This window comes from Pseudomonas poae, assembly GCA_028869255.1.
Lineage (GTDB): Bacteria > Pseudomonadota > Gammaproteobacteria > Pseudomonadales > Pseudomonadaceae > Aquipseudomonas > Aquipseudomonas poae_C.
The window spans coordinates 5,060,001-5,117,508 of sequence record CP110972.1 but is presented as its reverse complement, the minus strand read 5'-3'; the positions used below and the strand labels follow the sequence as shown (position 1 = coordinate 5,117,508).

Sequence of the window (57,508 nt, the reverse complement as noted above, 5' to 3'; positions counted from 1 at the left end):
GGCATCCGCCTGCTGCACTTCCATATGGGCTCGCAGATCGCCAACCTGGCCGACTACCAGCACGGGTTCAAGGAAGCCATTCGTTACTACGGCGAACTGCGCAACCTCGGCCTGCCGGTGGACCACATCGACGTTGGCGGCGGTTTGGGCGTGGACTACGACGGTACGCACTCGCGTAACGCCAGCTCGATCAACTACGACATGGACGACTATGCCGGCGTGGTCGTGGGCATGCTCAAGGAATTCTGCGACGCGCAAAGCCTGCCGCACCCGAATATCTTCTCTGAAAGCGGCCGCTCCCTGACCGCCCACCACGCCATGTTGGTGGTGCAGGTTACCGACGTCGAGAAACACAACGACGAAATCCCGACCATCGAAAACAAGGAAAGCCTGCCGGAAACCGTGCAATGGCTGGTGGACCTGCTGGGCCCGACCGACATCGAGATGGTCACCGAAACCTACTGGCGCGCCACTCACTACATGAGCGACGTGGCCACCCAATACGCCGACGGTAAATTGACCCTGGCCGAGAAAGCCCTGGCCGAACAGTGCTACTTCGCCGTCTGCCGCCGCCTGCACAACTCGCTCAAGGCTCGCCAGCGCTCGCACCGCCAGGTGCTGGACGAACTCAACGACAAGCTGGCCGACAAGTACATCTGCAACTTCTCGGTATTCCAGAGCCTGCCGGACACCTGGGCCATCGGCCAGGTGCTGCCGATCCTGCCGTTGCACCGTCTCGACGAAGAGCCGCTGCGCCGTGCGGTATTGCAGGACCTGACCTGCGACTCCGACGGCAAGATCAAGCAATACGTCGACGAGCAGAGCATCGAGACCAGCTTGCCGGTGCACGGTCTGAACGAAGGTGAGGACTACCTGCTGGGGATCTTCCTGGTCGGCGCGTACCAAGAGATTCTGGGCGATATGCACAACCTGTTCGGTGACACCGACTCGGTGAACATCTACCAGCGTGAAGACGGTTCGGTGTACAGCGCCGGGATCGAGACTCACGACACCATCGAAGACATGCTGCGCTATGTGCACTTGTCGCCGGAGGAGTTGATGACGCACTACCGTGACAAGTGTGCGAGCGCGAAGATCAGCGCCAGTGAGCGTACGCAGTTCCTCGACGCACTGCGTCTGGGGCTGACGCGGTCTTCGTACCTGTCTTCGTAAGTGAAGTGACCCGGCTCTGATGTGGGAGCCGGGCTTGCCCGCGATGGCGGTGTGTCAGCCGAGCATCGGTTGCATGACACACCGCCATCGCCGGCAAGCCGGCTCCCACATTCGGATCTTCGTTTAGTAGTGCCTTCTGGGTGGGGTCTGAACGATGTCGAGCAAATACCTGCAAGCATTTACCCTGGCATGCGTTGCATTCCTCGCAGCCTGCTCCCCGATCAAAGTGCTCAACGCATTTACTCCCTCCAGCACTTTCACCAAAACCACCTCCATCGCCTACGGCGATGACCCGCGCCAGACACTCGATATCTACCGTCCCGTTACCGCCTCGCCCAATGCCCCGGTCGTAGTGTTCTTCTATGGCGGCAGTTGGAACAGCGGCTCCAAGGAGGACTACGCTTTCGTCGGCGAAGCCCTGGCCTCGCGCGGGATCGTGGTGGTGATTGCCGACTACCGGCTTTACCCGCAAGTGCGTTACCCCGCGTTTCTACAGGACGGTGCCCAAGCGGTGGCCTGGACACACCAGCACATCGCCGGGTACGGTGCGGATCCGCAAAAGCTTTATGTGATGGGCCACAGTTCGGGGGCCTACAACGCCGCGATGCTGGCGCTCGACCCGCAGTGGTTGGCCGGGGTCGGGCTGGCGCCTTCAGTCTTCAAGGGCTGGATCGGGCTGGCCGGGCCGTATGACTTCCTGCCGATTGAAAACCCTGACGTGAAGCCGGTGTTTTTCTTCCCCGACTCTCCGCCTGATTCCCAACCCATCAACCACGTCACCCATGGCGCGCCGCCGAGCCTGTTGATCGCTTCGACGGACGACAACCTGGTCAACCCAACGCGCAATACCGGCGGGCTGGCGAAAAAACTGCGCGCCGCGGGTGTGCCGGTCGAGGTGTTCTATTTCACCAGGACCAGCCATGCAACGCTGGTAGCGTCTATCTCCAAACCCCTGCGCTGGCTGGCGCCCGTGCTGGATCGGGTGACGGGCTTTATCCGATATACGCCCGTTCAATAAACCGTGTGTGGCACCTCATCCCGCAAGTACCGATCACGTAAGGGAACGCCCATTTCCCGGCGCAGGGCGTTCTCGGTGAACGGTGACGAGTTGGTGGTCGTTGGCCGGGTGAGTGGGTTGTTATCGTAATCAAACGGTTCACCATCGGCGATGGTCAGGCCGAGCGCTACTGAACCAGCTGAACAACGTTTCTGTCAGCCGCCCCAATTTAGGTGATGGCATTGACGGGGTCGGTGTTCCAGGCGCGAGGGATACGGCCAGAGGGATGCGGGGAATTAAAGTACTCACGAAGTTTCCTGTTCTTATCTGGCGCTAAGCAGGAAGGTGCGCCAGGCAGGTCCTCTGTGGTTGTCGTCCTTTGAAAGACTCCACCAGAAGTTGTGATTTAGCTAGACCGTTCCTCACTGCCGAGACTTCAGCGCGTGGAACCGCCGAGCCAGCGGTCCTGTTTATTCAACTGCCAGGCAATCATCCAGAGTGTCAGGCTGCGCAGGGCCATGAACAGCAGAAAGGTTATCCACAACCCGTGGTTACCGAGCCCCTGCAGTGCCCAGGCGAACGGCACGGTCAGCAACACCGTCAGCAGCATCCCGTTGCGCATTTCCCGCGCACGTGTGGCGCCGATAAACAGGCCGTCCAACAGGTAGCTCCACACTGCAATCAATGGCAGCACTGCCAGATAGGGCAGGTAGAGGTCGGCGGTTGCGCGCACGTTGGGGATGTCGGTTTGCATGGCGATAAACAGGTGGCCGGCGACGCTGAACAGCAGCGCGAAACCGACACTGGCGATCAGCGACCAGCCGCCGGCGACCACCAAAGAGCGGCGCAGGGACTGGCGATCATGGGCGCCGATGGCGTGGCCGCACAGGGCTTCGACCGCATGGGCCAGGCCGTCCAGCGCATGGGCGGTCAGCAACAGCCCATTGAGCAGCAGCGCATTGGCCGCCACGGTCGCATCGCCCAACCTTGCGCCTTGCACGGTGATCAGGAAAAACACCGATTGCAGCGCGAGGCTGCGGATAAAAATGTCGCGGTTCACCGCCAGCAATGGGCGCCAGCTTTGCCACCGCTTCAGCGCGGCCCAGGCGATATGCCCGGGGTAGGCGCGCAGGGCTTTTTGCGTGAGGGCCAGGCCAAGCAGGGCGCCGGTCCATTCGGCGATGACCGAGGCGCGTGCGGAGCCGACCACGCCCCAGTCCAGGCCGAGTACGAACCACAGGTTCAACCCAATGTTGACCAGATTGGTGGTCAGCAAGATCGCCAGCGGTGCGCGGGCGTTTTGCGTGCCGAGGAACCAGCCGACCAGCGCATAGCTGGCCAGGGCGGCGGGCAGGCCGAACAGGCGGGTGTGGAAAAATTCGCGGGTCAGTTGATTCAGCTCGGGGGAGGGCTGCATCCACTCCAGCGCCAGGTGGCTCAGGGGAATGCCCACGGTGCCCAGCAGCATGGCCAGCCCCAATGCCAGCAACAAACCTTGTAGCAGAATTTGCCGCAGTGCGGCACCGTCCCCGCGCCCGGCGGCCTGGGCGGCAAAGCCGGTGGAACCCATGCGCAGGAAGCCCATGGCCCAGGCCAGGAAGGTATAGAGGCTGGCACCGACGGCTACCGCACCCAGTTGGTGAGCGTGGGGCAGGTGGCCGATGACCATGCTGTCGACCAGCGCCACCAGCGGCACCGAGATGTTCGACAGAATCATCGGCGCGGCCAGCGCCCAGACGCGGCGGTGAGTGGGGCGATGGCGCCAGTCGGTGAGCAGGGTGGTCATGGAGGCTCCTACAAGGGAGTGGCATTGTACCTATCCATCCGCCACGCAGCAGAACCAATGTGGGAGCGGGCTTGCTCGCGAATGTGGTGTATCAGTGATGCATAGATTGACTGACCCACCGCATTCGCGAGCAAGCCCGCTCCCACATATGGATCTCTGTTGTTTGTGGGATTTGTCTTGAGCTTGAGCGCCCTCAGAACCAAACCACCCTCCGTCGGTCAATGTGACCAGCACCACATCGGCCCTCCGCGGGCTGATATATAGTTCATCCCTCGGACCCCTCTCACTACGAGTGCCCCATGCTTAACAAAGGAATGTTCCTTGCCTGTGCGCTGGCCCTGCTGAGTGCCTGCGATTCTTCCGACAAACCGGCTGTCCCGCCCGCGCCAACCGTGGCCACAGCGCCGAAACCGGCCAAGGCGGCAGTGGACGTGGCGGCGCTCAAGCAGCGTTACGCCGGGCGTGAGTTGAACGTGGTGGACGTGTCCGAGGTGCAACTGGACGGGGCCAGTACCTTGTCCGTGAGTTTTTCCATTCCACTGGACCCGGATCAGAAGTTCGCCGACAAACTCCATCTGGTGGACAGCAAGTCGGGCAAGGTCGATGGCGCCTGGGAGCTTTCCGATAACCTGATGGAGTTGCGCCTGCGCCACCTGGAGCCGCAGCGCAAGCTGGTGCTGACAGTGGATGCCGGTGTGAAAGCGGTCAACGACAACGCGCTCGCCGCCGAGTACAGCGCCCGCCTGGAAACCCGTGACCTGCAAGCCACCGTCGGCTTCGCCAGCCGCGGCACCTTGCTGCCGACGCGCCTGGCCGAGGGCCTGCCGGTGATCGCGCTGAACGTCGACAAAGTCGACGTTGAATTCTTCCGCATCAAGCCTGAATCCCTGCCGGCGTTCCTCGCGCAGTGGGGGCGCAATACCAGCCTGCAAAGCTACGAATCCCGCGAGTTGCTGCCCATGGCCGACCTGGTCTACGGTGGCCGTTTCGACCTGAACCCGGCGCGAAACACCCGCGAAACCCTGTTGCTGCCGATCGCCGGCCTCAAGCCGCTGCAGCAACCGGGCGTGTACCTGGCGGTGATGCGCACCTCGGGCTCCTACGATTATTCGCAGCCGGCCACGCTGTTCACCCTCAGTGATATCGGTTTGTCGGTGCACCGCTACGCCAATCGCCTGGATGTATTTACCCAGGCGCTGGAGGGCGGCAAGGCCCTGGACGGCGTCGACCTGGAAGTGCTCGATGCCAACGGCCGTGTGCTCGGCCAGGGCAAGACCGAGAAAGGCGGCCACGCCGAATTGCCATTGCCGAAAAAGGCCCAGGTGCTGCTGGCCAAGCAGGGTGAACAGACCAGTATGTTGCGCCTCGACAGCGCAGCCCTGGATCTGGCCGAGTTCGACATCGGCGGCCAACCCTCCCACCCGTTGCAGTTCTTCGTCTTTGGCCCGCGTGACCTGTATCGCCCCGGCGAAACCGTGCTGCTGAATGCGCTGCTACGGGACAAGGACGGCAATGCGGTCAAGCCGCAACCGGTGAGCGTCGAAGTGCGCCGCCCGGACGAGCAGGTCAGCCGCAAATTCGTGTGGGATGCCGACGCGTCCGGCCTCTATCAATACGCGCTGCAGCTGGCTGGCGAGGCGCCGACCGGGCGCTGGCAATTGGTGTTCGACCTGGGCGATGGAAAACCGCAGCTGTATGAATTCCTCGTCGAAGACTTCCTGCCCGAGCGCCTGGCGCTGGAACTCAAGGGCAGCGACACGGCCTTGAGCCCGGCGGATAACCCGACCATCCACGTCAACGGCCGCTACCTCTACGGTGCGCCGGCGTCCGGCAATCGGGTCAGCGGCCAGGTGTATGTGCGCCCGCTGCGCGAAGCGGTCAAGTCGCTGCCGGGCTATCAGTTCGGCTCCGTCACCGAAGAAGAGCTGAGCCAGGATTTCGAGCTGGACGAAAGCGTACTCGACGCCAAGGGCCAGGAAGAACTGACTCTGGAAAGCAAATGGGCCGACGCCAAGTCGCCGCTGCAACTGATCGTGCAAGCCAGCCTGCAAGAGTCGGGCGGGCGGCCGATCACCCGGCGCCTGGTGCAGCCGATCTGGCCGGCCGAGCAACTGCCGGGCCTGCGCGGGCTGTTTGACGGCAAGGAAACCAATGGCGATGGCCCGGCGGAATTCGAAGTGCTGGTGGCCAACCAGGAGGGGCAAAAGCTTGCGGCGCAAAACCTCAAGGTGCGCCTGGTGCGCGAGCGCCGCGACTACTACTGGAACTATTCGGAGAGTGATGGCTGGAGTTACCACTTCAACGAGAAATTCCTCAACCTTGACGAACAGAGCCTGAACATCAAAGCCGGCGACACGGCCAAAGTCAGCTTCCAGGTGGAGTGGGGCCCGTACCGCGTTGAGGTCGAAGACCCGCAGACCGGTCTGGTCAGCAGCCTGCGCTTCTGGGCCGGCTACCAGGCCCAGGACAACACCGAAGGTGGCGCCGTGCGGCCGGACCAGATCAAGCTTGCGCTGGATAAACCGGCGTATGGCGACGGCGATACCGCCACTGTCACCGTTACGCCACCCGCTGCCGGCAAGGGCTATCTGCTGGTGGAATCCGCCGAAGGGCCGTTATGGTGGCAGGAAATCGATGTGCCGGCCGAGGGCAAAAGCTTCGCCGTGAAGCTGGACCCGAAATGGTCGCGCCATGACCTGTACGTGAGCGCCTTGGTGATCCGCCCCGGCGAGCGCAAAGCCAATATCACCCCCAAACGTGCGGTGGGCCTGCTGCATCTGCCATTGGATCGTACCCAGCGCAAACTGAGCCTAACCCTCACCGCGCCGGAAAAAATGCGCCCCAAACAACCGTTGACGGTGAAGGTCACCGCCAAAAATGCCGATGGCAGCGTGCCCAAACAGGTGCATGTGCTGGTGGCGGCGGTGGACGTGGGCATCCTTAATATCACCGAATACCCCACGCCAGACCCGTACTCCAGCCTGTTCGGTCGCAAGGCCTACGGCGTGGACCAGTTCGATATCTACGGCCAGTTGATCGAAGCCGGGCAGGGCCGTCTGGCCAGCCTGGCCTTCGGCGGTGACGCGGCGCTGGCCAAGGGCGGCAAGCGCCCGGACACCAGCGTGACTATCGTGGCCTTGCAGAGCGCGTCGGTGACCTTGAACGAGCAGGGCGAGGGCGAAGTCAGCGTCAATATCCCCGACTTCAACGGTGAGTTGCGCCTGATGGCCCAGGCCTGGAGCGATGATCGCTACGGCATGGCCGAGGGCAAGACGGTGATCGCCGCGCCGCTGATTGCCGAGCTGTCGGCGCCGCGTTTCCTCGCCGGTGGTGACCAGACCACGCTGGCGCTGGACCTGTCCAACCTGTCGGGCAAGGCGCAGAAACTTGATGTGCAACTGAGTGCCGAAGGGCAACTGGAGTTGGTCAACGGCGGCCTACAAACCGTTGAGCTTAAGCAAGGCCAGCGCACCACGCTGCGTATCCCGGTAAAAGCCTGGGGCGGTTTGGGCCAGGGCCAAGTCAAGGTCACCGTGAATGGCCTGGACCTGCCGGGTGAAAACCTGCCGCCGTTCAGCCGTGAATGGACCCTGGGCGTGCGCCCGGCGTATCCGGCGTTGCTCAAGCATTACCGCGCAGTACTGAAAAACGAGCCGTGGAGCCTGCCTGCCGGCACCCTGGAGCAGTTCGATGCCTCGGGGCGTCAGGCGTTGCTCAGCCTGTCGAGCCGGCCACCGCTGAACCTCGGCGCGCAGATCAGCGCGCTCAAGGCCTACCCCTACGGCTGCCTGGAGCAAACCGCCAGCGGCCTGTACCCATCACTCTATGCCGACGATGCCTTGCTCAAGCGCCTGAGCATCAAGGGCGAGCCGGATGCCGAGCGTAAACGCAAGATCGAGCTGGGCATCGAGCGCCTGCTGGGCATGCAGCGCTACAACGGCAGCTTTGGTTTGTGGGGCGCCGATGGCGAAGAGGAATACTGGCTGACGGCGTATGTCACCGACTTCCTGCTGCGGGCCCGCGACCAGGGGTTTGCCGTGCCGCCTGAAGCCTTGAAGAAAGCCAGCGAGCGCCTGTTGCGGTATGTGCAGGAGCGCAACCTGATCGAAGTCGACTACAGCGACAACGCCGACCACACCCGCTTTGCCGTGCAGGCCTACGCCGGCATGGTACTGGCGCGCAGTCAGCAGGCGCCGTTGGGCGCGTTGCGCAGTATTTTCGAACGACGCAGCGATGCGCGCTCAGGCTTGCCGCTGGTGCAGTTGGCCATCGCGCTGCAGAAGATGGGTGACCAGCCGCGTGCCGATCAAGCCTTGCTCGCCGGCTTGGCAGCGCAGCGCAAGGCCAATGAGTGGCTGGCCGACTACGGCAGCCCGCTGCGTGACCAGGCGATGATCCTGGCGCTGCTCGAAGAAAACGACTTGGCCAAGGGCAAGCGTGAGGAGCGGTTGTTCACGCTGTCGGATCAGTTGGCGGCCAGCCCGTACTTGTCGACCCAGGAGCGTAATTCGCTGTTCCTCGCCGGGCGCCTGGGGTTCGCGCAGCCTGAGGCGAACTGGCAAGTGTCGCTCACCGGCAGCGGCGGCGTGCATGAGTTGAATAATCAACAGTCGAGCCTGGAGCTGGAGGGCAAGTTGCTGTCCAGCGACCTGGCCTTGAGCAATCAGGGGGACACGCCGGTTTACCAGCAACTGACGATTTCGGGTTACCCACAAGTGCCGCCGGCTGCGGGGGGCGATAACCTGAGTATCCGCCGCGAGTACCTGGGCATGAACGGTCAGCCGTTGAACCTGCGTAACCTCAACAGCGGCGACCTGGTGCTGGTGCATCTGGCGGTCAGCGCCAAGCAGCGTGTACCTGACGCCCTGGTGGTGGATTTGCTGCCGGCGGGCCTGGAGCTGGAAAACCAGAACCTGGCGCAAAGTGCCGCCAGCCTGGAAAACGCCAGCAGCCAAGTCAAGGAGTGGCGCGAGTCGATGCAGAACGCATCGCTCAAGCATCAGGAGTTCCGGGATGACCGGTACGTGGCAGCGATGAATCTGCAGGGCGATGGCACCACGCACCTGCTGTATCTGGCGCGGGCGGTGACACCGGGGACCTACCGCGTACCGCCGCCGCAGGTGGAGTCGATGTATCGGCCGAACTGGCAGGCGGTGGGCGAGACTCCGGCGGACCTGGTGATCAAGGGCCGTTGAATGGAGGTAAATGTGGGAGGGGCTTGCTCCCGAAGGCGGTGTATCAGTATCAGATGGGCTGACTGATCCAGCGCTTTCGGGAGCAAGCCCCTCCCACAGGGATTTGCGGTGCTTGTGGGTTAGTGGACAACCCAGCTCAGGAGCCACAGGCCGAGCATCAGCCAGATAACGCCGATGATGATCGACGCCCGCATGAAGGCGCGCACGGCCGAGTACAGGAAGAGCAAGCCGACGATCAGGGTGAGGATGCTGATGATCGAAGTGTCCATGCCCAGCGCCCTGGACATGCCGTCGACAAAGTCGCCGCCGGCGTTGGACAGCAGATTGAACAGCCCGCTGAAGAACTCGACGATGTAGTGGATGATCAGGCCGAGTGCGTGACCCAGCCACCCGAAAAAGTCTGCTTGCATAGGTGTGTCTCGATGAATAAGTGGACGAAATTGCCAGCACTGAGCCTTTGGTCGTTTATCAACAAGGCGAGTTCCCTTGAAGCATAGAGGTTTCGCCGCTTGAGTTTACGTTTAGTTGCCCGCTGGACCCTGGCGAGCCTGTTGCTGGTGATTGCCCTGCTGTGGCTGGCCGATCGCCTCTGGCCCTTGCCCCTGCCCAAGGACGACTTGGCGCGGGTGGTGCTGGCCGAGGATGGCACGCCGTTGTGGCGGTTTGCCGATGCCAACGGTGTCTGGCGTTATCCGGTGCAAACCAGCGAAGTGTCGCCGTATTACCTCGATGCACTGCTCACCTACGAAGACCGCTGGTTTTATCAGCACCCCGGGGTGAACCCGCTGGCGCTGGCGCGGGCGACGTGGCAGAACCTTACGGGCGCACGGGTGGTGTCCGGCGGCAGCACTTTGTCGATGCAGGTGGCACGTTTGCTCGACCCGCATTCGCGGACGTTCCATGGCAAGCTGCGCCAATTGTGGCGCACGGCGCAGTTGGAGTGGCACCTGTCCAAGGAGCAGATCCTCAACCTGTACCTGAACCGCGCCCCGTTCGGCGGCACTTTGCAGGGCGTGGCGGCCGCCAGTTGGGCGTATTTGGGCAAGTCGCCGGCACAACTGACCCACGCTGAAGCCGCCTTGCTCGCCGTATTGCCGCAGGCGCCCAGCCGCTTGCGGCCGGATCGCCACCCGCAACGTGCCCAGGACGCACGCGACAAGGTGCTGCGCCGCCTCGCCGAGTTCCAGGTGTGGCCGCAAGCCGCCGTCGATGAAGCCCTCGAAGAACCGCTGCTGCTCGCCCCACGGCTGGAGCCCAGCCTTGCACCCTTGCTGGCCCGCCGTCTGAACCGCCCGGACAGCCCGCCGCTGATCCGCACCACCCTGGATGCCACCCTGCAACGCCGTCTCGAAGACCTGCTGCTGGGCTGGCGCGCACGCCTGCCGGAACACACCTCCGCCGCTATCCTGGTGGTGGAAGAGGAGAGCATGGCGGTGCGCGCTTACCTGGGGTCGGTGGATATCAATGACGCCAAGCGCTTTGGCCACGTGGACATGGTCAGTGCGCTGCGTTCGCCGGGCTCCACCTTGAAACCCTTCCTGTACGGCATGGCGTTGGACGACGGCTTGATTCATTCCGAATCGCTGCTGCAGGACGTGCCCCGGCGTTATGGCGATTACCGGCCGGGCAACTTCTCCATGGGCTTTACCGGCGCGGTGTCGGCGAGTACGGCGCTGTCGAGTTCGCTGAACTTGCCGGCGGTGCAGTTGCTGGAAGCCTACGGGCCCAAGCGCTTCGCCGCGCAGATGCGCATCGGCGGCGTGCCGTTGAGTTTGCCGGCGTTGGCCGAACCCAACCTGGCGCTGATCCTGGGCGGCGCTGGTAGTCGCCTGGAGGATCTGGTCAGCGGTTACAGCGCCTTCGCTCGGGACGGCAGGTCGGCCACTATTCGATTACAGCCGGACGATACGCTTAAGGAACGGCCATTACTGTCGCCAGGGTCCGCCTGGATTGTGCGACGCATCCTCAGTGGCCAGGCACGCCCCGATCGCGACCCGCGTGCCGAGTTGGTACAGCGCCCGGTGCTGGCCTGGAAAACCGGCACCAGCTATGGGTTTCGCGATGCCTGGGCGATCGGCGTGGGGCCGCGTTACCTGATCGGCGTGTGGATCGGTCGGCCGGACGGCACGCCGGTGCCGGGGCAGTTCGGCCTGGCCTCGGCGGCGCCCTTGATGTTGCAGGTGCACGATGTACTGACCAACCGTGACAGCCAGCGCGGCATCAGCGCTCCCGTCAAGCCGGTGCCGGCCAATGTCGGTGTGGCGGCCATCTGCTGGCCGCTGGGCCAGCCCATCAGCCGCTCCGACCCCAATTGCCGGCGCCAGCGCTTTGCCTGGACGCTGGACCACACCACGCCGCCGACCTTGCAGGCGCTGGATCAACCGTTGAGCGTGGGCTTGATGGAAAACATCTGGGTCAACGCCAAGGGCCTGCGGGTTGACGCCCACTGCCCTGGCGCCGAGCCCAGGAGCATCGCCCTGTGGCCCGCGCCCCTGGAGCCCTGGTTGCCAAGGGTGGAGCGCCGTGAAGCGCGCATACCGGCCGCTGACCCCGATTGCCCACCACCGGCGCTCGCGGCGTCGTCGCTACTGTCGATCGTTGGCGTGCGCGAAGGCGACCAACTGCGCTTGCCGGCCGCCAGCCAACAAGCCCTGCATTTGAAACTCTCCGCCCTGGGCGGCAGCGGCCGGCGTTGGTGGTTCCTCAACGGCGCGCCCTTGGGCGACAGCGCCAACCAGGAATTCATCAACGCCAGCTTCGAGCACCTGGGCCGCTACCAACTCAGCGTCCTCGACGAAGCCGGCCAAACCGCCCGCCTCGAATTCAGCATCGTCGACTAACCCACTAACTGTGGCGAGCGGGCTTGCCCGCGTTGGGCCGCAAAGCGGCCCCATCCCGCCTACCCAGTAGTGTCAAACTGAATTCGTCGTATGATTTTGGCCCCGCTTCGCATCCCAACACGGGCAAGCCCGCTCCCCACAGGGATTCACTTGCCATAACGCCCGATCCCCCCGAAGCTATACGCCTTCAGGAGCCCCCGCATGAACCTCGAACACCTTACCGAACGCCTCCACCGCATCCGCGATAACAACCAATGGAAGCAGTTCCACAGCCCGAAAAACCTGACCATGGCCGCCAGCGTGGAAATGGCCGAACTGGTGGAAATCTTCCAATGGCTGACCGAAGACCAATCCCGTCAGTTGCCCGCCGATAAACTTGCCCATGCCGGGCAGGAAGTCGGCGACATTGTGCTGTACCTGCTGTTGCTGTGCAGTGAACTGGGCCTGGACATGAACGAGGTGGTGCGGGCGAAGCTGGCCGACAGCGAGCGGCGGTTTGCCCATGAGTGACCGTCATTTCGACCAGTTGGCCACGCGCTTCGCCGAAAAAATCTACGGCGGCGCAAAAGGCGCGATTCGCCTGGCGGTGCTCCAGGCCGACCTGACCGAAGCGTTGCCTGCGCGGCCTTTGCGCGTGCTGGATATCGGCGCGGGCCTGGGGCATATGTCGCTGTGGCTGGCCGAGCGTGGCCATCAGGTGACCCTGGCCGAGCCCGCCGAGCCGATGCTCGAAGGGGCGCGCCAACGCTTCGCCGACGCCGGGCAGACGGCAACGTTTATCCATGCGCCCTGGCAAGACCTGCTCGGCCAGCTTACCGAGCCCTATGACCTGGTGCTCTGCCACGCCGTGCTGGAATGGCTGGCCGAACCGCACGCGATCCTGCCAGTGCTGCACCAGCTCACGGTGCCCGGTGGTTGGCTGTCGCTGGCGTTTTACAACCGCGATGCGCTGATTTATCGCAACCTGCTCAAAGGCCACTTCCGCAAAATGCGCAAGAACGACATGGCCGGCGAAAAGCAGAGCCTGACCCCGCAACAACCGCTCGACCCACGGGAGTTGGCGGCGCAACTTGAGGGGCTGTGGCAGGTCGAAAGCCAAAGTGGCGTGCGGGTTTTTCACGACTATATGCCGGTGGAATTCCAGGCCCGCGCTGATTTGCAGGACCTTGTAGAGATGGAACTCGCTCACCGTCGTCACCCAAGCTTTGCCGGGCTTGGACGTTATTTGCACTGGATCTGCCGTCCGGTTTAAGCGGCCCAGTCTGCGGAGGTCGAAATGCGTCGTCTCTGTTTGATCCTGTTGTCCCTCGGGTTGGGTGCTTGCTCCAGCCCCAACCCTTACGTGGCCGCTTCCGCCCCGATTCCACCGGCGCCGGCCCAGGCTGCCACGACCTTTGATGCCAGCGCCTACCCGGCCCCGGTGCGCGACTATGGCGCTTATCGCAACTGGGCCTGGCGCAACGGCCAGTTGCCGGCCGGCACAGCCTGGGCGGACTCGGCGCAAATTGCCGAAGCCGTCAGCGGCGCCCTCGACCAGCGCGGCCTGCGCCCCTTGCATGACAACCGTCCGGCGGACGTGTTGGTGAGCGCGGATGTGCGTCTGGAGAAGCGCCTCAAGCAAGTCCAGGATGACTACGGCTATGGTTACGGCGGTTATAACCGCTACGGCAATGGCTATGGCATGTACAACTCGGTGCCGGTCGTGCGCACCTATGAAGTTCAAGTGGTGGTGGTTCGCGTCAACCTGTTCGATGCCCGTACCGGTCAGCCGGTGTGGAGTGCCAGTGCAGAAACCGGCAGCCAGGGAAGCCTCAGCGAGCGGGGAGATGCTTTGCGCCAGGCGGTGCAAAAGGCAATGACCGCCTACCCGCCCAGTTAACAGCTATTCTCATTTCAAGCGCAGTTCGCTCTTTGGAGAACAACCATGTTTCGTCGTATCGCCATGCTTGCTTTTGTTGTGCTGCTGGGCGGCTGCCAGAACGCCCAGGTCAACCACGATTTTGACGCCAGCCGGGGCTTCGGCGCCTACCGCAGTTGGGCCTGGACAGACCCGGCGCTGCAATATCGCCCCGATGACCCGCGGATCAAGAGCGACCTCACCGAACAACGCATCCGCCAGGCGGTTGGCGAGCAACTCGACCAGCGCGGCCTGCGTCCGGCAGCGGCCGGCACCAAGGCTGATCTCAGGGTGCAGGCTTACCTGATTGTCGAAGACCGCCAGCAACAAGTCACCACCAACTACGGCGGTGCGTGGGGCGGCCCGTGGAACGGCTACTGGGGTGCGCCGATGTACAACGAAACCCGCAACATCACCTACAAAGTGGCGACCATCCAGATCGACCTGCTCGACGGCAAGGACGGCAAGCTGGTGTGGCGCGGCAGCGACGAACAGATGATGGCCACCTCGCCCAACCCGCAGGACCGCGACAAGGCCATCCGCGCCACGGTCACCCGCGTGCTCTCCAGCTACCCACCGCACTAAAACCACCCCTCCCCCTGTGGGAGCGGGCTTGCTCGCGAAAGCGGTGTATCAGTTAAAAAATAGCCTAACTGACAAACCGCTTTCGCGAGCAAGCCCGCTCCCACTTTGTTTTGTGGCCAGCGCACACCTCAAGCCTTGTCTACACTCCACACCATCAACGGAGAGTAAGTGCTAAGGAGTGCCTCGATGTCTCCCCGACTTGGTTGCAGGCAACGTGGCGCGATTGGCCTGATGGCGGTGAGCATCCTGGCTGTGGCGCTGGTATTCATGCTGCTGGCAGTGGACGGCGGTCGCGTGTACCTGGAGAAGCGCAAACTGCAGTCCATCGCCGATACCTCGGCACTGGAAGCCGCCGGCCGTGGCGGCTTGTGCGGCTCCTTCACCACCGCCAACGACTACGCCACTCAGAATGCCTCACGCAACGGCTTCACCGTAGTCGCCGGCGACAATAGCCGTGGCCTGACGGTGACCTGCGGCGCCTTGACCACCAATGCCGGCAATATTCGCGTGTTCACCGCCGACGCCACTAAAAGCGAAGCCGTACGGGTCGTGGCGACTAACAAGGTGATGACCAGCATTGCCGCGGGCCTCTGGAATATATTCAGCGGCGCTCCGACGTTCACCCAGATGACCTTGAGTGCAACCGCCGTCGCCGCGTATGCGCCGCCGGTGGCGCAACTGACGATTCGCAGTAGCCTGGCGTCGGTCGACTCCAGCCAATCTCCCGTACTGAACTTCGCCATCGGCAGTTTGCTCGGCGGCAACCTGTCGATCACGGCGGGCGGCTGGAATGGCATCTTGCAGACCAATGTGAATCTGCTCGGCTATCTGGACCAGTTGGCAATCAACTTGGACGTGACGGCGGGGGACTACACCACGCTGTTAAATACCGCCGCTTCGGCTACCGACCTGATCAATGCAGCGGTGACGCTGTTGCAAAAAAACGGCTCGGCGGTGCAGGCAGTGGTCAATGACGTGCTGACAATCAAGGCCATCGCGCCCAATGCCAAGGTGTTGACGGTGGGGAGCTTGCTGAATGTCGCGACGGGCACGCCGACGGCCGCGCTGAATTCCACCGTGCAGCTGTTTCAACTGCTGGAGGCGGTGGCGCAGTTGTCCAATAACAAGAGCGCGGTGAATGTGGCGACTAACGTGAGTGTTCCGGGTTTGGGCAGTGTTTCGATCCAGACCAAAGTCATCGAACCGCCGCAGCTGTCGACGATTGGCAACCCCGCTTTGGCCAAGGCCGGGCTGTCCAACAACCCGCAAACCGATCAGATTTTTGTGCGCACTGCGCAGATCAGAACCCTGGTGATTGTTCAGGCGCCTGTGCTCAAGGCAGTCTCGGGTGTTGCTTCGATACTGACCGGGTTGGCGACGCCGGTGTCGAAGGTGGTCGGTGGTTTGCTGAACCTGAATCTCCCGGCGGTGGTCGGCGGCGTCTTGTGCCTGGTGGCCTGTAATGTCGCTGACGTTGATATCACTCAATCCTTGTCGATCTACATTGAGGCGGCCAGTGCGGAGGCCCGTGTGATGGACTTCAGTTGTGTTACACCAGCGACCAAATCGTTGACGGTAAAGGCCACCACCTCCTTGGCCACCTTGGGCGTTGGCTATGTCGAACCGGTTTCCGCGTTTTCTTCATTGGCGCCAGTCAGCGTGCAGCCGGTCAGGCTGATCGACTTTGGCCAGCGTTATTGCATCGTGCTGACGCTGTTATGTGGCAACCGCACCGCCGGGGTCGGCGGCGGCTTGTACTTGAGAGCGATGTCGCCCGTGGGGCAACAAACCAGCTCCATGCTGTTTTCACCTGTGGCCGAAATGAACGCCTTGCCGACCTATCAGAGCCCACCCATTAGCGCCAATATCGTCACCAGCCTGGGTGCCACCCTGAGCGGTTTGCAGGTCACCTACACCCCTCCCAGCGGCAGCACACCGAATAACCCGACAACCACGGTCACCACCGCGCTGACTAGCGTGATCAGTACGGTCGTCAGCCTTCTCCATGATGTACTGGGACCGGTACTCGACCCTATCGTCAACACGCTGCTTGGGGCCTTGGGCATCAACCTGGGCAACGCCCAGGTCGGTGCCAACCTTACCTGCCATTTGGGGCGCGCCTATCTGGTGATCTAAACCACCGGCAGTTCTACACAAAACCGCGCGCCTTCCTCACCATTGGTGACGCTTAACCGTCCGCCCATGTTTTCCACAATCCCATAGCTCACCGACAACCCCAACCCGGTCCCCACGCCAATCGGCTTGGTGGTGAAAAACGGTTCGAAAATCCGCTCCAGCAAGCGTGGGTCAATCCCACCGCCGTTATCCTCCACCCAGATCCGCACGTGCCGGCTGTCGTGTTCGCAATGTACGGCGATCCAGGGGCGAAACGCCGCAGCCTTTTCGCGTTTGCTCAGCAGCGCATCGCGGGCGTTGACCATCAGGTTGATCAACACCTGCTCGAGCTGATCGACATGCCCTTTGACCTGCACCACGGCGTCCGCAGGCGTGATGCGCAGTTCCACGCCTTTGCCGCGCAGGCCCTCGCTGAGCAGCGACAAGGTGCCTTCCACCGCCTGCGCAGGGTCGAACGGCTGCTGTTCGACTTCCGAACGCCGGCCGAACACCCGCATATGGTCCACCACCCGCGCCGCGCGCTGGACCTGGGTGTCGATGCGCTGGAGTTTTTCGGTGAGGTAGTCGATCTGCGCATCGCCGTTGCTCAAGCGCTTGAGCACATTGACGATGGCCATGCGCATCACGTTCAGTGGCTGGTTGATCTCATGGGCCAGGCCCGTGGCCATTTCGCCGAGGGTGGCCATCTTGGCGCTTTGGGTCAGTTGCTGCTGGGAGCGCCGGACTTCGGTGTTGTCACGGCCCACCGCTTGCACTTCCACCAATGCGCCGTGTTCATCAAACACCCCGCGGTCCGACCACACCCACCAGGCATGTTCGCGCCCCGGCAGTTGCAGGCTGATTTCGGCGGTGCTGACCGGGAACTCCGGGGTCAGTTGGCTGATGCGCTGCACAAACGCCTGGCGCTGTTCATCCGACAGCCAATCACCCAGGTGCAGCCCCGGCAGTTGCGCAGGCAGGCACTCCAGGTAGTTGGCCAGCGGCGTGTTGCCGAAGGTAAGGGTCAGGTCGGGGCGGTAGCGGCAGATCATCGCCGGGGAGTCTTCCACCAGCATGCGGTAGCGCTCTTCGCTTTGTTTGATCTGTTCGGCGGCCAGGGTCGCGTCGGTCACATCCAGCCACAACCCCACAGCTTCCACCGGCAGGCCGAGGTCATCGCGCAGCAGCTTGGCTTCGTCCAGCAGCCAATGGTACTGGCCTTGTTTGTCGCGCAGGCGGTAGCGGCTGCGCACGTTACCCTCGCGCAACAGTTGGCGGGTGCGCTCGAAGTACAGGTCGCGGTCGTCGGGGTGGATGAGCGCCGCCAGGCTCTCGTGGTTGCACTCGGCCAGGGTCCAGCCGAGCAGCGGCAGCAGGCTGTCGCTGAAAAACGCCGAGTGCAGGGCGCCGCCGACATAGCGCTGCACGTAGATCACCGCCGGTGAACTGGCGATCAGGTTATCCAGCCGAGCATGAGCGGCGGCGGCTTGCAGTTGCCGGTTTTTGATGTCGCTGATGTCGAGCATGAAACCGACCCAGCGCCGATTGTCGCCAGCGCCCAATACTTGGCCTTGCACGCGATACCAGAGGGGGTTGTGATCAGCGTCATGGCGTTGCAGGCGTACGCTGGTCAACAGGGGTTTGCCCAAGGCTTGCAGGTCGTGCAGGCGGCTGTTGAGTTCCTGACGGTCGGCGGGGTGGATCAGCTCCAGCCAGAGGCCCAGCGCCTGGCGGGTCGGGCCGTCTTCCAGGCTGAGGCTTTGCCGTAGCTGGGGGCGAGTTGAATCTCTTGGGTGGCGGGCAGCAGCTCCCACCAGCCGGTGCCGAGCAAACCTTGCAGGGCTTCCACGCGCTCCAGTTGTTGATGGTTGCGTTGCTCGCGCAGGCGGCTCAGCAAGGGGGCGGCGAGGGCGGCGGTGAGGTTCAGCCAGTCGCGTTCGCTGGTGTGTGGCTGGCCACTGTACAGGCCGCAGAGCAACCAGGCGGCGACGCCCTGGCCGTCACGGTAGGGCACCAGAAAACCCTCGGCGTTGCCAAACACGCTGTGCAGGCGCGGGTTGTCGCCGCGGCCCTGAGCCAGGCTCAACGGTGCGATACCGTTGGCGCTGTCCAGGCTGGTGCCCAAGTGCTGGCCGGGCTGCCACAAGGCCGGGGCGTCGTGGGCGGCGTACTGGCTGTAGATGCGCCAGCCTTGATCTTCTTCATCGAGCAGTGCGAGCGCGACACAGGGGATTCGCCAGCGCTGGGCCAGGCTACGCAGTTGCTCATTGAACACCTCGGGCAAGCGGTACAGGCTGCAGACCCGCAACTGCTCGCTCATCTGGCAGGCCAGTTGGTGGTTCTGTTCGCGGTGCTCGGCCAGTTGCCGGCCGGCGAGCAGGTCGCCGACGTCCAGCACGCGCAGGCTCCAGGTGTCACCGTCGGGCTCGACCCAGCCGCGGGTGTGCAGGACCTGGCCGGCGATGCCCTGTAAGTCCAGGTCCAGGTTTTGGTGTTGCCAGTCGGCTGGGCTGCCTTCGATGCTCAGGGCGCTGTTGGCGCACAGCAACTCGCGCAGCGGCGTGCCGCTCTCGTGTGCCGCCAGTTGGGAGCGCAGGGTGCCGCTGATGTGCAGGACGTGGCCTTGATGGTCCAACTGCAGATGCAGCCCCGGCACGGGCGCGGTGGACGGTTCGAGGGCCAGGGCACCGGTGCGGCCCAGCAGGCGCCCGAAGAGGTTATCCCCCGAGGTCAAAACTGCAGGCTCGAACGGGCGGAAAGGGTCGCCGGTAGGCTCGGCACAGTGCCGACGCCCGGTAACACCAATGCCGGGAACACCGAGTAGAGGTTGCTGGTGGGATAGTTGATCGCGACGGTCAGCGTGGTGCCGGTGTAGGTGGCGCTGATGTAGCTGTTCGAAAATTGGAAACTCGCAGGGATCCAGTTCAACTGCGCCGCAACGGCGTCCTTGGCGCGTTGCGTGAGTTGGGTGGAGTACGCGGTGCCTGCGGTAACCGGGTCCACGGCCATGGCCTGGCGCACCGCTTCGGCTGCCGCCTGGTTGAAGGACTGCATCAACAGCAGCGGCAAGCTATAGCTGATCAACCCATAGAACACTGCAAAAAAGATCGCGAAGACCAGGGCGAACTCGATCGCCGCAGCACCTTTTTGCTTTCTAGGGAGGCCTGTTTTCATGACTGCGTCTACCCTGACGGCTACTACTTGATATCAGCATAGAATCATTCAGCGAAAAGGGATGTTTTTTACGTGATGCATGGCGTGTTGGTAATGCTCTGGCTGGGGCTCTGTGCACTGCAGGATATGCGTCAACGGCAAATCGCCAATGGGTTGACCCTGGGCGTGGGGCTGCTGGCGTTGCTGTATTTGCTGTGGGTCGGCGCCACGTGGCTGGGCGCGCCTGCCACAGAGGGCGGCTGGGCCTTCGCCCTGGCGCTGCTGCTGACTCTGCCGGGCTACGTGCTGGGCCGCTTTGGTGCGGGGGATGTGAAGCTGGTAGCTGCCCTGGCGCTGGCCACTACGCTGGAGGCTTTATTGTGGTCGCTGATCGGTGCCGCAGTGGCCCAGGGGGGTGGTTACTTGTTCGTCAATGGCTTAGCACACGTCGTGGTAGTGCAGTTGATAACGCGTCAACAAAACAGCCTTTTGCTCCGTTTTTTTTGACAGGTTTTACGCTGTATTTCTTGTGGATCCACTAGTCGCTCAAGGCCTCTATCGCTATGTACATAGTCGTAAAGTAGGTCTACGTTTATTGAGTGGATGTGTAGGATTCTTCGTCAAAAGGGATAGGTCAATCTTTTGGCTTGCCAGGCATGGAGAAGCGAGTGAACAAGCTAACATCAGCTGTAAAAGTGCTCGTGGTCGACGATCAACCGTTGATCGTGGAAGAACTCTGCGAATTCCTCGAAAGCAGTGGCTACCGCTGCGTCCCTAGTGAGTCCAGCCGACACGCCTTGCAGCGTTTCAGCGAGGACGCCGAAATCGGCCTGGTGCTGTGTGACCTGCACATGCCCGACATGGACGGTATCGAACTGGTGCAGGCCATGCAGAAGGTGGCGGGCAAGCAGCGGGCGTTCGAGTCGATCATGCTCACTGGGCGTGCCGACAAGCAGGACGTGATCAAGGCGCTGCGTGCGGGCATCTCGGATTACTACCAGAAGCCGATCAACCTCGACGAATTGCTCGAGGGCCTGCAACGCCAGGAGGCGGCACTCGAAGAGCGGCAGAAAGAACTGCAGCTGGGGCATCTGAACCAGCGGCTGCAGTACCTTTCCGAATCCATCAACGACCTGTATCAGGACCTCGACAAAGTGCGCCGCGGCCCAGCCGGCTTGGCCGACGATATCGAGCCGGTGGCCGAGGAGGCCGGGTCGCTGGAAATTCCGACGATTTTCAACCAGCTGTCCCCACGCCAGCTGGATGTTGCACGCCTGGTGGGCAAGGGCCAGACCAACTACCAGATCGCCTGTGAACTGGGGATCACCGAGAACACGGTCAAGCTGTACGTGTCCCAGGTGTTGCGCCTGACCCATATGCATAACCGCACTCAACTGGCGTTGGCGTTGTCGCCGAGCACCTCGGCGATGCGCCAGCGGGTGACCGCGCACTGACGGGCGTTATTGACTCTTTGCACCTTGGGATGAGCCGCCGGCGTTCGATTCATAGAACTCCGGGATCGGATGCTTGTTGCTGTCCAACCAGCGCTGCATGGCCTGCTCCCGTTCAGCGGGGGTGGTCTTTTGTGGTGTGGGTGATGCTGCACTGCCATTGACCTGCAATGACATCCAGTTTTCTGTTTCGGCCTGTTGTGGGGACGATGGCCCCGGTTCGATGGCCCAGGCGCTCAACGGCAGCAGCGCCAGGCAAACAAGAGTGTGGGCTTTCATCACTCGCTCCTTACTTGATGGTCACTGGCAGCGTATCGCTGACCGCCGCTACTTTGCGCGCCCTGGCGTTTGCACCCTTGAGTTTTGCGGCGCGTGCCTGGGCCTCGGTGACCTGCTCGGGGCTCAGGCCCAACTGGCCGGTCACTTTGGCCGCCTGCCCCCAGTCATCCTGATAGATCAGCAAGGTCACCAGGTTGACGGCGGCCAACGGGTCGTCCTGTTTAAGCTCGATGGCCGTCATGAACTCAAAGCGTGCGTCTTCCAGGCGCAATTGGTTGAGGTACACCACGCCCAGGTCGTTACGCACTTTTTCGTCGGTGGGCGCCAGGCGCGCCGCCCGTTGCATATGGGCCATCGCCAGGGCGTTGTCGCCCTTGGCCGCCGCCAGTTGCCCCAGGCCATGCTCGCCTTCGGCGGTCATGCAGGTGCCCAGCAGGCTGCGGTACAGCGGCTCGGCTTCGGTGCGCCCGAGCAAGCGATAGTTGCGGGCTATGCGCTGGCGCACCTGGGGCAAACTGTCTGGAAGGCTCTGCAGGTTGGCCAGGCTGGCGTGCAGTTTGCCTTCGTTGGCCAGGTCATCGGAGAGGTTGAGCGCCAGTTCCTGATCCGAGCTTGGCTTGGCGCAACTGCCGGGGGCGGTCAACGCCGCCCAGGGGGATTGGCCATTCGTGGCGCAGCCGCCGAGCATCAGCAGGGCCAGGCCGGTAATCAGTGCTTTCATCAACATCTCCTCAAAAGTGGCTCAATGCGCGGGCAATGCCGATAAAGGCCGGGCCGCCCAGCACGATCAGCAAGGCTGGAAACAGGAACACCATCATCACTACCGACATCTTGGCCGACATTTTCGAGATGTATTCCTGCAGGCGGGTCAGGCGCCGGTCATCCAGCAGTTGCTTGAGCGCCAGCAAGGATTTCATCGCGCCGCCGCCCTGCTGGATCAATTGCTGGAGGATGACGCAGGTGTCGGTGAACTCATCCACTTCAAGCACGCGAACGGTCTTGCCCAGCTCCTCGCTCAGCTCCAGTCCGGAATCGACCCGCGCCAGGATCAGGCGCAACTCATGGGTGAGGTTGGGCAGCAATTGCTGTGCTTCGTTGCCCAGCACGCGCAGTGACTGTTCCACCGCCATGCCGGACTCGAACAGGATCCGCAGCAGTGGAATGAAGGTTGAGATTTCTTTGGCGATGCGCTGCTGCCGATGTTTGGCGGCTGCCGCCAGCACACGTTTTGGCAGCAGGTAGCCGATACCCAGCGCAAGCACCGGGGCGATCCAGGCAGGCGTGACCTGCGGGAAGAAAACTTCCTGGCCGAGCACGGTCAGGCCCAGCAGCACGAAGGGCACGCCAATCTGGCACGCGGCAAACAGCGAGCGTTGGCTTGCCTTGCGCCAGCCCACCCGGTTAAGCAGGACCTGGGTCTCGTTATCCAGGCTGACCGAGCGCTGGGCCAGGGTGCTTGCGCCCAATTGGCGCATGAAGCTGCCGAGTTTGTCCTCGGCGGCCATCCGCCCTTGCAAACGCTCGGCGACCCGTCGATCGCGGCGGCGGCGCTCCAGCAAATGACCGCCGACCAAGATGGCGGCGGCGAGCAACACCAGGGCGCACGCCAGCAGCACCATCTCAGATACTCCTCAGCATGCGCCACATGGCAAAAGTGCCCGCCAGGTCCATGGCCGTTGCGCCGAACAGCATGTTGCGCCCGGTTTCATCGTTCCACATGGTCATCAGGTAGCCGGGGTTGACCATGATGAAATAACCCACCATCAGAATCGGCAGCCCGCCCAGCACATACGCGGTCATGCGCGTTTCACCGGTCATGGCCTTGAGTTGGCGGGCGCCTTGTTCCCGCTCGCGAATCATCTTGATCAGGTTTTCCAGCAGTTCGCTGGCGTTGCCGCCGTAGCGATGGTTGACCTTCAGGCCCAGGGCGAACAGGCGAAATTCGTCCTGCTCGTAGAACTCGGCGAAGTCGCTGGCCGAGTCCGGCAGGCTGACCCCCATGCGCACGTTGCGCTGCACACGGCCCATGGCTTCCTTGAGGGGGTTTTCCACACTCTCGATGCCGCCCAATACAGCGTCGGCCAGGGTTCTGCCGGATTTGAGGCTGCGCACGCTGTGGTCGAGCAACTGCGGCAATTGCTCGACCATGCGCCGCACGCGCTGTTGGTAACGCCAGGCGATATACAGGCGCAATACCAGGGGCGGCGCCACTACCATCACCAGCAGGCCCAACCCGTCGGCGATCAGGTAGCCGAGCACGGCGCCAGCCACCCAAGCGCCGATCCACAGGCCCAGGCGATCCGTGGGTTTGCCCAGCCCGGCACGCATAAACATGCGCTCAAGACCGGTCCAGGTGGTGGGCTGTTCCTGTGCCTCGGGTTGACCGTTGCCGAGGCGCTCCAGCACGCGGTTGGTCTGGGCCCTACGCAGGCCGTTATGAAACAGCCAAAGCGACAGGCCGATCATCAGCAGGCAAACAAGCAGCAACAGAGGTCCAGTCATCGGTTGCTCCCTAGAGCGGCAAGGCCGATTCACGGCGCAGTTTGTCGCCGGCCGGGTTGATGGCTTCGCGCAGGAAACCGAAACCGGTGCGCCGGTCCAGCCGGAACAGGGTGTTGGTGACATACACGTCGTCGCGCACGCCGACCACTTCCACCACCTCGCTCACACAGCGGCGGCCATCGGGCATGCGCGTCAGTTGAATGACCACGTCCAGCGCGGCGCAGATCATCTGGCGCAGGGTTTTTTCGGCGATCACGCGGCCGGTCAGGCCCACCAGGGTTTCCAGGCGCAGCAGCGCATCCTGAGCATTGTTGGCGTGCACGGTGCTCATGGAGCCGTCGTGGCCGGTGTTCATCGCCGTCATCACATCGAGCACTTCCACGCCACGGATTTCCCCAAGGATGATGCGGTCCGGGCGCATCCGCAGGGCGTTGCGGATCAGGTCGCTGGAGCGCACCTCACCGTGGCCTTCGGCATTTGGCGGGCGGGTTTCAAGGCGCACCACATGGGGGTGGCCCAGCTGCAATTCGGCGACATCTTCGATGGTCACCAGCCGTTCGTGGGGGTTGATCAGCTGGCTGAGAATATTCAGCAGCGTGGTCTTGCCGGTGCCGGTACCGCCGCTGATCAGGATATTGCAGCGCTTGCCGACCGCCTCCTGGAAGAACTCGAAAATGCTTTGATCGATGGTCTGCATGGCCACCAGGTCGCTGCTCTTGAGCATGTCCTTGCGGAATTTTCGAATCGACAGGCACGGCCCGTCCAAGGCGATCGGCGGGATAATCGCGTTGACTCGGCTACCGTCGGGCAAACGCGCATCCACCATCGGCGAAGACTCATCCAGGCGCCGCCCCAGCGGCGCGAGGATGCGTTGCATCACGCGCTCCACGTGGTGATCGTCGATAAAGCGCAGATCACTCTGGTGCAGCAGGCCGTCGCGCTCGATAAACACCCGGTGCGGCCCGTTGACCAGGATCTCTGTCACCGAGGGGTCACGCAGCAATACTTCCAGGGGGCCGAAACCGGTGAGTTCGTCGACGATCTCCTCGGCCAGGCGCTCCATTTCATAGCGCGAGATCGCCAGGCGCATGCGCGTGATGTATTCGGACACTTTGTCGATGACAAACTGCGCCAGGGACTGGCGCGTGCCTTCGAGCAGGTTCTTACCCGACTCTTCAATGGCGTCGATGATGTAGCGATGCAGCACCAGTTTCAGCCCGTCGTGATCACTGTTGCCGCCGACGCCACGGGCCGGGCTGCCGAAGAGTTTTTCGCCGTTCATCGTCCCGACCCCAGAAAGCGTTCAAACCAGCGCATCGAAGGTTTTTCCAGGCCCTCGGAGCGTTTCGCCAGGCGTTCGCCCAGGGCGCGCACGGCTTGGGACAAGGGTTCGCGTGGCGCCAGGGCGAACAGGGTCTGGCCCTGGTTTTTCACGTTCAGGCGCAGTTCGGCGCTCAGCGGTAGTACGGCGATGCACTCAAGGCCGAAGCTTTTTTCCAGGGCTTCGGTGTCCGGTGCGCAGGCTTTGATGTAGCGGTCCACCACCAGCTTGGCGTGGTCAAGCTTCATGCCTTTGTCGCGCCAGCGGTTGAGCACCGCCAGGTTGCGGCGGCAGTCCAGCACGCTCTGGTCGGTGCACCACAGCAGCTTGTCGCAGTGGCTGACAAAGGTGCGCAGCGCTTCGCTGTCGGGTTGCCCGGTAATGTTCACGACGATGTGCTGGAAGTGTTGGCGCAGCGCGCTGAGCAACATGTACAGCTCGGCGGCGCTGGTCAGTTTGAGCGGTTCGTCACCGGTGGCGTAGGCGAGGATGCGCAGGCCATCCAGAGCCGTGGTGAAGGCGCTGTTGATCAAGGTGGTATCGAGGCGGCGCAAATGCCGCAACGCATCACCGAAATTAAAAGTGCTCTCCAGGCCCAGCAGCGCCAGGCTGTCGCTGCGTGGCAAACCCAGGTCCAGCAGCAGGGTCTGCTGCCCGCTTTTCTGCACCACCAGCGCCAGGTGGGTCGCCAGCATCGCGCCATCGGCGGTGCTTTGGGTGCCGAACAACACCGTCAGGCCACCCAGTTGGGTGTGTGGGGCCACGGTCGGCAGGCGCTTGCTCAGGCGTCGCACCAGGCCCGCCACTTCGCTGGAACGCGAGCCGTACGCGACAAAGTCGCGGGCACCGGCGCGCATCGCGTTGAGCACCAGTTGGTTGTCCATGCCATCGCCCAGGGCGACCACCGCAAGCATTGGCTTGGCCTCCAGCGCACCTTCGATCAGCGCACTCTGGGCCACCACGTTTTCACGGTCCAGGCCTACAAACACCAGGTTGGCGAAGGTGACGTCCACCAGCGCGAGCAACTCGTCCAGGCTGCCACCGCCGGCGCTGACGACTTGGCCCAGAGGCGCGAGGGCACCCTGGAGCCATTCCAGGTCGGTGGTATTGCGGGTAATTGCCAGAAACGTCTGGCTCAGGCTATCGCTCATTGGGAAAGTCCAGTGCGACGGTCGAAATTACCGTTTTCCAGGAAGAACATGCGATACCAGTTCGGGTCATAGTTGCGCAGTTTCTCGCCCGGCAAGGACGGTAACTGGGCATTCGCGGCCAGCGGCTGGACCAGATGCGGCGTGACGATCATCAGCAGTTCTTTTTCCTCGCGGCTGATATTCGTGTCGCGAAAAAACGCACCGAGGACCGGGATATCACCCAGCCCCGGAAACTTGCTGAAGGTGGAACTGTTGTTGGTGCTGATCAGGCCGCTGATCACAAAACTTTCGCCATCGGCCAGTGACACGCTGGTGTCGGTACGCCGTACGGTCAGGGCCGGCACCTGGATGCCCTGGATCACCACCGCGTTGCTGTAGTCCAGTTCGCTGACCTCCGGCGCCACCTTGAGGGTAATGCGGTTGCGGTCGATAACGGTGGGCGTCAGGGTCAGGCGAATACCGAACTCCTTGTACTCGATGGAGATGGTGTCGCTGCCGGCGCTGGGCACCGGGATCGGCACCTCACCGCCCGCCAGGAACGTCGCGCTCTGGCCGCTCATGGCCACCAGGCTCGGGCGCGCCAGGGTATAGGCAAAACCGCTGCGCTCCAGGGCATTGATCAGGGTTTTGACCCGGCCACCGCCGAAGCCGACGTTGAAATTTGTCGCGCTCACCGGCAGTTTGAACACCCCTTCCGAGGGAGAAAGCAGGCTGGGGCTGCCGAGGAAAAAGTTGGTGCCCATGCCCAGGAACTTGGTGCTGGCTTCCTTGAGCTTGGTGCGGCTGACTTCGACAAAGCGGATGTCGGTCTGCACCTGGCTGGGCAATGTCGGGTCTTCGGAGGGGGACAACGACAGGCTGGTCAGCGCCGACGTAGCCTTGCCTTTGACGAACACCATGCTCTGGCGGGGCGTGGTCGAACAGCTGGTCCAGACCAACAGGCTAGTGGTCCCGGGGCCTACACCGGTGAGCAGGAAACTGCGGTCGCCGTTAACCCGCACATCGGCGATTTTCGGATCACCAATCGCCAGGCGGGTAATCGCTACCGGCGATTGCAGATCCTGTTGCAGGCCCTCGCCCACCTCGACCACGGCGGGCAGTTGGCCCAAGGCGCTGCAGTTGCCCGGCGCTGCGAGTGCCAGGCCGACCGGCAGGCTCGACAGCATCAAGGCCCAGGTCATTTGCATGAACAGGGGCGCGTAGCGATGGCTCATTCAAGGCATCCTTGCTCAATTACGGAGTTTATGGGGCCGCCTGGGCGCCGCGAATCACTTCAATGCCACGGCGTACCGGCGCACCGCCGGCCGCCGCGACCTTTTTCGGCGGACCGGTCAGGGCCAGTTGGGTAAATTGGTAGAGGTCACGATTGGCGCTTTGCAGTTTGTCCGGGGCGTCGTTCTCACCGGCCCAGTAGCGGCTGAGCAGTTGCTCGTCGGCACTGCGCACGGCCAGGCGCAAAACCCCGGCTTGAGCTGCGAGCATCAGGCGGCTTAATAACGGTTCCGGAACGGCCAGCACCACCGTGCGTGCAGCGGCCCGACGTTGGGCGGCCAGGGCCCGTTCTTCGGGCGTGGTCGGCGGCGGGACGGCGGGCTTGCCATCATTGGCCAGGCCCAACTGGTCGCCGACGCTGAGCAGGCGCATGGCCGGGAGCACGATCTGGGCCGACTGTTCGCTGTTGCTGGCGTCCTGTCGCAAAAACAGCAGCACATCCACGTAATCGCCGGGGCTCAACTGGCCTGCGGCGCCGATCACCTCGTCCACGGCCACGGCCAGCGCACGTTCGTCGGGGCGGATCATACGGGCGAGCGGGCCGCCGCCGGTGAAGCTTTCCTGGGTGAGCCAGGTGCCGGCGCCGAGGTCGCGCAATGGCATGCGGCCTATGGCTTGGTCCAGCTGAGTCAGGCTGCCGGCGGGCACCGTGCGCAGTTTTTCCACGACGAGGTCGGCAGCGGTGAGCGCAGCGAAAGCGGGAACGTCATGCACCAGGACCACGACCGGTTGGCGGGATGGGTCCTCGACGGCGGCGACGGTGTTTTGAACGGAAACGACAGGTGCTGCAACAGGCTCCGGCTGACGACTCAGCACCAGCCCCCAGTACCCGGCGATCAATGCCCCGATCAGCAACAAGCCGGCCAGGACTATGCTGATACGACTGTTCATGACGGCTCTCCCTTTCCCGTTGCACTACCTGCACGTTAATCCAAACGTGCTAATCCGCAACCTGGCTGTAATGAACATCTAACGATTTGGCTATTTGAAGGTAGCTCAGCTAGGACGAAATGCCATTACCTGACCAAAAATTTACCTGAGCTATAAAAGCAGCCTTTTAACAGGCGGGTGGGTGGCGCCAACGGTGCGACTAATACTTTGTGATTAATTCGTTATTACAGTTGTGAGGGGGCGGTTTGTTGACAATGCTCTAGTGGCACGCTGCGGACATCGTGCTAGAGCCGTACCGGCTTTCAGTGGCGTATTAGGGAGAAGTCTTATGTTCCTTGACCTGATGTTGAAGTTCTATGTTCAGACGCAACTATTCTTCAAGCGCAAAGAGGGCGCCTCCGGGATCGAGTACGCCATTATTGTGGCACTCGTTGCACTGGTTATTATTGGTGCCGGGTCAGGGCTTGGAACCAAAATCGCCGCCATTTTCAACTCCATTTCCACCAAAATGGTCACAGCTACTTGACGTGAAAGTTGTGCTGGCCATGACGATTAACCACTATTTTCAGGTACGGCTATGAGCGCATCTTCTTCGTCTCGCCAACAAATATTATTGGTAGATGACGAAGAGGACGCTCTGATTGAGCTCGCTGAGTCCCTCGGCAATGAGGGATTTGTCTGTTTTACCGCCAACTCCGTCACCTTCGCCCTGCAAGAATTGACACTTCATCCCGATATCGCCCTAGTCATCACGGACCTGCGCATGCCCGAGGAAAGTGGTATTTCCTTGATCAAGCGCCTGCGCGAACACACCTCACGCTCGCACCTGCCGGTGATTGTGATGTCTGGCCATGCCGAAATGGACGACGTCAGCGACATGCTGCGCCTGCAGGTGCTGGACCTGTTTCGCAAGCCGATCTACCTGGTGCGGTTGATCGATACGTTGAACAGCCTTTTTCCTCAGAACGCGCCCACACGCTTCAAGCCTTAAGCGAAAAGTTGAAGCGCTTAGCGTCAACTTGCCGCTTAAAGCTTGTAACGTGCAGCTCTCTTCAGAGCTGATAACTGAAACTCAGCGTATAGCGCGGCCGCCGATCGAAATTGTCCAATGCCACTTCCGACATCGGCTTGGCCGCTTCCAGGGAGATGTTGTAGTACTTGGCGTCGCCAAAGCGCAGGCCGACGGCGGCCGATGACATGTCGTTGCCCTTGACCGGCAGGTCGTTGAACCAGGTCTTGGCGCGGTCGAACACCACATAGGGCTGCAGGATCCGCACCCATTCGCCGGCGCGGTTGTAGCTGTAGTTGACCTCGTAGGCCACGCCCCAGCCCTTGTCGCCCGAGCCTTGGTCATCGGGATAACCACGGCCGAAATTCTGCCCGCCGAAGGTCGCGCGCTCGCTGTCGGGCAGTGTGTCGTCGCTCCAGTACAGCGCGCCGGAAAGCACGCCTTGCCAGTTCTCGAAGAGCTTGTTGCTCTGCACGCCGGACAGGCGCAGGCGGAAAAAATCCAGGTCCGGTTTGAGCCCGCCGAAGTCGGATCGGGTCTTGGCACCCATGCCGTTGGTGCCCTGGTACAGGCCGGCGCTGAGGATGCGCAATTGGGTGGTATCGGCCTTGCGCCAGTCACCCTCGAAGGCAAATGCACGCAGGTCGGTTTCCAGTTCCAGGCGTTGCGCCAGCCCCTCCAGTTTGTAGCGGGTGGTCTGGTCGACGGCGTAGAGGCGGGTGCCGAGGGTCAACGACTCATTGGGCGAGGCGATCAGCGGGTGGCTGAAGCCGACGGAGTAACGGTCGATTGCCTGGTGTGGCTTGAGTTCCAGGCCTTCGCCCAGTTGCAGGCTGGTACTGGGGTCGGCGCGGTAGCGTTCACCTGACAGCACCAGTTGGGTGCCCTCGGCATTAATGAACTGGCTGTAGGCTGCGCGGTAGTAGTGCTCCTTATCGTTGCCGGGCGGGAACAGGCCGCTGACGCTCAGTTGTTCACCCATGGAGGTCCACGAATTGCTGGTGGCGGTCAGCAGTGCTTGCGTACCGCCACGGCTGGCCTGGTTGAGGCTCATGCTGGTGGTGAAGGGTTTGCGACTGGCGGTGATTTGCATAGAGGTGCCGCCATCGGTGGTGCCTGGCGGCGGCACTTGGGCCTGCAAGGTCACACCGGGGATGGCACTCATCAAGGTGGTATAGCGCTCGAAGGTCTTGCGCGTGAGCGGGCGTTCGGCCTGGAGTTTTGCCGCGAGTTTGTCGACGTAGGACGACACCGCACCGATGTCCCCCTGCACCTGGTAATCGCGGATATAACCCTCCACCAGCACCACATGCACCAGGCCGTCTTCGAAGCGTTGTTCCGGCAGGAAGGCGTAGGACAGCAAGTAACCGTCCTCCTGGTAACGCCGGGTGATGCTGCGGGTGGCTTCGATCAGTTGCGCCAGGTTGGTTTCATGGCCAATCAGCGGTTCGAAAGCCTGCGCGGCATCCTTGAGCGGGTAGACCGTACCGCCATCGATCTGCAGTTTGCGAATGGTGACTTTGGTGTCCATCATCAGCGGTTGCGCGGCGGTGGCTGCCGGCGTGGGCAGCTGGGTCTGCGGGGTTGCCGGTCGATAGGCGTCGGCGGGCAGGTTGGGCACCGGCAGGTTGCGGATGGTCTCGTTGCTGTTGAGGAAGCTGGGTAGGGGGTCGGCGTGGGCGTAAGCACTGAGGGTGAGTAACAACAACGGCGTCAAGGCGCGCATAGGACACTCCATGGTCAAAACTGCAGCGGCGTTTCGCAGATTCCCGCCGGGCTCTGGGGGCGCGGTTCGGGTGCTTTCAGGGGTCGATCACTGACCCATAAAAAAGACGAGAGACTTAGTGCGGTCTCTCGTCTCAACCAAGCGTAGGCGCTGTAGGTGAGGCCGTCTAATCGGCCAGGTGCAATTCTATTTTTTGCCGGTGAGGCCACCCAACAGCCCGCCCAGAAGACCACCGTTTGCACTGGCGCCAGCCCCCGCTCCGGCACCCGCAGCCGCACCTGTACCTGCGCCAGCGGCTGCCGAGGCTCCGGCGCCGGCGCCTATGCTCAGGCCGCCGCCGAGTAAGCCGCCACCGGTGTTGGTGCCGCCGGTTACCAGCCCACCGATCGAAGCCACGGTGCCACCCACTGCGCTCACGGTGCCACCCAGGGCGTTAGTGACCGGGTTGGCGTTGGTGCCGCTGATTTTGCCGCCCAGGCTGCCGACGGCGCCGCCTACATTTGTGACCAAGCCGTTGATCGGGGTGCCCAGGCCAGTGGCGCCGCCGATGGTTTGGGTGAGTTTTTGCACGCCGCTGGTGACCGGGTTGAGGCCGCTGCCGATGGGGCCGGTGAGCCCGGCGACCGGCACGCTGGTGAGGGTGCTGGGCGTGCTGCCGCCGATGGCCGCCACAGTGGTGCCGAGTTTGATGCCGGTGATGCCCGCTGCACTGATTACACCATTGGTGCTGCCTGCATCCAGGCCGCTGCCGGCACCGGCAATCACACCACCCAGCAGGCCGCCCAGGTTGCCCAAGCCTGCGGCGCCGCCAATACCTCCACTGCCGCTGCCATTGCCGCCGGTTCCAGGGTCGACATAACCGCTGGCCTTGCCGACCACAGTGCCTACGCCATTGAGCACATTACCCACTGCGCCGGTTACAGGGTTGCCGGTGCCGCCGGCGTCGGCGACTTTATCGCCCAGGCCGTCGACGGTAGCGCCGACTTTTTCCAGCAGGCCACCGACCGGGGAATCCAGGCCGGTGGCATTGCCGACTTTACCGGTGGTTTTTTCCACCAGGGACACCACGGGCACCAGCACTCTGGCGCCCACGGTGTCGGTAACCGAGCCCAATGGCCCGGTGGTGCTGGCAGTGCTCAGGGTGTCGCCGAGCATGGTTACGGCTTTGCCGACCTTGCCCACGACATTCCCTACCAAGGGGGCGGCACCGCTGACTACGGGCACTTGCCCCAGCAGTGTCGCCACATTCTGACCGGTAGTGCTTACGCCAGTGCCCAGGTCGGCTACGCCGTTAGCCACGCCGGCGACGGTTTTGCCCAGGGCATTACTGTCGGTACCCAGGGTGCCCAGGCCATCCGACACGCCGGTGCCGATGCTGCCTACCGCTGTGCCGAGAGAGGTCACCAGGCCATCTGCGGTGTCGCCAATAATTGGCAGGCTGCCGAGGGTGGTGCCCAGGCTTCTGACGGTAACGCCCACGCCGGTGACGGTATCGCCGAGGGTGTCCGCCACCGTGGCGGTAACCAGTGGGGAATTGGTCGTGCCAGGGTTGGTTCCAGGATCAGTGCCTGGGTTGGTGCCAGGGTTAGTGCCGGGGTCGGTTCCGCCACCCGTGCCACCCGTGCCGCCACTGCCGGTACCCCCGCCGCCGGCGGCAGTATCAGTGGAAGAAGAACCACCGCTGTGATGCCCACCACCACCGCTGCTGCAGCCGCCGAGCGTCATTGCTATTGCCAGGGCCAGCGCGGTACTTGCTTTCCAAAACACTACTTGAGTTTTCATGATTGAGTTCCTTGCACCTGTACAACCTTGGTTGTCTTCAAACGCTCACTATTTCTAGGGATAGCGATGCATTTGTCCGTGGGGCTATAACAAACCCAGGTGCTGTTACCCTCAATGCTCTACTTGGTATTAACAACTTATATACGGGCGAGGTGTACCGTTTAAGGGACTAATACCAAGGGTATATGGGGAGGATGTATCAAGATGTAAATATTTTAAAAATCAATTAGTTGAATGAAAAAGCGGACATTAAAAACGTCCGCTATAACTTACGTGTGTATATACAATTAATCAGGCGATCGGCTGCCACTTGCCCACCATATGTTCAATATCGCCGGTGCCTTTTAATAGCAACTCACCGCTGGAACCGGCCGCGCTGGCCAGTAAAGTCACTTCACTGGGCAGGCGTACGGGCTTCTTGAATTCCACCTCTATTTCGATATTTGCCGCAGGCAAGTGCTCGCTCAAGGCAGCGAGGGTGCGTGCCTTGTTCCACAGCCCATGGGCAATGGCCTGGGGGAAACCGAACAGTTTGGCGGTGAGGGCGCTGAGGTGGATCGGGTTGTAGTCACCGGAAACCCGCGCATACCGCCGGCCGATATCGGCGGGGGCTTTCCAGCGGGTCACTTCGCTGACCTGGGTGGGGCCGGGCTGTATGTCCTCCGTGGCTTCGCCTTGCAGCTTCACGCCACGGCAGAGCATACGGCTTTCGGCTTCCCACAGCAGGCCGAGGGAATCTTCGACGGTGGTCACCAGCTCAAAGGTCGCGCCCTTGGGATGAGGCTTGAGGTTTTGCGCGTGGACGCCGATGAACAGCTCGCTGACACCGCCCAGCGGCCTATGAATGCGCAGGCGGTTGCTCAGGTGAATCAACCCCAGCAGCGGGAAGGGGAACGAGTTGGCGGTGAGCAACTGCATCTGCAAACCGAACGCCAGGATGTGCGGGTAAGTCGCTGGCAGCACGGCGCTGTCGGTAAACCCGCAGACCTTGCGATACGCCGCGACCGCCTTGGGGTCGACGCTCACCCGGCAGCGCAAGCCCTGCTCGGGCAAGCTGCTGCCGGTGATCTTGCGCTTGAGCGCGGCGCGCCAATACAGCGGCGCAAGAAGTGGAGTGCTGCCCAGTGTCTGCCATTGCATGCTTACGCTCCCAAGAGACTTTGCCCACACACCCGCAGCGCTTGCCCGCTGACCGCACCGGAACCTGGCTGGCCGAGCCAGGCCACGGCTTCGGCGACGTCTTGCGGCAAGCCGCCCTGGCCCAGGGAACTCATACGCCGCCCGGCCTCACGCAGGGCGAACGGAATATGCGCGGTCATCTGGGTTTCGATAAAGCCCGGGGCCACGGCGTTGATGCTGATGCCGCGCTCCTTGAGCAGCGGCGCCCACGCCTCGGCCAGGCCGATCAGCCCGGCCTTGCTGGCGGCATAGTTGGTTTGCCCACGGTTGCCCGCAATCCCGCTGATAGAGGCCAGCACAATGATGCGTGCGTTGTCATGCAGGGTGCCGCCGTCGAGCAGCGCCTTGGTCAGCACTTGCGGCGCATTGAGGTTGACCGCCAGCACCGCGTCCCAGTATTCCGGGGTCATGTTGGCCAGGGTTTTGTCGCGGGTTATCCCGGCGTTGTGCACCAGAATGTCGAGGCCGTCGGGCAGGTGTTCGATCAACTGGCCGGCAGCGTCTTCGGCGCAGATATCCAGTAGCACGCTCCGCGCACCCAGGCGTGCGGCCAGGGCTTCGAGGTCGGCCTTGGCCTGGGGCACGTCGAGCAGGATCACCTCGGCGCCGTCGCGGGCCAGGGTTTCTGCGATGGACGCGCCAATGCCACGGGCGGCGCCGGTGACCAGTGCCTTGCGCCCGGCCAGCGGGCGAGTCCAGTCCTCGACCGGCGTGGCGCAAGCCTGCAGGCGAATAACCTGGCCAGAGATATAGGCGCTTTTGGGCGACAGGAAAAACCGCAACGCACCTTCCAACTGCTCCTCGGCACCTTCGCCCACGTAGAGCAATTGCAGGACGCCACCGTTGCGCAGCTCCTTGGCCAGCGAGCGGCTGAAGCCTTCGAGGGCACGCTGGGCGCTGGCGGCGAACGGATCGCTGAGGCTTTCCGGCGCACGGCCGAGGATGACCAGGTGGGCGCTGTGGTCCAGGTTTTTCAGCAACGGCTGGAAGAATTCGCGCAGTTGCTTGAGCGGGTCGGTGTGCTGCAAGTCGCTGGCATCAAACACCACCGCCTTGAGCTTGGGGCCGTGGCCGGGAATCCAGGTCGATTTCTCGTCGCCGTAGCTATAAATGGCGTCCGTGAGTTTGTTGGCAAACACCTGCACCTTGGCCGCCAGCGCGCCGCCGCCGAGCAACAATGCACCCTCAACCGGGCGCAGGCGCCCGGCCTGCCAGCGTTCCAGGCGTACCGGTGACGGCAGGCCAATGGCGGCGACCAGGCGTTGGCCGAGGCTTGAGTTGGCGAAGTCGATATAACGGTCAGACATGGAACGCTCTCCGAAGGCTGGGGTTCAAAGGGTTGACCACCCCGGGGCGGTAGTCGTTCGATCAGCCTAGGCTAGTCTGAGAGACTCACCCCACAACTGACAGGGAGCTTTTCATGACTCAATTGCGCCGTGTAGCGATCATTGGCGGTAACCGCATTCCATTCGCCCGCTCCAATGGCCCGTATGCCACGGCGAGCAACCAGGCGATGCTGACCGCCGCCCTTGAGGGCCTGATCGAGCGCTACAACCTGCACGGCCTGCGCATGGGCGAGGTGGCTGCCGGGGCGGTACTCAAGCACTCTCGCGACTTCAACCTCACCCGCGAATGCGTGCTGGGCTCGCGCCTGTCGCCGCAAACCCCGGCCTATGACATTCAGCAAGCCTGCGGCACCGGGCTGGAAGCGGCGTTGCTGGTGGCCAACAAGATTGCCCTGGGGCAGATTGAGTGTGGAATTGCCGGCGGGGTGGACACCACCTCCGACGCACCGATCGGTGTGAATGAAGGGCTGCGCAAGCTCCTGCTGCAGGCCAACCGCAGCAAATCCATGGCGGATAAATTAAAACTCCTGTTACAACTTCGTCCGCATCACCTCAAGCCCGAACTGCCGCGCAATGGCGAACCGCGCACTGGCTTGTCCATGGGCCAGCATTGCGAATTGATGGCGCAAACCTGGCAGATCCCCCGCGCCGAGCAAGACCAACTTGCCCTGCAAAGCCACCAGAACCTGGCCGCCGCCTACGCCGAAGGCTGGCACGACGATTTGCTCACGCCGTTTCTGGGCCTGACCCGCGACAACAACCTGCGCCCCGACCTGACCCTGGAAAAACTCGCCGCGCTCAAGCCCGCGTTCGAGCGCAGCGAAAAAGGCACGCTCACCGCTGGCAACTCCACGCCGCTCACGGATGGTGCATCCCTGGTGCTGCTCGGCAGTGAGGCTTGGGCCAAGGAGCGTGGCTTGCCGATCCTCGCCTACCTGCGCGACGGCGAAGCGGCGGCTGTCGACTTCGTCAACGGCGCCGAGGGCCTGTTGATGGCGCCGGTGTATGCCGTGCCGCGTTTGCTGGCCAGGAATGGTCTGACGCTGCAGGACTTCGATTACTACGAGATCCACGAAGCCTTCGCTGCGCAGGTGTTGTGCACGCTCAAAGCCTGGGAAGACCCGGAATATTGCAAGACCCGCCTGGGGTTGGACGCGCCGCTGGGTTCAATCGACCGCAGCCGGCTCAACGTCAAGGGCAGTTCATTGGCCGCCGGGCACCCCTTTGCCGCCACCGGTGGGCGGATTGTCGCCAACCTGGCTAAATTGCTGGATGCGGCGGGCAAAGGCCGAGGGTTGATTTCGATCTGCGCCGCCGGTGGCCAAGGCGTCACCGCGATCATTGAGCGTTGATTGCGTCAAAACTGGCATATTGGATGCATTCTTGAGTGGTCAGAGGTCGGTAGCCTCTCCCACCGGCGAGCCGATTGCCGTATAACGAGTGCCATACGCGTATTTGGTAATAAAGGACCCACAATAAAAGCTGATGAAGACTCCTAAACGCATTGAACCCCTGATCGAAGACGGTCTGGTCGACGAAGTGCTGCGCCCACTCATGAGTGGTAAAGAAGCAGCTGTTTATGTGGTGCGCTGCGGCAACGAATTGCGTTGCGCCAAGGTTTACAAGGAGGCGAATAAACGAAGTTTTCGTCAAGCGTCCGAATACCAGGAAGGCCGCAAGGTCCGCAACAGCCGGCAGGCCCGGGCCATGGCCAAGGGCTCCAAGTTCGGCAAGAAAGAAACCGAAGATGCCTGGCAGAACGCTGAAGTGGCGGCGCTGTTCCGCCTGGCCGGTGCGGGCGTTCGCGTGCCCCAGCCGTACGACTTCCTTGAGGGCGTGCTGTTGATGGAGCTGGTGGCCGACGAGTACGGCGATGCGGCGCCGCGTCTGAACGACGTGACGCTGGAGCCGGACCAGGCCCGCGAATATCACGCCTTCCTGATTTCCCAGATCGTGCTGATGCTGTGTACCGGCCTGGTGCACGGTGACTTGTCCGAGTTCAACGTGCTCTTGACCCCGACCGGCCCGGTGATCATCGACTTGCCGCAGGCGGTAGACGCGGCGGGCAACAACCACGCGTTCAGCATGCTGGAGCGGGATGTGGGCAACATGGCTTCCTATTTCGGGCGCTTTGCCCCGGAGTTGAAGAAGACCAAGTACGCCAAGGAAATGTGGGCGCTGTACGAAGCCGGCACCTTGCACCCGGCCAGCGTTTTGACCGGTGAGTTCGACGAGCCGGAAGAACTGGCGGATGTCGGCGGCGTGATCCGCGAAATCGAAGCGGCGCGGCTGGATGAAGAGCGTCGCCAGGCGATTAGGGCGGCAGATGATGCGCCGCCGAGCAAAGTACCGGATGAGCCACCGCCACCGCCGTGGATGCAATAATTTCCGGGTAGATGAAGATCAAAAATGTGGCAGCGGGCTTGCTCGCGAAGGCGCAGTGTCAGGCGATACATGTATTGGCTGGTACACCGCATTCGCGAGCAAGCCCGCTCCCACATTTGGTTGTGTATCTATTTAGTTAGATTTTATCTCTCGCAACAACCGCCCGACGCCAACTCCTTGAGAATCGGACAATCCGGCCGATGGTCACCCTGGCAGTGTTCCACCAGGTCCTGCAACGTATCGCGCAGTTGCCCCAGCTCCAGAATCTTCTGATTCAACTCATCTATATGCTGGCGCGCCAAGGCTTTTACATCGGCGCTGGCCCGCCCCCGGTCCTGCCACAGGGTCAGCAACTTGCCGACTTCCTCCAGGGAAAACCCCAAGTCCCGCGAACGCTTGATAAAGGCCAGGGTGTGCAGATCCTCTGCAGCATAAATGCGGTAGCCGCTGTCGGTGCGATGGGCGGCTTGCAACAGGCCGATGGACTCGTAGTAACGAATCATCTTTGCGCTCAGCCCGCTCTGGCGGGCGGCTTGGCCGATATTCATGGATGTTGATCCTCCAAGCGCTGCGGTTTCCAGGTTTTCAACAGTAAAGCATTGCTGACCACGCTGACGCTGGACAAGGCCATTGCCGCCCCCGCGAGCACCGGGTTGAGCAGGCCGAACGCCGCCAGGGGGATGCCGATCACGTTATACACAAAGGCCCAGAACAGGTTCTGGCGGATTTTAGCGTAGGTCTTGCGGCTGATCTCCAGCGCCGCCGGCACCAGGCGCGGGTCGCCGCGCATCAGGGTGATCCCGGCCGCATGCATCGCCACGTCGGTGCCGCCGCCCATGGCGATGCCGATATCGGCAGCGGCCAGGGCCGGGGCGTCGTTGATGCCGTCGCCGACCATCGCCACCACCGCGGTTTTTTTCAGCTCGACGACGGTGGCGGCTTTTTCGGCGGGCAGCACTTCGGCGTGCATATCGTCGATACCCAGTGCCTCGGCGACCACACGGGCGCTGCCGCGATTATCGCCAGTCAGCAAATGGCTGCTGATGTGTTGCGCCTTGAGTTGCTGCACGGCTTGCAACGCGCCGGCTTTGAGGGTGTCGCCAAAGGCGAACAGCCCCAGCACGCGTGGCTGCGGGCCCTGCTCGATCAGCCACGACAAGGTGCGGCCTTCGGCCTCCCAGGCGGTGGCGGAGTCGGCCAGGTCACCTGCACTCAAGCCGCTTTCTTCAAGCATCCGGCGGTTGCCGAGGGCCAGTTGCCGGCCCTCCAGGGTGCCGGCGATGCCGCGCCCGGTCAGGGCTTGGCTGGCACTTACATCCGCCACCGCCAGGTCCTGCTCGTGGCAGGCGTCCAGCACGGCCTTGGCCAGCGGGTGTTCGCTGCCGCGCTGCAAGGCGCCGGCTTGCTGCAGTAGCAAGGTTTCATTGCCATCCACCGCCGTCAGATGGGCGATTTTCGGCGCGCCGCAGGTGAGGGTACCGGTCTTGTCGAACACCACGGCGCTCACCGCATGGGCACGCTCCAGGGCTTCAGCGTCCTTGATCAGGATGCCGTAGCGCGCAGCGACGCCGGTGCCCGCCATGATCGCCGTCGGCGTGGCCAGGCCCAGGGCGCACGGGCAGGCAATCACCAGCACCGCGACCGCATTGATGATCGCTGTCTCAACGGGAGCACCGTACAGCCACCAGCCCAGCAGCGTGATCAGGGCCAGCACCAGCACCGCCGGTACAAACACCTGGCTGACTTTATCCACCAGTTTCTGGATCGGGGCCTTGGCGGCCTGGGCGTCTTCCACCAGGCGAATGATCCGCGCCAGGACGCTTTCGGCGCCCAGGGCGAGGGTGCGCACCAGCAGGCGGCCTTCGCCGTTAATGGCGCCACCGGTGACGCTGTCGCCCGGTTGTTTCGGCACCGGCAGGCTTTCACCGCTGATCAGAGCTTCATCGGCCTGGCTCTGGCCTTCCACCACTTCGCCGTCCACCGGGAAGCGTTCGCCGGGCTTGACCAGCACCAGGTCGCCGCGTTTCAACGCAGTGATCGCAACCTCTTCTTCGCGACCGTCCAGCACCCGGATCGCCCGCTCCGGGCGCAATGCCTCCAGGGCGCGGATCGCGCTGGCGGTCTGGCGTTTGGCGCGGCTCTCCAGGTACTTGCCGAGCAATACCAGGGCAATCACCACGGCCGAGGCTTCGAAATACAGGTGTGGCGCCATACCGGGGTGGGCGGTGAGCCATTCGTAAATACTCAGGCCGTAACCGGCGCTGGTGCCGATGGCCACGAGCAGGTCCATATTGCCGGCGCCGGCGCGCACGGCTTTCCAGGCGGCGATATAGAAGCGCGCACCGAAGATGAACTGCACCGGTGTGGCCAGGGCGAATTGCACCCAGGCAGGCAGCATCCAATGCAGGCCGAAGGGTTCTACCAGCATCGGCAGCACCAGGGGCAGCGCCAGTGCGATCGCCAATAGCAACGCCCAGCGCTCGCGGTGCAGGCGTTGGGCTTGATTGGCATCGGTGACGGTTTCGCTTTGGGGCAGGGTGGCGGTGTAGCCGGCCTTGTCGACGGCGGCGATCAGCACCCCGGGGTCCATCTGGCCGAGGACTTCGACATGGGCGCGCTCATTGGCCAGGTTGACGGTGACGCTTTGCACCCCCGGCACTTTGCCCAGCGCGCGCTCGACACGCCCGGCGCAGCTGGCGCAGGTCATGCCGCCGATGGGCAAGTCAAAGGTGGTGGATCCATTCATGGGGCAGTCCTCCAGGAGAAGTTGCCCCTAGGATCAACCTTGACCTGTGGGGAAGGTCAAGCGCGTTTAATATCCCAGTGCCGCGCCTTTGAGGTACATACCGTCCGGACCTTGCGCGATACGCAACTTGCGTACGTCACCGGCCTTCAATGTGATGTTCTGCGCCGGGGGCGCGAGCATGCCCGGCAGGCAGCCCGGCGACTGGCCTGGCAGGAGCTTCAGACGCAGCGACACGTTACCGGCTGGCAGGTTGAACGAAGTGGACTCCTCCTGGAACAGGCGTCCGGCGAGTTGGTCCTGGATGTACAGGCCGATTTCGCAGGTGGTGGGCACTTCCAGGCGTTCCCTGGAAATAATCAGCACCGCATAGTCTTGATCGGCACTGGCCGAGGGCGCAACGGCAGACAAGCTCATCAGGCCGACAAGGCCAAAAAACGACCAGCGCATGGCGAATGCTCCGTGGTGTGAATCAAAGATGGGTCAAGCTTGGCCGAGGCCGCCGCCGAATACCAGCCCGGCAGATATTCTCGGAACTTGACCTTGCCATCGTGGCAAGGTCGAGACTGGGCTCAACCTCAACCAAGGAGTCATGTGATGCAAGTATTCAGTGTAGAAGGAATGACCTGCGGCCATTGCGTTCGGGCTGTCACCCAGGCGGTGCAGAGCCAGGACCCGGCGGCCAGTGTGAAGGTCGACCTGGCGGCAAACGAGGTGAGCGTCGAGAGCCGCCTGTCTGCCGAACAGGTGATCAGCCTGATCAGCGAAGAAGGCTACAGCGCCAAGCTCGCCTGATCCCTACAAATAGTTAGCGAGCTATCGTGTTCATCGCACCCAAGCGCGGCTAGACTGTCGGGCTGCCGACACACTTGGGTGCCTGATGAACCTACGCATAATCCTGATTCTGGGTGCCTTGAGCGCCTTCGCGCCGCTGGCGATCGATTTTTACCTGCCGGGCTTTCCGGCCATGGCCACGGCGTTTGCTACCGACGAAAAACATATCCAGCTGACCCTGGCGGTGTATTTCGGCGGCCTGGCCATTGGCCAATTGATCTACGGCCCGCTGGCGGACCGCTTTGGTCGGCGTGGCCCGCTGCTCAGCGGGGTCACGCTGTTTACCCTGGCGTCTTTCGCGTGCGCCTTTGCGCCGTCCCTGGAATGGCTGATCGGCGCACGCTTCGTGCAGGCCCTGGGCGGTTGCGCTGGCATGGTGATTTCGCGTGCAGTGGTCAGCGACAAATGTGATGCGGTGGGCTCGGCCAAAGTGTTTTCCCAGCTGATGCTGGTCACCGGCCTGGCGCCGATCCTCGCGCCGCTGGCCGGTGGGTTGATGGTGGGCCTGTGGGGCTGGCAGTCGATTTTCCTGGCGTTGTCGATCTTCAGTGTGATGGCCGCTGTCGCGGTGGCGGTCGGTTTGCCGGAAACTTTTCCGGCCCATCAGCCGCGCCAGCCCTTGTCCGGGTCGCTGCGTCGCTACGGCGCGCTGTTGTCGGACCGGGTCTACCTCGGTTACGCCCTCACCGGTGGCATCTCGATCGCCGGGATGTTTGCCTACATCGCCGGTTCGCCTTTCGTGTTCATCAAGCTGTATGGCGTGCCCGCCGAGCATTACGGCTGGGTGTTCGGCTCGAATGCCGCAGGCTTTATTTTGATGGCCCAGGTGAATGCGCGATTGCTTTCCAAACGCGGCCCGGCGTTTTTGCTGTCGCGTACGGTCTGGCTGTACATGCTGGCGGCGCTCACGCTGCTGGGCATCGCGGCCTTGCGCACCGACGCGCTATGGCCATTGCTGGTGCCGCTGTTTATCTGCATCGCAAGCTTAGGCTGCATTCTGCCCAACACCTCGGCCTGCGCCATGGCCGGGCAGGGCGCACGGGCCGGCAGCGCTTCGGCCTTGCTGGGTTGCATCCAGTTCGGTGTGGCGGCGGGGGCGGCGTCATTGGTGGGCGTATTGCACGACGGCACGGCCATGCCGATGGCGATAGTCATCAGCTTGTGCGGTGTATTGGCGGTGACAATTGCGATGTCGACCCAGCGCCTGCAACGGGCGAGGGCCGCGCAGGCGCAGGTCTGAAGTGCGGGTCAGCCAGCGGCGGAGCGTTGCTGGCTGAGCGGAAAGCGGTGGGGTGCGCGGATACGGGCTTGCAGGGTGTCGGCAAAGGCGCGGGCCTCGGCTTCACTGCGGAACGTGAACGCATCGCCGTCGAGACGAACCTGCCATTTATTGCCGGGGGATTTTGCTAACGCTTTTATCAGGATTTTCATTGCTGACTTCCTCACGTAAAAGAATCGTGGCAAAGGCGGCCAATATAAACCCGAATACGCTTACAGATATGACAAAGATCAACTCTCTGACTAGCGGTGTCGTCCATTACTCACAGGAATAACGGACGACCCTTACAGCGTTTTTTAGAACCCTTCCAACACGATCTTGCCCTTGGCCTTGCCGCTCTCCAGCAGCGTGTGGGCGCGGCGCAGGTTTTCTGCGTTGATCACACCGAAGTGCTCGCCCACCGTGGTTTTCAAGGTGCCGGCGTCGATCAGTTCGGCCACGCGGTTGAGCAGGTTGTGCTGCTCGATCATGTCCGGGGTCTCGAACATCGAGCGGGTGTACATGAACTCCCAATGCAGCGACAGGCTCTTGCGCTTGAGTTTGCTCACATCCAGCGCCTTGGGGTCGTCGATCAACGCCAGTTTGCCCTGGGGCTGCAGCGCTTCCACCAGTTGATCCAGGTGCCCGTCGGTCTGGGTCAGGCTGGCGACGTGGGTCACGTGAGCGATGCCGGCGCGTTTGAGTTCTTCACTCAAGGGTTGGCTGTGGTCGATCACCAGATCGGCGCCGAGTGCCTTGACCCACTCCTGGGTTTCCGGGCGTGAGGCAGTGCCGATGACGTTGAGCGCGGTGAGTTGGCTGGCCAATTGGGTGAGGATCGAACCCACGCCGCCGGCAGCGCCGACGATCAGCAGGCTCTGGCCCTCGTCGTCTTTACCCTCACGCACTTGCAGGCGCTCGAACAGCAACTCCCAGGCGGTGATGGCGGTCAACGGCAGGGCGGCGGCTTCGGCAAAACCCAAACTCTTGGGCATGTGGCCGACGATGCGCTCGTCCACTGTGTGCAGTTCGCTGTTGCCGCCCGGGCGTACCAGGGAACCGGCGTAGAACACCTTGTCACCGGCCTTGAACAGCGTCACTTCGCTGCCGACAGCCTTGACCACCCCGGCCACATCCCAGCCCAGCACCTTGGCGGCGCCGTTTTCCGGGGCGACGTTCTGGCGCACTTTGGTGTCCACCGGGTTCACCGAGATGGCTTTGACTTCCACCAGCAGGTCACGCGGGCCGGCTACCGGCGCCGGCAGTTCGATGTCTTGCAGGGATTTTGGATCATTGATCGGCAGTGAGGCGTAGTAGGCAATGGCTTTCATGGGGGCTCCGGAAAATGGGCGGTGATCAGGCGAGAAATTTCAGGCGCTTGAGTTCGAAGTGTTCGATTACGTCAGCCGCCTTGGCGCGGAAACTCTGGATATGCGCGCTCTGGTCGTGGTCGGCCAGGGCGGCGTCATCGGCCCAGCGTTCAAGCATGTAGAAGGTTTCGGGGTGTTGCAGGTCCTGGTGCAGGTCGTACTGCTCGCAGCCGGCTTCCAGGCGGGTGGGTTCCAGCAGGCCGCGCAGCAGGGTTTCCAGGGTGGCCTGTTGGCCGGGTTTGGCGATCAGCGTGGCAATGACGTTAAAGGCAGTGGGCATATTCAACTCCAGACACGTGATGAACGGGATGGGCAGATAATTGGCTATTTCCCCCGAAGATAAAAGCCGCTAAAACAGCAGTCTGTTTCAATAAATTTTTGATAATGGATGGGCTGGATGCTGCGTTTCGATGATTTGCAGTTGTTTGTACGCGCCGCAGACCTGGGCAGCCTGTCGGCCGCCGCACGGGTCATGGACCTCTCACCGGCGGTGGCCAGTGCCGCCTTGAAGCGCATCGAGCAGCAACTCGGCACGCGCTTGCTGGCCCGTTCCACCCGTAGCCTGCGCCTGACTGCCGAAGGTGAAGGCTTCCTCGAATATGCACGCGCTGCGTTGAGCTCGCTGGATGAAGGGCGACGCTTATTGGCCAGTGGCCAGGATCATGTCAGCGGCGTGCTGCAACTGTCGGCGCCCTCGGATTTTGGGCGTAACCAGCTGTTGCCGTGGCTCGATGAGTTCCAGCGTGAGTACCCGCAACTCACCGTGCGTCTGCTGTTGGGCGACCGGATTGCCGACCTGTTCCGCCAGCCGGTGGACATTGCGCTGCGCTACGGCGAGCCGGAGGACTCCAGCCTGATCGCGCTGCCCGTCGCGCCGCAGAATGTGCGAGTGTTGTGCGCGGCGCCCAGCTACCTGGCGCGCCACGGCGAACCCCGGCATCTGGAGCAACTGGCCCAGCACAATTGCCTGCTGTACATGCTCGGCAGCCGGGTGCATGACCATTGGAGTTTCCATGACGGCAAGCGCGAGGTCAGCCTGACGGTCAGCGGCGACCGCTTCAGCGACGATGCCGATGTGGTGCGGCGCTGGGCGGTGGCGGGTGTGGGCATCGCCTACAAGTCCTGGCTGGATGTGAGCACCGACGTGCTGGCCGGGCGCTTGCGTTTGATCCTGCCGGAGCTGCGTGGCGAACGTACGCCGCTGAATCTGTTGTGCGCGCATCGCGCACAACTGAGTAAACCCATCAACCTGCTGCGGGAAATGCTCGTGTCGCGTTGCGCGACGTTGACGGCTCAACTACCGGAACGTTTGAGCGCGGGGTAACAGCCTCCATAAAAGTAAGAAAATTCACTCAGACCCTGTCCCTATCTGCGCTGTCAGACGCTGCGGAACGGCGGCGCTGTGCCCCTATACTTTGGTTCCGACCGCAGCAGATAAATGATTTAACAAGGAGTGAATACATGGAAGCAGCACCTTGCATTAGTCAGATCGCCAGCTTGCTCGCCGAGCCCAAACGCACCGCCATGCTGTGGGCACTGATGGACGGCTCGGCCAAGCCGTCGCAAGAGCTGGCGACGCTCGCCGGGTTGTCCGCAGCCTCCGCGAATGCGCACCTGGCGCGGCTGACCGCAGGTGGCTTGCTGCGGGTGGAGACGCGTCGCGGCAAACGGTTGTTTCGCGTGGCGGCGGCGGATGTCAGCGCCGCCATCGATGCCCTGGCTACGACCACCATGGCCAGCACGGCACGCAATATGCCGGGCGCTTTGGCGCCGGCTCTGGCCGCGCCGCCGTTATTGCGCCGTGCCCGCTGGTGCCATGGGCATCTGGGCGGCGAAGTGGCGGCGCAACTGTATCAACGCATGGTGCAAGCGGGATGGATCGAGCGCCACGAGCAACGCACCGATGTCACGCTCAAGGGCACCCAGCACTTCGCCAGCCTGGGGATTTTCACCCAGGCACTGGCGTCGCCGCTGGTGTGCGACTGTTTCGACTGGAGCCAGCAACAACCGCACCTGGGCGGTGCCTTGGGGGCGGGTTTGTTGCGTCTGTTTTTGCAGTCGAACTGGATCAGCGCGGTCAACGAGTCGCGTGCGTTGCTGGTCAGCGACACCGGGTTATCCGAAATTGCCCGGCTGGCTGCGCCGCAACGGCGCTGATCCGGATTTTTTCCTGTAGGCGCGTCGTTCAGAGTTCAAGTCAGGTCGCATTCAGCAATAACCCGCAAAAACCATGACGCACACTCACTCCGGGGATTTTTCACACAGGGGGTGCGGCATGGGTATGCAAGGCTATAGCGCAGCGGAACGGCTGGAACGGTTGCCCATCAGCGGTTACCACCGAATCATCTTTATCATCATCGCGTTGGCGTTTTTCTTCGATTCCATGGACCTGGCGATGATGACCTTCCTGTTGGGCTCGATCAAAACCGAGTTCGGCCTGAGTACGGCCCAGGCCGGGTTGCTGGCCAGCTCGAGTTTTTTCGGCATGGTGGTGGGCGCGTCGTTATCCGGGATGCTGGCCGATCGTTTCGGGCGCAAGCCGGTGTTCCAGTGGAGCATCGTGTTATGGGGCATCGCCAGCTACTTGTGTTCCACGGCGCAGACGGTGGAGACGCTGACGTTGTTTCGCATTCTGCTGGGCATTGGCATGGGCATGGAGTTTCCGATTGCGCAGTCAATGCTCTCGGAGTTGATTCCGGCCAAAAGGCGCGGGCGTTATATCGCCTTGATGGACGGTTTCTGGCCGTTGGGTTTTCTGGCGGCGGGTGTGCTGTCGTACTTCCTGCTGCCGGTGATTGGCTGGCGCGACATCTTCCTGGTGTTGGCGGTGCCGGCGGTGTTTGTGCTGGCGATCCGGTTTTTTATCCCGGAGTCGCCACGCTGGCTGGAGCAGGCGGGGCGGCACGAGGCGGCGGACAAGGTGTTGCTGGGCATCGAGCAAAAAGTGCGCGACTCCCTGGGCCGTAGCGACCTGCCCGAGCCGATCGGTCTGCCACGGGTAGAGAGCACGCCGGGGAATTTCTTTTCGGCGTTTCAGCAATTGTGGTCGGCGCAGTATCGCCAACGCACGATGATGATCTGGAGCGTGTGGTTCTTTGCCTTGCTCGGCTTTTACGGGCTTACCTCGTGGTTGAGCGCCTTGCTGCAGCAGTCGGGGTTTGCCGTGACCCAATCGGTGTATTACACGGTGATCATTTCCCTGGGTGGGATCCCCGGCTTTTTGATGGCGGCCTGGCTGGTGGAGCGTTGGGGGCGTAAACCGGTGTGCGTCGTGACGCTGCTGGGCGGCGGGGTGATGGCGTTTGTGTATGGGCAAAGCGCGGTATTTGGCGGCAATGTGGGGCTGCTGATTACTTCGGGGCTGTTGATGCAGTTCTTTCTGTTTGGCATGTGGGCGGTGCTGTACACCTACACACCGGAGCTGTATCCCACCTCGGCACGGGCGACCGGGTCCGGGTTTGCCTCGGCGATTGGCCGGGTCGGCTCGCTGCTGGGGCCTTTGGTGACCGGGCTGGTGTTCCCGATAACCGGGCAGGGCGGGGTGTTTGCCTTGGGCGCACTGTGTTTTGCGGTGGCGGCGCTGGTGGTGTGGGTGTTCGGGATGGAGACGAAGGGCAAGACGCTGGAAGAACTCACCGAAATCTAAAGGTCGGAGAGGTCAATGTGGGAGCGGGCTTGCTCGCGAATGCAGTGTGTCAGTCGATGCAAAAATTGACTGATCCACCGATTTCGCGAGCAAGCCCGCTCCCACATTTGGTCTGCATTCAATCAGTGGTTGCCGGTTATGGCTTTACCAGCCGCGCATCCAGGCTGTTCTGCGCCAGGCGTTTGGCCTGGTCCTGGGTCATGCCCAGGCTGGTGTACAGCGCGTGGAAGTTCTCGGTGACATAACCGCCGAAGTACGCCGGGTCATCCGAGTTCACCGTAACTTTCACGCCACGCTCAAGCATGTCGAGGATGTTGTGCTGGGCCATGTCGTCGAACACGCACAGTTTGGTGTTGGACAGCGGGCACACGGTGAGCGGGATCTGCTCGTCGATGATCCGTTGCATCAGTCGCTCGTCTTCGATGGCGCGCACGCCATGGTCGATGCGCTGGATTTTCAACAGGTCGATGGCTTCCCAGATGTACTCGGGCGGGCCTTCTTCACCGGCGTGGGCCACGGTCAGGAAGCCTTCGTGACGGGCACGGTCGAACACGCGCTGGAACTTGCTCGGCGGGTGACCCATTTCCGAACTGTCCAGGCCCACGGCCACGAACGCATCACGGAACGGCAGCGCCTGGTCGAGGGTTTTCTCGGCTTCGGCTTCGCTCAAGTGGCGCAGGAAGCTCAGGATCAGGCCGCTGGTGATGCCCAGTTGCTGCTCGCCATCTTTGAGTGCGGCCGCGATGCCGTTGAGCACCACTTCGAACGGCACGCCACGGTCGGTGTGGGTTTGCGGGTCGAAGAAGGGTTCGGTGTGGATCACGTTCTGTGCTTTGCAGCGCAGCAGGTAGGCCCAGGTCAGGTCGTAGAAGTCCTGGGAAGTGCGCAGTACGTCGGCGCCCTTGTAATACAGGTCGAGAAACTCTTGCAGGTTGTTGAAGGCGTAGGCCTTGCGCAGGGTTTCGACGTCGTTCCACGGCAGCGCAATCTTGTTGCGCTCGGCCAGGGCGAACAGCAGCTCAGGCTCCAGCGAGCCTTCCAGGTGCAGGTGCAGTTCAGCCTTGGGCAGGGCGTTGAGCCAATCGTACATTTTCTAAATTCTCATCAGGTGCAATGGCGGCATTCTACAGGTCATGGCCGAAATAATCGGCAAAACCTGACCGGCAGGAGAGTATTGGTTTTATTCGCGCAAGGGCGGCGTGAACTAAGGTGTAACGAAACGTTAGCGGCTTGGCGCAGTCTGTACCCCATCAATGACTGATTTGCCGTACTAAAAGGCCCGGAATGCTCACATCCCTCAAGCAAGAAAAATTCATGTTGCTGGCGCTGATTGCCGCCATCGCCGCCTACCCGCTGGAGCACTGGATGCTGCACAGTGGGCAAATGGTGGCGCTGCTGGCCGGCGTGGTGCTGATCGGCTTTATCGTGGTGGCCTCGATGCGCGTGGCGCACCATGCCGAGCAACTCGCGGAAAAGGTTGGCGACCCCTACGGCACCATGATCCTGACCCTCGCCGCCGTGCTGGTGGAAGTGGTGATCCTGGCGATCATGATGAGCAACGAGCCCTCGCCGACCTTGGTGCGCGACACCATCTACTCGGCGGTAATGCTCGATATCAACGGCATCCTCGGCCTCGCCGCGTTGATGGGCGGCATCAAACATGGCGAACAGTCCTACAACGACGATTCGGCGCGCACCTACAGTGTGATGATTCTCACCGCCATGGGCGTGTCGATGGTGGTGCCGGAATTTATCCCCGAAGCCGACTGGAAAATTTACTCGGCCTTCACCATCGGCGCGATGGTGGTGCTCTACACCTTGTTCCTGAGAATGCAGGTGGGGCCGCACAGTTATTTCTTCAGCTACAGCTACCCGGAAAAACGCCGCAAAAAACAGCCGGAAGAACAGCAGGAGCCGCCGGTCAACCTGGCATTCTCCATCGGCACTCTGGTGTTCGGGGTGATTGTGATCGGCGCACTCGCCGAGGTGATGTCCAAGACCCTCGACCTGGGCCTGGAAGGCACGGGCGCACCGCCGGTGATCACTGCGATTGTGGTCGCAGCCATTTCGGCGGCCCCGGAAATTCTGACGGCGTTGCGCGCAGCCTTGGCCAACCGCATGCAGTCGGTGGTGAATATCGCACTCGGTGCGTCGCTGTCGACGGTGATCCTGACAGTGCCGGTGATGGAGGCCATGGCGCTCTACACCGGCCAGCCGTTCCAGATGGCGATGACCCCGGTGCAGACCGTTATGGTGTTTATCACGTTGATTGTCAGTGCGATCAACCTCAATGATGGCGAAACCAACGCCATCGAAGGGATGACCCATTTTGTGCTGTTTGCGACGTTTATCATGCTTTCGCTGCTGGGGTTGTAACCTTTCCTGAGTACACCCCTGATCAAATGTGGGAGCTGGCTTGCCTGCGATAGCATCACCTCGGTGCAACTGAAAGACCGAGGTGCCTGCATCGCGGGCAAGCCCGGCTCCCACATTTGATCTGCGCCTGGCTTAGATCCCGCTGATCAGCGCCCGCGCCGCCTGGCTGTGATCGGCAATCAGGCCCTTCAGATCCAGGCCCTCGACCTGTCCGTCGATCACCCGCCATTTGCCGCCGACCATCACCCGGTCCGCCCGGTCGGCGCCGCACAGCAGCAGCGCCGAAATCGGATCGTGGCTGCCGGAGAAGCGCAGCTCATCGAGTTTGAACAACGCCAGGTCGGCTTGTTTGCCGACGGCCAGTTCGCCGATGTCGCTACGGCCAAGTAACTGCGCCGAACCTTTTGTCGCCCAACCCAACACCAGCCCTGGGGTGATCTTCTCTGCTCCGTAACGCAGGCGCTGGATGTACAACGCCTGGCGTGTTTCCAGGATCATGTTCGACGCATCGTTGGACGCCGAACCGTCCACGCCCAGGCCAATCGGCGCCCCGGCGGCAAGCAGGTCCAGGGTTGGGCAGATGCCGGACGCCAGGCGCATGTTCGAGCTGGGGCAATGGCAGATACCGGTGCCGGCGGCGCCCAGGCGTGCGATTTCGTCCGGGTTGAAGTGAATGCCATGCGCCAGCCAGGTGCGCGGGCCAAGCCAGCCGACGCTGTCGAGGTAGTCCACCGTGCGCAGGCCGAAACGCTGCAGGCAGAAGTCTTCTTCGTCGAGGGTTTCCGCCAGGTGAGTGTGCAGGCGCACATCAAGGCTGTCGGCCAGTTCGGCGCTGGCTTGCATGATTTGTGGAGTGACCGAAAACGGCGAGCAAGGCGCCAGGGCAATCTGGATCTGCGCGCCGTCGCCGCGTTGGTGGTACTCGCGGATCAGGCGCTGGCTGTCGTCGAGGATGACTTGGCCTTGTTGCACGGTCTGTTGCGGCGGCAGGCCACCGTCGGCCTCGCCCAGGCTCATGGAGCCGCGGGTGAGCATGGCGCGCATGCCCAGTTCGCGCACGCTTTCTACTTGTACATCAATGGCCTGCTCCAGGCCGTCGGGGAACAGGTAGTGATGGTCGGCTGCTGTGGTGCAGCCCGAGAGCAGCAATTCGGCCAGCGCGACTTTGCTGGCCAGCGCAAGTTTTTCCGGGGTAAGCCGTGCCCAGACCGGGTACAGGGTTTTCAACCACGGGAACAGCGGTTGATTGACCACCGGCGCCCAGGCGCGGGTCAGGGTTTGGTAGAAATGGTGATGGGTGTTGATCAGCCCCGGCAGGATCACATGTTCGCGGGCGTCGAACACTTGCCCGCAGGGCACGGCGGGCTCTTTGCCCCAGCCCAGCACTTCGGTGATCACGCCGTCTTGCAGCACCAGGCCACCACGGGCGTCGAGGCCATTGGCGGTGAAAATCGCGAGGGGGTTTTTTAACCAGATACGGGTCGCAGGCATTGGCCGGCTCCTCTGAATGATGGGTTCAGGTTTGCCAGCTCAGTGTTGCCCTGTCTGCTGATCCAGGGTCGCCGGGGAGGGCGAGCGGCTAGATTACGTGTAGTTGGAGTTCTGGTCTACCTGTAGGAAAGCGCTGCTCTTGAGGTCATCGCGGGCAAGCCCGCTCCTACAGGGTTGGGTTTACCAGGCGATGGTGTCGCCTTTGTAGTCGATGAAGTGATGGCCGCCCTTGCCGGTGTAGGCGTTCACCTGGTCGACCAGGCCGCGCACGCTGGTCTCGACGTCGATATGCGCGTTTTCACCGCCCATGTCGGTCTTCACCCAGCCCGGGTGCAATGACAATACGGTGGGCTTGCGGTCACCAAGTTGCGTGATAAAGCTGTTGGTCATGGAGTTGAGCGCAGCTTTGCTGGCCTTGTACAGCGCCAGGTCCGAACCGTCGGGGATGGTCACACTGCCCAATACCGAGCTCATGAAGGCCAGCACGCCGCTGTCTTTGCGGATCTGCCCGACAAACCGCTGGGCCAGGTTGATCGGCGCCACAGCATTGGTGAAGAACAGTTGGCCGACTTCCGCCAGGGTGGCGTGGCCAGGCTCCTGATTGGCCGGGCCTTTGACGCCGGCGTTGACGAACAGCAGGTCGAAGGTGCGGTCCTTGAGGCGTTGGCTCAGGGCGATCACGGCTTGCTGATCGTCCATGTCGAGCTTCTCGATCTGCACCGGGCCCACGGCTTTCAGGGCATCGGCCTTGCCTGGGTCGCGCACGGTGGCGGTCACATCCCAGCCGTCCTGGAGCAGTTGCTTGACCAGGCCAAGGCCCAGCCCGCGTGAAGCGCCGATAATCAGTGCGGTTTTTGGCGTAGACATGAAAGGCTTCCTTTAGAGTCGCAAGCGTGAGTAGTTTCAGCGTTGTAGCAGGATACGTCCACGGCTGAGGTCGGCGAGTTGTGTTTGCAGGGTGTCGATATGGGCTTGGCCCAAGGCCAGTTGCAGCTCGACGCCGTTGGCGGTGAAGGTTTCTTCGACCACCAGCCCGCCCAGTTCAGCGACGCGCAGTTTGACCAGGTTCAACTCGGAAAATCCACAGGCACACCTCAGGGGCACGCGGCTGATCAGCTCGATTCGCTCGGCGGTTTGCAGGCATTTATTCGCGCCACCACCGTACGCACGTGCAAGGCCGCCGGTGCCCAGCTGGATGCCGCCATACCAGCGAATCACCAATACGGCGACCTGATCAAACCCTTGCGCCTCGATGGCCGCAAGGATCGGCCGCCCGGCGGTGCCGCCGGGTTCGCCGTCATCATTGCTGCGGTATTGATCGGCCAGCTTCCAGGCCCAGCAGTTATGCGTGGCGTTCAAGTCGCTGTGCTGCTCGAAAAACGCCTGGGCTTCCTGCGGGCTGGTGATCGGAGCGGCGAGGGTGATAAAGCGGCTTTTGCGTATTTCTTCGCGAAACTCGCACAGACCGGTAAGCGTGAAAGGCATAAGTCCCGTCTTCAGTAGGCCGGCTTGACGCCACAGCCCTTGAGAATGATGTGGATCAGGTTGGTGCCGGCGTCTTCCATGTCCTGCTTGGTCAGCTTGGTGCGACCGGTGACGCGGCAGATCTGGGTGGCGAAGTCGGCATAGTGCTGGGTACTGCCCCACAGCAGGAAGATCAGGTGCACCGGGTCGACCGGGTCCATTTTGCCGGCGTCGATCCAGGCTTGGAACACGGCGGCCCGGCCGCTGAACCAGGCACGGTAGTCCTGGCTGAAGTATTCGGTCAGGCATTCGCCGCCACTGATGATCTCCATGGCAAAGATCCGCGAAGCCTGGAGCTGGCGCCGCGAGAACTCCATCTTGGTGCGAATGTAGCGGGTAAGCGCCACCGCCGGGTCGTCATCGGCGGTCAGGGCGTTGAAGGTACTGTCCCACAACTCCAGGATATTGCTGAGCACCGCGATATACAGGCCCAGCTTATTGGTGAAGTAGTAGTGCAAGTTGGCCTTCGGCAGCCCGGCGCTGGCTGCAATGGTGTTCATGCTGGTGCCTTTGTAGCCATGGCGCGCGAATTCATCTTCAGCCGCCTGGAGAATCGCTTGTTCGTTCTTTTGCCGAATGCGGCTGGCGGGTTTACCGGCGGGGTTGCTGTGGGCAGGAACTTCGAGGCTCATGGAGGTTTCCGTGCTGATCGATGATGGCGACGTGTGCACAGATAACCCACCCTCAAGCCTCAGACAAGTCCTGATGCAATAAAACCGTCAAAGCGGTTCCAGCGTGTCGCTTTCCGACGTGCGGTTTGCGGCAGTGGCGCTCGCTTTGGTTTCCGGCAACAAGAGGCACAACACGATGGCCGTGAGCCCGCCGCTGGTGATAGCCGAGTCGAACAGGTTCTGCACCAAGGTTGGCATCAGATGCAGCAGGTTCGGTTGGGCGGCGATGCCCAGGCCGACGCCAAACGAAGTCGCGATGATCAGCATGCTGCGACGGTCCAGCGGGGCCTGGGCGAGGATGCGCACGCCGGCGGCGGCCACACTGCCGAACATCACCAGGGTCGCGCCACCCAACACCGGTTTGGGGATTTGCTGCAGCACCGCGCCAATCAGCGGAAACAAACCGAGGCAAAACAGCACGACGCCGATATATAAGCCGACGTAACGGCTGGCCACGCCGGTGAGTTGGATCACGCCGTTGTTCTGCGCGAAGGTGGTGTTGGGGAATGCGCTGAACGTGGCGGCGATCATGCAACTGACCCCATCGCCCAATACGCCGCCTTTGAGTCGGCTTATATAAGAAGGGCCGCTGATAGGTTGGCGGGCGATCATGCAGTTGGCGGTCAGGTCGCCCACGGTTTCGATACTGCTGATCAGATAAATCAGCGCGATCGGCAGGAACGCGCTCCAGTCGAAGTTGAAACCGAAGCGAAACGGGATCGGTAGGCTGACCCACGGCAAGTCGGGCAAGGCCTGCGGTACCAGTTTGCCGCTGAACCACGCCGCCAGGCTGCCCACGGCCAGTCCGATGATGATCGCCGACAGGCGCACCCACGGCGTATTCGAGCGATTGAGCAGGATGATCGTGAGCACCACGAACAGGCCCAGCGCCAGGTTGGTCGGCGCGCCGAAGTCCGTTGCGTTGAATCCGCCGCCGAGGTCGGTGATGCCCACTTTGATCAGGCTGATGCCGATCAGTGTAATCACGATCCCGGTCACCAACGGCGTGATGACTCGGCGGAGTTGCCCAATAAAACGGCTCAGTACGATTTGCACCGCAGCACCGAAAAAGCACACACCGAAGATCATCGCCATGATGTCTTCCGGGCTACCGCCACGTTGCTTCACCAGAAACCCCGCCGACAACACTGCGCCGAGAAACGCAAAGCTGGTGCCTTGCAGGCAGATCATGCCGGCGCCGATGCCAAATGGCCTACGTGCCTGGATGAACGTGCCTACGCCGGAGACCATCAGCGCCATGCTGATGAGGTAGGGCAGGTAGGCCGCAAGGCCCAGGGTGGAGCCGATAATCAGCGGCGGTGTGATGATGCCGACGAAAGCCGCCAGCACATGTTGCAGGGCGGCCAACAGTGCGGGTGCGGGTTTGGGCCGGTCGTTGAGGCCGTAGATCAGGTCGCTGGGGCTGGAGGATTCTGGTGGCATGGCGGGCAAACTCACGGCGGACAGTTCAAGGTCCTTGCACGCTTGCAAAAAGCTGTCCAGGTGCTCAGCTTTTTGCGTAAGGCCCGAGTTAGCGGGTTGCCGCCAGGCTTTCGAGGAAGCTTTCCAGCACCAAATGAGGGCGACGGCCCTTGCGCGTGACCGATGCGAGGCTTAAATCGTAAAAGCGCGTAGCCGATTTCAGCGCACGCAGTCGGCCCTGTTGCACCCACAGGCTGGCGTAGTGATCAGGCAGGTAGCCGATGTAGCGGCCGGTAAGGATCAGGAACGCCATGCCTTCGCGGTCCGGAAGCGCTGGCGGTGCAGTTGAGCGCCTGGTAGTGGGCCTGGATCTCGGCGGGCAAGCGGAATGTCGGGGCAATCGCATCCTGGGTGTCGATGCGCGTGTCGTCCAATTGCTTGTCGTCGGCATAAAACAGCGGGTGGCCCACCGCGCAGTAGAGCAGCGAGCGCTCGCTGTACAACGGCTGGTACTCCAGGCCCGAGAGGGCGCTGGCCTGGGGCACCACGCCCACATGCAGACGGCCGTCGAGTACGCCTTGCTCGACCTCATTGGGAGCAATCATGCGAATCTGGATCTGCACGTCGGGGCCACGTTCCTTCAACTGGGCCAGCGCATGGGTGATGCGCATATGGGGCAGGGTGACGAGGTTGTCGGTGAGGCCGATGATCAACTCGCCACGCAAATGCTGGTGCAGGCCGTTGACCTCGGTGCGGAAACTTTCCAGCGCACTTAATAGCTGCAGTGCCGACTGGTAGACCTCGCGGCCTTCTTCGGTCAGGGAGAACCCGGCGCGCCCGCGTTGGCACAGCCTTAATCCGAGGCGTTGTTCCAGGTCGCTCATTTGCTGGCTGATGGCCGAGCGCCCGATGCCGAGCACGGTCTCGGCCGCCGAGAAGCCGCCGCACTCCACCACGCTGCGAAAGATGCGCAGCAGGCGGATATCGAAGTCGCTGACTTGGGCCAGGGGATCGGGTCGGCGGCTGCTCATAGTTTAGTGAAGCCCTGACTGAAGGTTAGAAGAGTTGAATTTCACCGACTTTATCCCCGTGGCAATTTAGCTGCAACAACGCTTTTTCAATCCCGACGCTGCCTTTTGCCCTGCGAGGTTTTGCTGATGAACATGCCCGAAAACGCCCCATCGTCCCTGGCCAGCCAACTGAAGTTGGATGCGCACTGGATGCCCTACACCGCCAACCGTAACTTCCAGCGTGACCCGCGCTTGATCGTGGCCGCCGAGGGCAGCTGGCTGACCGATGACAAGGGCCGCAAGGTGTACGACTCGTTGTCGGGCCTGTGGACGTGCGGCGCCGGGCACACGCGTAAGGAAATTCAGGAGGCGGTATCCAAGCAACTGGGCACCCTGGACTACTCCCCGGGCTTCCAATACGGTCATCCTTTGTCCTTCCAACTGGCGGAAAAGATCACCGATCTGACCCCGGGTAACCTGAACCATGTGTTCTTCACCGACTCCGGCTCCGAGTGCGCCGATACGGCAGTGAAGATGGTGCGAGCGTACTGGCGCCTGAAAGGCCAGGCGACCAAGACCAAAATGATCGGCCGCGCCCGTGGTTATCACGGTGTGAACATCGCCGGCACTAGCCTTGGTGGTGTGAACGGCAACCGTAAGCTGTTTGGCCAAGGGTTGATGGATGTTGACCATTTGCCGCACACCCTGCTGGCGAGCAATGCCTTCTCCCGTGGCATGCCGGAGCAGGGCGGTATCGCTTTGGCCGATGAGTTGCTCAAACTGATTGAATTGCACGACGCGTCTAACATCGCGGCGGTCTTTGTAGAGCCGATGGCCGGTTCCGCCGGCGTGCTGGTGCCGCCGCAGGGTTACCTCAAGCGTCTGCGTGAGATCTGCGACCAGCACAACATCCTGTTGGTGTTCGACGAAGTGATCACCGGTTTTGGCCGTACCGGCTCGATGTTCGGCGCCGACAGCTTCGGTGTGACCCCGGACCTGATGTGTATCGCCAAACAAGTCACCAACGGCGCGATCCCGATGGGCGCGGTGATTGCCAGCAGCGAGATCTATCAGACCTTCATGAACCAGGCGACGCCGGAATACGCAGTGGAATTCCCCCACGGCTAC

The 57,508-nt window shown here is 62.3% G+C and carries 48 protein-coding genes and 4 pseudogenes (2 of these 52 only partly in view); 22 read left to right on the top strand and 30 right to left on the bottom strand.

The window, feature by feature from the left end:
* Together speA and LRS56_23310 are read left to right on the top strand one after the other, a co-directional pair.
* Positions 1-1,173: the 3' portion of an arginine decarboxylase gene (gene speA, locus LRS56_23315; protein WDU61699.1), read on the top strand. It extends 741 nt beyond the left edge of the window; only the last 1,173 of its 1,914 coding nucleotides appear in the window; its start codon lies off the left edge, out of view; it ends in the stop codon at positions 1,171-1,173.
* Between the two features lie 154 nt (positions 1,174-1,327).
* Positions 1,328-2,191: an alpha/beta hydrolase gene (locus LRS56_23310; protein ID WDU61698.1), complete on the top strand. Its 864-nt coding sequence runs from the start codon at positions 1,328-1,330 to the stop codon at positions 2,189-2,191.
* On the opposite strand, the pseudogene LRS56_23305 reads toward LRS56_23310, so the two are convergent.
* Together LRS56_23305 and LRS56_23300 are read right to left on the bottom strand one after the other, a co-directional pair.
* Positions 2,185-2,358, bottom strand: a pseudogene (locus LRS56_23305) (M91 family zinc metallopeptidase). The gene LRS56_23310 and the pseudogene LRS56_23305 overlap by 7 nt on opposite strands.
* A gap of 248 nt (positions 2,359-2,606) precedes the next feature.
* Positions 2,607-3,956 carry an MATE family efflux transporter gene (locus LRS56_23300; protein WDU61697.1) on the bottom strand — a complete coding sequence of 450 codons (1,350 nt, stop codon included), beginning with the start codon at positions 3,954-3,956 and terminating at the stop codon, positions 2,607-2,609.
* A 299-nt stretch (positions 3,957-4,255) separates the two neighbouring features.
* Between LRS56_23300 and LRS56_23295 the strand changes: the two genes are divergently transcribed.
* A complete protein-coding gene (locus LRS56_23295) occupies positions 4,256-9,151 on the top strand; it encodes an alpha-2-macroglobulin (GenBank protein WDU61696.1) in 4,896 nt (1,631 codons plus the stop codon).
* A 119-nt stretch (positions 9,152-9,270) separates the two neighbouring features.
* Here the strand turns inward: LRS56_23295 and LRS56_23290 are convergent, their stop codons facing one another.
* The gene (locus tag LRS56_23290) at positions 9,271-9,561 is read right to left on the bottom strand and encodes a hypothetical protein (protein ID WDU61695.1); all 291 of its coding nucleotides are present in this window, start codon (positions 9,559-9,561) and stop codon (positions 9,271-9,273) included.
* 99 nt (positions 9,562-9,660) lie between these two features.
* Between LRS56_23290 and pbpC the strand changes: the two genes are divergently transcribed.
* The 6 genes from pbpC (at position 9,661) to LRS56_23260 (ending at position 16,609) form a co-directional block, all read left to right on the top strand.
* Positions 9,661-11,991, top strand: coding sequence for a peptidoglycan glycosyltransferase PbpC (gene pbpC, locus LRS56_23285; protein ID WDU61694.1), 2,331 nt, complete (start codon positions 9,661-9,663; stop codon positions 11,989-11,991).
* Between the two features lie 201 nt (positions 11,992-12,192).
* On the top strand, positions 12,193-12,501 hold the full coding sequence (locus LRS56_23280; protein ID WDU61693.1) for a nucleotide pyrophosphohydrolase: 309 nt from the start codon (positions 12,193-12,195) through the stop codon (positions 12,499-12,501).
* Positions 12,494-13,243, top strand: coding sequence for a methyltransferase domain-containing protein (locus LRS56_23275; protein WDU61692.1), 750 nt, complete (start codon positions 12,494-12,496; stop codon positions 13,241-13,243). Before LRS56_23280 ends, LRS56_23275 begins: the two co-directional genes overlap by 8 nt.
* 24 nt (positions 13,244-13,267) lie before the next feature.
* Positions 13,268-13,870 (top strand): DUF4136 domain-containing protein, encoded by a 603-nt coding sequence (locus tag LRS56_23270; protein WDU61691.1) that lies wholly within the window; start codon positions 13,268-13,270, stop codon positions 13,868-13,870.
* Positions 13,871-13,915: 45 nt separating this feature from the next.
* Positions 13,916-14,473, top strand: coding sequence for a DUF4136 domain-containing protein (locus LRS56_23265; protein ID WDU61690.1), 558 nt, complete (start codon positions 13,916-13,918; stop codon positions 14,471-14,473).
* Between the two features lie 186 nt (positions 14,474-14,659).
* Entirely contained in the window at positions 14,660-16,609 is a 1,950-nt protein-coding gene (locus LRS56_23260; GenBank protein WDU61689.1) for a pilus assembly protein TadG-related protein, read from the top strand.
* Here the strand turns inward: LRS56_23260 and LRS56_23255 are convergent.
* Positions 16,606-19,322, bottom strand: a pseudogene (locus LRS56_23255) (PAS domain-containing protein). The gene LRS56_23260 and the pseudogene LRS56_23255 sit on opposite strands and share 4 nt — an antisense overlap.
* Complete coding sequence (locus tag LRS56_23250) at positions 19,319-19,762, bottom strand: pilus assembly protein (protein WDU61688.1); 444 nt, start codon at positions 19,760-19,762, stop codon at positions 19,319-19,321. The pseudogene LRS56_23255 and the gene LRS56_23250 overlap by 4 nt, the downstream one beginning before the upstream one ends.
* A 75-nt stretch (positions 19,763-19,837) precedes the next feature.
* Here LRS56_23250 and LRS56_23245 point away from each other — a divergent pair.
* Positions 19,838-20,283: pseudogene (locus LRS56_23245) on the top strand (prepilin peptidase).
* Positions 20,284-20,397: 114 nt separating this feature from the next.
* On the top strand, positions 20,398-21,195 hold the full coding sequence (locus LRS56_23240) for a response regulator transcription factor (GenBank protein ID WDU61687.1): 798 nt from the start codon (positions 20,398-20,400) through the stop codon (positions 21,193-21,195).
* 6 nt (positions 21,196-21,201) lie between these two features.
* Here LRS56_23240 and LRS56_23235 read toward each other — a convergent pair whose 3' ends face one another.
* Genes LRS56_23235 through cpaB form a run of 8 tightly spaced genes read right to left on the bottom strand, consistent with a single transcriptional unit; the run spans position 21,202 to position 28,608 of the window.
* Positions 21,202-21,471, bottom strand: a complete 270-nt coding sequence (locus LRS56_23235) for a DUF3613 domain-containing protein (GenBank protein WDU61686.1) — start codon at positions 21,469-21,471, stop codon at positions 21,202-21,204.
* 10 nt (positions 21,472-21,481) lie between these two features.
* Positions 21,482-22,192 (bottom strand): tetratricopeptide repeat protein, encoded by a 711-nt coding sequence (locus LRS56_23230; GenBank protein ID WDU61685.1) that lies wholly within the window; start codon positions 22,190-22,192, stop codon positions 21,482-21,484.
* A gap of 10 nt (positions 22,193-22,202) precedes the next feature.
* Complete coding sequence (locus tag LRS56_23225) at positions 22,203-23,090, bottom strand: type II secretion system F family protein (protein ID WDU61684.1); 888 nt, start codon at positions 23,088-23,090, stop codon at positions 22,203-22,205.
* A 1-nt stretch (position 23,091) separates the two neighbouring features.
* The gene (locus LRS56_23220) at positions 23,092-23,973 is read right to left on the bottom strand and encodes a type II secretion system F family protein (GenBank protein WDU61683.1); all 882 of its coding nucleotides are present in this window, start codon (positions 23,971-23,973) and stop codon (positions 23,092-23,094) included.
* 10 nt (positions 23,974-23,983) lie between these two features.
* Positions 23,984-25,255, bottom strand: a complete 1,272-nt coding sequence (locus tag LRS56_23215) for a CpaF family protein (GenBank protein ID WDU61682.1) — start codon at positions 25,253-25,255, stop codon at positions 23,984-23,986.
* The gene (locus tag LRS56_23210; protein WDU61681.1) at positions 25,252-26,445 is read right to left on the bottom strand and encodes a pilus assembly protein; all 1,194 of its coding nucleotides are present in this window, start codon (positions 26,443-26,445) and stop codon (positions 25,252-25,254) included. Before LRS56_23210 ends, LRS56_23215 begins: the two co-directional genes overlap by 4 nt.
* Positions 26,442-27,659, bottom strand: coding sequence for a type II and III secretion system protein family protein (locus LRS56_23205; GenBank protein ID WDU61680.1), 1,218 nt, complete (start codon positions 27,657-27,659; stop codon positions 26,442-26,444). The genes LRS56_23210 and LRS56_23205 overlap by 4 nt, the downstream gene beginning before the upstream one ends.
* Positions 27,660-27,687: 28 nt before the next feature.
* Complete coding sequence (cpaB, locus tag LRS56_23200; protein WDU61679.1) at positions 27,688-28,608, bottom strand: Flp pilus assembly protein CpaB; 921 nt, start codon at positions 28,606-28,608, stop codon at positions 27,688-27,690.
* 328 nt (positions 28,609-28,936) lie between these two features.
* On the opposite strand from cpaB, the gene LRS56_23195 reads away from it, so the two are divergent.
* Complete coding sequence (locus LRS56_23195) at positions 28,937-29,134, top strand: Flp family type IVb pilin (GenBank protein WDU61678.1); 198 nt, start codon at positions 28,937-28,939, stop codon at positions 29,132-29,134.
* A 51-nt stretch (positions 29,135-29,185) separates the two neighbouring features.
* On the top strand, positions 29,186-29,599 hold the full coding sequence (locus tag LRS56_23190; protein WDU61677.1) for a response regulator: 414 nt from the start codon (positions 29,186-29,188) through the stop codon (positions 29,597-29,599).
* 61 nt (positions 29,600-29,660) lie between these two features.
* Here LRS56_23190 and LRS56_23185 read toward each other — a convergent pair whose 3' ends face one another.
* The 4 genes from LRS56_23185 to LRS56_23170 form a co-directional block, all read right to left on the bottom strand.
* Complete coding sequence (locus LRS56_23185) at positions 29,661-31,343, bottom strand: ShlB/FhaC/HecB family hemolysin secretion/activation protein (protein ID WDU61676.1); 1,683 nt, start codon at positions 31,341-31,343, stop codon at positions 29,661-29,663.
* Between the two features lie 186 nt (positions 31,344-31,529).
* Positions 31,530-33,125 carry a collagen-like triple helix repeat-containing protein gene (locus LRS56_23180; protein WDU61675.1) on the bottom strand — a complete coding sequence of 532 codons (1,596 nt, stop codon included), beginning with the start codon at positions 33,123-33,125 and terminating at the stop codon, positions 31,530-31,532.
* Positions 33,126-33,416: 291 nt separating this feature from the next.
* Positions 33,417-34,265 (bottom strand): MaoC family dehydratase, encoded by an 849-nt coding sequence (locus tag LRS56_23175; GenBank protein ID WDU61674.1) that lies wholly within the window; start codon positions 34,263-34,265, stop codon positions 33,417-33,419.
* 2 nt (positions 34,266-34,267) lie between these two features.
* Entirely contained in the window at positions 34,268-35,611 is a 1,344-nt protein-coding gene (locus tag LRS56_23170) for a 3-oxoacyl-ACP reductase (GenBank protein ID WDU61673.1), read from the bottom strand.
* Positions 35,612-35,724: 113 nt separating this feature from the next.
* Here LRS56_23170 and LRS56_23165 point away from each other — a divergent pair, with 113 nt between their 5' ends.
* Both LRS56_23165 and LRS56_23160 read left to right on the top strand, forming a co-directional pair.
* Positions 35,725-37,002: an acetyl-CoA C-acetyltransferase gene (locus LRS56_23165; protein WDU61672.1), complete on the top strand. Its 1,278-nt coding sequence runs from the start codon at positions 35,725-35,727 to the stop codon at positions 37,000-37,002.
* Positions 37,003-37,135: 133 nt separating this feature from the next.
* Positions 37,136-38,035, top strand: a complete 900-nt coding sequence (locus LRS56_23160) for a serine protein kinase RIO (protein ID WDU61671.1) — start codon at positions 37,136-37,138, stop codon at positions 38,033-38,035.
* 143 nt (positions 38,036-38,178) lie between these two features.
* Here LRS56_23160 and cueR read toward each other — a convergent pair whose 3' ends face one another.
* From cueR to LRS56_23145, 3 genes are all read right to left on the bottom strand, one after another.
* Positions 38,179-38,583 (bottom strand): Cu(I)-responsive transcriptional regulator, encoded by a 405-nt coding sequence (gene cueR / locus LRS56_23155; GenBank protein ID WDU61670.1) that lies wholly within the window; start codon positions 38,581-38,583, stop codon positions 38,179-38,181.
* On the bottom strand, positions 38,580-40,781 hold the full coding sequence (locus LRS56_23150; protein WDU61669.1) for a heavy metal translocating P-type ATPase: 2,202 nt from the start codon (positions 40,779-40,781) through the stop codon (positions 38,580-38,582). Before LRS56_23150 ends, cueR begins: the two co-directional genes overlap by 4 nt.
* A gap of 66 nt (positions 40,782-40,847) precedes the next feature.
* A complete protein-coding gene (locus LRS56_23145) occupies positions 40,848-41,228 on the bottom strand; it encodes a hypothetical protein (protein WDU61668.1) in 381 nt (126 codons plus the stop codon).
* Between the two features lie 147 nt (positions 41,229-41,375).
* Between LRS56_23145 and LRS56_23140 the strand changes: the two genes are divergently transcribed.
* On the top strand, positions 41,376-41,573 hold the full coding sequence (locus LRS56_23140) for a cation transporter (GenBank protein WDU61667.1): 198 nt from the start codon (positions 41,376-41,378) through the stop codon (positions 41,571-41,573).
* A gap of 85 nt (positions 41,574-41,658) precedes the next feature.
* Positions 41,659-42,852 carry a multidrug effflux MFS transporter gene (locus LRS56_23135; protein ID WDU61666.1) on the top strand — a complete coding sequence of 398 codons (1,194 nt, stop codon included), beginning with the start codon at positions 41,659-41,661 and terminating at the stop codon, positions 42,850-42,852.
* Positions 42,853-42,860: 8 nt separating this feature from the next.
* Here the strand turns inward: LRS56_23135 and LRS56_23130 are convergent, their stop codons facing one another.
* From LRS56_23130 to LRS56_23120, 3 genes are all read right to left on the bottom strand, one after another.
* On the bottom strand, positions 42,861-43,043 hold the full coding sequence (locus tag LRS56_23130) for a hypothetical protein (protein ID WDU61665.1): 183 nt from the start codon (positions 43,041-43,043) through the stop codon (positions 42,861-42,863).
* A 144-nt stretch (positions 43,044-43,187) separates the two neighbouring features.
* A complete protein-coding gene (locus LRS56_23125) occupies positions 43,188-44,201 on the bottom strand; it encodes a zinc-binding alcohol dehydrogenase family protein (GenBank protein ID WDU61664.1) in 1,014 nt (337 codons plus the stop codon).
* A 25-nt stretch (positions 44,202-44,226) separates the two neighbouring features.
* Complete coding sequence (locus tag LRS56_23120; GenBank protein ID WDU61663.1) at positions 44,227-44,520, bottom strand: putative quinol monooxygenase; 294 nt, start codon at positions 44,518-44,520, stop codon at positions 44,227-44,229.
* A gap of 117 nt (positions 44,521-44,637) precedes the next feature.
* Here LRS56_23120 and LRS56_23115 point away from each other — a divergent pair, with 117 nt between their 5' ends.
* From LRS56_23115 to LRS56_23105, 3 genes are all read left to right on the top strand, one after another.
* Positions 44,638-45,564 (top strand): LysR family transcriptional regulator, encoded by a 927-nt coding sequence (locus tag LRS56_23115; protein ID WDU61662.1) that lies wholly within the window; start codon positions 44,638-44,640, stop codon positions 45,562-45,564.
* Positions 45,565-45,701: 137 nt separating this feature from the next.
* A complete protein-coding gene (locus LRS56_23110) occupies positions 45,702-46,397 on the top strand; it encodes a helix-turn-helix transcriptional regulator (GenBank protein ID WDU61661.1) in 696 nt (231 codons plus the stop codon).
* Positions 46,398-46,515: 118 nt separating this feature from the next.
* Complete coding sequence (locus tag LRS56_23105; GenBank protein WDU61660.1) at positions 46,516-47,886, top strand: MFS transporter; 1,371 nt, start codon at positions 46,516-46,518, stop codon at positions 47,884-47,886.
* Positions 47,887-48,022: 136 nt separating this feature from the next.
* Here LRS56_23105 and LRS56_23100 read toward each other — a convergent pair whose 3' ends face one another.
* The gene (locus LRS56_23100; GenBank protein ID WDU61659.1) at positions 48,023-48,976 is read right to left on the bottom strand and encodes an adenosine deaminase; all 954 of its coding nucleotides are present in this window, start codon (positions 48,974-48,976) and stop codon (positions 48,023-48,025) included.
* A 194-nt stretch (positions 48,977-49,170) separates the two neighbouring features.
* Between LRS56_23100 and LRS56_23095 the strand changes: the two genes are divergently transcribed.
* Positions 49,171-50,262 carry a calcium:proton antiporter gene (locus tag LRS56_23095; protein WDU61658.1) on the top strand — a complete coding sequence of 364 codons (1,092 nt, stop codon included), beginning with the start codon at positions 49,171-49,173 and terminating at the stop codon, positions 50,260-50,262.
* Between the two features lie 132 nt (positions 50,263-50,394).
* Here the strand turns inward: LRS56_23095 and LRS56_23090 are convergent, their stop codons facing one another.
* The 6 genes and pseudogenes from LRS56_23090 to LRS56_23065 form a co-directional block, all read right to left on the bottom strand.
* Positions 50,395-51,753, bottom strand: coding sequence for an 8-oxoguanine deaminase (locus LRS56_23090; protein WDU61657.1), 1,359 nt, complete (start codon positions 51,751-51,753; stop codon positions 50,395-50,397).
* A gap of 180 nt (positions 51,754-51,933) precedes the next feature.
* A complete protein-coding gene (locus LRS56_23085) occupies positions 51,934-52,620 on the bottom strand; it encodes an SDR family oxidoreductase (GenBank protein WDU61656.1) in 687 nt (228 codons plus the stop codon).
* Positions 52,621-52,656: 36 nt separating this feature from the next.
* On the bottom strand, positions 52,657-53,238 hold the full coding sequence (locus LRS56_23080) for an IMPACT family protein (GenBank protein ID WDU61655.1): 582 nt from the start codon (positions 53,236-53,238) through the stop codon (positions 52,657-52,659).
* 11 nt (positions 53,239-53,249) lie between these two features.
* Positions 53,250-53,909 (bottom strand): TetR/AcrR family transcriptional regulator, encoded by a 660-nt coding sequence (locus tag LRS56_23075; protein WDU61654.1) that lies wholly within the window; start codon positions 53,907-53,909, stop codon positions 53,250-53,252.
* A gap of 87 nt (positions 53,910-53,996) precedes the next feature.
* Positions 53,997-55,391, bottom strand: a complete 1,395-nt coding sequence (locus LRS56_23070; GenBank protein WDU61653.1) for a nucleobase:cation symporter-2 family protein — start codon at positions 55,389-55,391, stop codon at positions 53,997-53,999.
* A gap of 88 nt (positions 55,392-55,479) precedes the next feature.
* Positions 55,480-56,401, bottom strand: a pseudogene (locus LRS56_23065) (LysR family transcriptional regulator).
* A gap of 126 nt (positions 56,402-56,527) precedes the next feature.
* On the opposite strand from LRS56_23065, the gene LRS56_23060 reads away from it, so the two are divergent.
* Positions 56,528-57,508, top strand: the 5' portion of a protein-coding gene (locus tag LRS56_23060; GenBank protein WDU61652.1) for an aspartate aminotransferase family protein. Its footprint extends 369 nt past the window's final position; only the first 981 of its 1,350 coding nucleotides appear in the window; its start codon is at positions 56,528-56,530; its stop codon lies off the right edge, out of view.

Coding starts and splice junctions, on each gene's coding strand:
- LRS56_23105 (WDU61660.1), top strand. CDS start 46,516: ATGGGTATGCAAGGCTATAGCGCAGCGGAACGGCTGGAACGGTTGCCC.
- LRS56_23180 (WDU61675.1), bottom strand. CDS start 33,125: ATGAAAACTCAAGTAGTGTTTTGGAAAGCAAGTACCGCGCTGGCCCTG.
- LRS56_23100 (WDU61659.1), bottom strand. CDS start 48,976: ATGTACGATTGGCTCAACGCCCTGCCCAAGGCTGAACTGCACCTGCAC.
- LRS56_23125 (WDU61664.1), bottom strand. CDS start 44,201: ATGAAAGCCATTGCCTACTACGCCTCACTGCCGATCAATGATCCAAAA.
- LRS56_23175 (WDU61674.1), bottom strand. CDS start 34,265: ATGCAATGGCAGACACTGGGCAGCACTCCACTTCTTGCGCCGCTGTAT.
- cpaB (WDU61679.1), bottom strand. CDS start 28,608: ATGAACAGTCGTATCAGCATAGTCCTGGCCGGCTTGTTGCTGATCGGG.
- LRS56_23205 (WDU61680.1), bottom strand. CDS start 27,659: ATGAGCCATCGCTACGCGCCCCTGTTCATGCAAATGACCTGGGCCTTG.
- LRS56_23070 (WDU61653.1), bottom strand. CDS start 55,391: ATGCCACCAGAATCCTCCAGCCCCAGCGACCTGATCTACGGCCTCAAC.
- LRS56_23135 (WDU61666.1), top strand. CDS start 41,659: ATGAACCTACGCATAATCCTGATTCTGGGTGCCTTGAGCGCCTTCGCG.
- LRS56_23130 (WDU61665.1), bottom strand. CDS start 43,043: ATGAAAATCCTGATAAAAGCGTTAGCAAAATCCCCCGGCAATAAATGG.
- LRS56_23230 (WDU61685.1), bottom strand. CDS start 22,192: ATGAAAGCACTGATTACCGGCCTGGCCCTGCTGATGCTCGGCGGCTGC.
- LRS56_23310 (WDU61698.1), top strand. CDS start 1,328: ATGTCGAGCAAATACCTGCAAGCATTTACCCTGGCATGCGTTGCATTC.
- LRS56_23270 (WDU61691.1), top strand. CDS start 13,268: ATGCGTCGTCTCTGTTTGATCCTGTTGTCCCTCGGGTTGGGTGCTTGC.
- LRS56_23265 (WDU61690.1), top strand. CDS start 13,916: ATGTTTCGTCGTATCGCCATGCTTGCTTTTGTTGTGCTGCTGGGCGGC.
- LRS56_23165 (WDU61672.1), top strand. CDS start 35,725: ATGACTCAATTGCGCCGTGTAGCGATCATTGGCGGTAACCGCATTCCA.
- LRS56_23170 (WDU61673.1), bottom strand. CDS start 35,611: ATGTCTGACCGTTATATCGACTTCGCCAACTCAAGCCTCGGCCAACGC.
- LRS56_23225 (WDU61684.1), bottom strand. CDS start 23,090: ATGGTGCTGCTGGCGTGCGCCCTGGTGTTGCTCGCCGCCGCCATCTTG.
- LRS56_23090 (WDU61657.1), bottom strand. CDS start 51,753: ATGCCTGCGACCCGTATCTGGTTAAAAAACCCCCTCGCGATTTTCACC.
- LRS56_23235 (WDU61686.1), bottom strand. CDS start 21,471: ATGAAAGCCCACACTCTTGTTTGCCTGGCGCTGCTGCCGTTGAGCGCC.
- LRS56_23210 (WDU61681.1), bottom strand. CDS start 26,445: ATGAGCGATAGCCTGAGCCAGACGTTTCTGGCAATTACCCGCAATACC.
- LRS56_23145 (WDU61668.1), bottom strand. CDS start 41,228: ATGCGCTGGTCGTTTTTTGGCCTTGTCGGCCTGATGAGCTTGTCTGCC.
- LRS56_23110 (WDU61661.1), top strand. CDS start 45,702: ATGGAAGCAGCACCTTGCATTAGTCAGATCGCCAGCTTGCTCGCCGAG.
- LRS56_23300 (WDU61697.1), bottom strand. CDS start 3,956: ATGACCACCCTGCTCACCGACTGGCGCCATCGCCCCACTCACCGCCGC.
- LRS56_23140 (WDU61667.1), top strand. CDS start 41,376: ATGCAAGTATTCAGTGTAGAAGGAATGACCTGCGGCCATTGCGTTCGG.
- LRS56_23250 (WDU61688.1), bottom strand. CDS start 19,762: ATGAAAACAGGCCTCCCTAGAAAGCAAAAAGGTGCTGCGGCGATCGAG.
- LRS56_23085 (WDU61656.1), bottom strand. CDS start 52,620: ATGTCTACGCCAAAAACCGCACTGATTATCGGCGCTTCACGCGGGCTG.
- LRS56_23075 (WDU61654.1), bottom strand. CDS start 53,909: ATGAGCCTCGAAGTTCCTGCCCACAGCAACCCCGCCGGTAAACCCGCC.
- LRS56_23080 (WDU61655.1), bottom strand. CDS start 53,238: ATGCCTTTCACGCTTACCGGTCTGTGCGAGTTTCGCGAAGAAATACGC.
- LRS56_23295 (WDU61696.1), top strand. CDS start 4,256: ATGCTTAACAAAGGAATGTTCCTTGCCTGTGCGCTGGCCCTGCTGAGT.
- LRS56_23095 (WDU61658.1), top strand. CDS start 49,171: ATGCTCACATCCCTCAAGCAAGAAAAATTCATGTTGCTGGCGCTGATT.
- LRS56_23150 (WDU61669.1), bottom strand. CDS start 40,781: ATGAATGGATCCACCACCTTTGACTTGCCCATCGGCGGCATGACCTGC.
- LRS56_23220 (WDU61683.1), bottom strand. CDS start 23,973: ATGACTGGACCTCTGTTGCTGCTTGTTTGCCTGCTGATGATCGGCCTG.
- LRS56_23120 (WDU61663.1), bottom strand. CDS start 44,520: ATGCCCACTGCCTTTAACGTCATTGCCACGCTGATCGCCAAACCCGGC.
- LRS56_23185 (WDU61676.1), bottom strand. CDS start 31,343: ATGCGCGCCTTGACGCCGTTGTTGTTACTCACCCTCAGTGCTTACGCC.
- cueR (WDU61670.1), bottom strand. CDS start 38,583: ATGAATATCGGCCAAGCCGCCCGCCAGAGCGGGCTGAGCGCAAAGATG.
- LRS56_23215 (WDU61682.1), bottom strand. CDS start 25,255: ATGAACGGCGAAAAACTCTTCGGCAGCCCGGCCCGTGGCGTCGGCGGC.
- LRS56_23275 (WDU61692.1), top strand. CDS start 12,494: ATGAGTGACCGTCATTTCGACCAGTTGGCCACGCGCTTCGCCGAAAAA.
- LRS56_23260 (WDU61689.1), top strand. CDS start 14,660: ATGTCTCCCCGACTTGGTTGCAGGCAACGTGGCGCGATTGGCCTGATG.
- LRS56_23195 (WDU61678.1), top strand. CDS start 28,937: ATGTTCCTTGACCTGATGTTGAAGTTCTATGTTCAGACGCAACTATTC.
- LRS56_23280 (WDU61693.1), top strand. CDS start 12,193: ATGAACCTCGAACACCTTACCGAACGCCTCCACCGCATCCGCGATAAC.
- LRS56_23115 (WDU61662.1), top strand. CDS start 44,638: ATGCTGCGTTTCGATGATTTGCAGTTGTTTGTACGCGCCGCAGACCTG.
- LRS56_23190 (WDU61677.1), top strand. CDS start 29,186: ATGAGCGCATCTTCTTCGTCTCGCCAACAAATATTATTGGTAGATGAC.
- LRS56_23240 (WDU61687.1), top strand. CDS start 20,398: ATGGAGAAGCGAGTGAACAAGCTAACATCAGCTGTAAAAGTGCTCGTG.
- LRS56_23290 (WDU61695.1), bottom strand. CDS start 9,561: ATGCAAGCAGACTTTTTCGGGTGGCTGGGTCACGCACTCGGCCTGATC.
- LRS56_23160 (WDU61671.1), top strand. CDS start 37,136: ATGAAGACTCCTAAACGCATTGAACCCCTGATCGAAGACGGTCTGGTC.